General features: G+C 39.4%; 66 protein-coding genes (1 of these 66 running past the window's edge). 15 read left to right on the top strand and 51 right to left on the bottom strand.

The features are described 5' to 3' along the window. Both ACZ5L8_RS01140 and ppgK read left to right on the top strand, forming a co-directional pair. A protein-coding gene (locus tag ACZ5L8_RS01140) for a DCC1-like thiol-disulfide oxidoreductase family protein (RefSeq protein WP_464439125.1) crosses the window boundary here: on the top strand, positions 1–383 show its 3' portion. 103 nt of this gene lie to the left of the window's left edge; 383 of the gene's 486 nt are visible here — the last part of the coding sequence; its start codon lies beyond the left edge, outside the window; its stop codon occupies positions 381–383. Between the two features lie 100 nt (positions 384–483). After that, entirely contained in the window at positions 484–1,245 is a 762-nt protein-coding gene (ppgK, locus tag ACZ5L8_RS01135) for a polyphosphate--glucose phosphotransferase (RefSeq protein ID WP_464439123.1), read from the top strand. A gap of 6 nt (positions 1,246–1,251) precedes the next feature. Here the strand turns inward: ppgK and folD are convergent, their stop codons facing one another. The 4 genes from folD to ACZ5L8_RS01115 all read right to left on the bottom strand — a co-directional run bounded on the left by folD (position 1,252) and on the right by ACZ5L8_RS01115 (position 5,172). After that, positions 1,252–2,133, bottom strand: coding sequence for a bifunctional methylenetetrahydrofolate dehydrogenase/methenyltetrahydrofolate cyclohydrolase FolD (gene folD / locus ACZ5L8_RS01130; protein WP_464439121.1), 882 nt, complete (start codon positions 2,131–2,133; stop codon positions 1,252–1,254). A gap of 52 nt (positions 2,134–2,185) precedes the next feature. After that, positions 2,186–2,458, bottom strand: coding sequence for a four helix bundle protein (locus ACZ5L8_RS01125; protein ID WP_464439119.1), 273 nt, complete (start codon positions 2,456–2,458; stop codon positions 2,186–2,188). Positions 2,459–2,608: 150 nt separating this feature from the next. Further along, entirely contained in the window at positions 2,609–3,937 is a 1,329-nt protein-coding gene (gene ffh, locus ACZ5L8_RS01120; RefSeq protein ID WP_464439117.1) for a signal recognition particle protein, read from the bottom strand. Between the two features lie 167 nt (positions 3,938–4,104). After that, on the bottom strand, positions 4,105–5,172 hold the full coding sequence (locus ACZ5L8_RS01115; RefSeq protein ID WP_464439115.1) for a hypothetical protein: 1,068 nt from the start codon (positions 5,170–5,172) through the stop codon (positions 4,105–4,107). A gap of 181 nt (positions 5,173–5,353) precedes the next feature. On the opposite strand from ACZ5L8_RS01115, the gene ACZ5L8_RS01110 reads away from it, so the two are divergent. The 4 genes from ACZ5L8_RS01110 (at position 5,354) to ACZ5L8_RS01095 (ending at position 10,510) form a co-directional block, all read left to right on the top strand. Beyond that, positions 5,354–5,872: an RNA polymerase sigma factor gene (locus tag ACZ5L8_RS01110; RefSeq protein WP_464439113.1), complete on the top strand. Its 519-nt coding sequence runs from the start codon at positions 5,354–5,356 to the stop codon at positions 5,870–5,872. Between the two features lie 65 nt (positions 5,873–5,937). After that, positions 5,938–6,855 carry a FecR family protein gene (locus ACZ5L8_RS01105; protein ID WP_464439111.1) on the top strand — a complete coding sequence of 306 codons (918 nt, stop codon included), beginning with the start codon at positions 5,938–5,940 and terminating at the stop codon, positions 6,853–6,855. Next, complete coding sequence (locus tag ACZ5L8_RS01100) at positions 6,839–9,367, top strand: TonB-dependent receptor (protein WP_464439109.1); 2,529 nt, start codon at positions 6,839–6,841, stop codon at positions 9,365–9,367. The genes ACZ5L8_RS01105 and ACZ5L8_RS01100 overlap by 17 nt, the downstream gene beginning before the upstream one ends. Before the next feature lie 87 nt (positions 9,368–9,454). Continuing rightward, positions 9,455–10,510: an NAD(P)-dependent alcohol dehydrogenase gene (locus tag ACZ5L8_RS01095; protein ID WP_462599327.1), complete on the top strand. Its 1,056-nt coding sequence runs from the start codon at positions 9,455–9,457 to the stop codon at positions 10,508–10,510. Positions 10,511–10,586: 76 nt separating this feature from the next. Here the strand turns inward: ACZ5L8_RS01095 and argS are convergent, their stop codons facing one another. Continuing rightward, positions 10,587–12,362: an arginine--tRNA ligase gene (gene argS, locus ACZ5L8_RS01090; RefSeq protein WP_464439107.1), complete on the bottom strand. Its 1,776-nt coding sequence runs from the start codon at positions 12,360–12,362 to the stop codon at positions 10,587–10,589. Between the two features lie 381 nt (positions 12,363–12,743). Here argS and ACZ5L8_RS01085 point away from each other — a divergent pair, with 381 nt between their 5' ends. Together ACZ5L8_RS01085 and ACZ5L8_RS01080 are read left to right on the top strand one after the other, a co-directional pair. Further along, positions 12,744–13,103 (top strand): bleomycin resistance protein, encoded by a 360-nt coding sequence (locus ACZ5L8_RS01085; protein WP_464439105.1) that lies wholly within the window; start codon positions 12,744–12,746, stop codon positions 13,101–13,103. Between the two features lie 27 nt (positions 13,104–13,130). Continuing rightward, on the top strand, positions 13,131–13,556 hold the full coding sequence (locus ACZ5L8_RS01080; protein WP_464439103.1) for a hypothetical protein: 426 nt from the start codon (positions 13,131–13,133) through the stop codon (positions 13,554–13,556). A 2-nt stretch (positions 13,557–13,558) separates the two neighbouring features. On the opposite strand, the gene ACZ5L8_RS01075 is transcribed toward ACZ5L8_RS01080, so the two are convergent. Beyond that, the gene (locus ACZ5L8_RS01075) at positions 13,559–13,762 is read right to left on the bottom strand and encodes a hypothetical protein (RefSeq protein ID WP_464439101.1); all 204 of its coding nucleotides are present in this window, start codon (positions 13,760–13,762) and stop codon (positions 13,559–13,561) included. Next, positions 13,763–14,515 carry a DUF2625 family protein gene (locus tag ACZ5L8_RS01070; RefSeq protein WP_464439099.1) on the bottom strand — a complete coding sequence of 251 codons (753 nt, stop codon included), beginning with the start codon at positions 14,513–14,515 and terminating at the stop codon, positions 13,763–13,765. Positions 14,516–14,603: 88 nt separating this feature from the next. On the opposite strand from ACZ5L8_RS01070, the gene ACZ5L8_RS01065 reads away from it, so the two are divergent. Both ACZ5L8_RS01065 and ACZ5L8_RS01060 read left to right on the top strand, forming a co-directional pair. Continuing rightward, entirely contained in the window at positions 14,604–16,058 is a 1,455-nt protein-coding gene (locus ACZ5L8_RS01065; protein ID WP_464439097.1) for an SDR family oxidoreductase, read from the top strand. Then, positions 16,046–17,539, top strand: coding sequence for a BCCT family transporter (locus ACZ5L8_RS01060; RefSeq protein WP_464440893.1), 1,494 nt, complete (start codon positions 16,046–16,048; stop codon positions 17,537–17,539). The genes ACZ5L8_RS01065 and ACZ5L8_RS01060 overlap by 13 nt, the downstream gene beginning before the upstream one ends. Here ACZ5L8_RS01060 and ctlX read toward each other — a convergent pair. The 37 genes from ctlX to rpsL all read right to left on the bottom strand — a co-directional run bounded on the left by ctlX (position 17,536) and on the right by rpsL (position 41,163). Then, entirely contained in the window at positions 17,536–18,468 is a 933-nt protein-coding gene (ctlX, locus tag ACZ5L8_RS01055; protein ID WP_464439095.1) for a citrulline utilization hydrolase CtlX, read from the bottom strand. The genes ACZ5L8_RS01060 and ctlX overlap by 4 nt on opposite strands. Before the next feature lie 24 nt (positions 18,469–18,492). Then, entirely contained in the window at positions 18,493–19,407 is a 915-nt protein-coding gene (locus ACZ5L8_RS01050) for a dimethylarginine dimethylaminohydrolase family protein (RefSeq protein ID WP_464439094.1), read from the bottom strand. Positions 19,408–19,494: 87 nt separating this feature from the next. Further along, entirely contained in the window at positions 19,495–20,781 is a 1,287-nt protein-coding gene (locus ACZ5L8_RS01045) for a citrate synthase (protein WP_464439092.1), read from the bottom strand. Between the two features lie 646 nt (positions 20,782–21,427). Beyond that, complete coding sequence (gene eno, locus ACZ5L8_RS01040; RefSeq protein ID WP_464439090.1) at positions 21,428–22,717, bottom strand: phosphopyruvate hydratase; 1,290 nt, start codon at positions 22,715–22,717, stop codon at positions 21,428–21,430. A gap of 128 nt (positions 22,718–22,845) precedes the next feature. Beyond that, positions 22,846–23,961, bottom strand: coding sequence for a glutamine-hydrolyzing carbamoyl-phosphate synthase small subunit (carA, locus tag ACZ5L8_RS01035; RefSeq protein WP_464439088.1), 1,116 nt, complete (start codon positions 23,959–23,961; stop codon positions 22,846–22,848). Positions 23,962–24,078: 117 nt separating this feature from the next. Next, entirely contained in the window at positions 24,079–24,573 is a 495-nt protein-coding gene (gene rplQ / locus ACZ5L8_RS01030) for a 50S ribosomal protein L17 (protein WP_464439086.1), read from the bottom strand. Between the two features lie 40 nt (positions 24,574–24,613). Continuing rightward, positions 24,614–25,606, bottom strand: coding sequence for a DNA-directed RNA polymerase subunit alpha (locus ACZ5L8_RS01025; protein ID WP_462599340.1), 993 nt, complete (start codon positions 25,604–25,606; stop codon positions 24,614–24,616). 27 nt (positions 25,607–25,633) lie between these two features. Next, positions 25,634–26,239 (bottom strand): 30S ribosomal protein S4, encoded by a 606-nt coding sequence (gene rpsD / locus ACZ5L8_RS01020; RefSeq protein ID WP_462599341.1) that lies wholly within the window; start codon positions 26,237–26,239, stop codon positions 25,634–25,636. Between the two features lie 107 nt (positions 26,240–26,346). Then, positions 26,347–26,754, bottom strand: coding sequence for a 30S ribosomal protein S11 (gene rpsK, locus ACZ5L8_RS01015; RefSeq protein ID WP_462599342.1), 408 nt, complete (start codon positions 26,752–26,754; stop codon positions 26,347–26,349). Positions 26,755–26,763: 9 nt separating this feature from the next. Then, positions 26,764–27,138 carry a 30S ribosomal protein S13 gene (gene rpsM, locus ACZ5L8_RS01010; protein ID WP_464439083.1) on the bottom strand — a complete coding sequence of 125 codons (375 nt, stop codon included), beginning with the start codon at positions 27,136–27,138 and terminating at the stop codon, positions 26,764–26,766. A 5-nt stretch (positions 27,139–27,143) separates the two neighbouring features. Continuing rightward, a complete protein-coding gene (ykgO, locus tag ACZ5L8_RS01005; protein WP_015361145.1) occupies positions 27,144–27,260 on the bottom strand; it encodes a type B 50S ribosomal protein L36 in 117 nt (38 codons plus the stop codon). Between the two features lie 5 nt (positions 27,261–27,265). Further along, a complete protein-coding gene (infA, locus tag ACZ5L8_RS01000) occupies positions 27,266–27,481 on the bottom strand; it encodes a translation initiation factor IF-1 (protein WP_014031991.1) in 216 nt (71 codons plus the stop codon). Beyond that, the gene (secY, locus tag ACZ5L8_RS00995) at positions 27,481–28,821 is read right to left on the bottom strand and encodes a preprotein translocase subunit SecY (RefSeq protein ID WP_464439079.1); all 1,341 of its coding nucleotides are present in this window, start codon (positions 28,819–28,821) and stop codon (positions 27,481–27,483) included. Before secY ends, infA begins: the two co-directional genes overlap by 1 nt. 10 nt (positions 28,822–28,831) lie before the next feature. After that, the gene (gene rplO / locus ACZ5L8_RS00990) at positions 28,832–29,284 is read right to left on the bottom strand and encodes a 50S ribosomal protein L15 (RefSeq protein ID WP_462599345.1); all 453 of its coding nucleotides are present in this window, start codon (positions 29,282–29,284) and stop codon (positions 28,832–28,834) included. An 11-nt stretch (positions 29,285–29,295) separates the two neighbouring features. Then, positions 29,296–29,475: a 50S ribosomal protein L30 gene (gene rpmD / locus ACZ5L8_RS00985; RefSeq protein WP_462599346.1), complete on the bottom strand. Its 180-nt coding sequence runs from the start codon at positions 29,473–29,475 to the stop codon at positions 29,296–29,298. Positions 29,476–29,486: 11 nt separating this feature from the next. After that, complete coding sequence (gene rpsE / locus ACZ5L8_RS00980; RefSeq protein ID WP_464439076.1) at positions 29,487–30,011, bottom strand: 30S ribosomal protein S5; 525 nt, start codon at positions 30,009–30,011, stop codon at positions 29,487–29,489. Positions 30,012–30,016: 5 nt separating this feature from the next. Further along, complete coding sequence (gene rplR / locus ACZ5L8_RS00975; protein WP_464439074.1) at positions 30,017–30,370, bottom strand: 50S ribosomal protein L18; 354 nt, start codon at positions 30,368–30,370, stop codon at positions 30,017–30,019. An 11-nt stretch (positions 30,371–30,381) separates the two neighbouring features. Further along, positions 30,382–30,924 carry a 50S ribosomal protein L6 gene (gene rplF, locus ACZ5L8_RS00970; RefSeq protein WP_464439072.1) on the bottom strand — a complete coding sequence of 181 codons (543 nt, stop codon included), beginning with the start codon at positions 30,922–30,924 and terminating at the stop codon, positions 30,382–30,384. 20 nt (positions 30,925–30,944) lie between these two features. Beyond that, positions 30,945–31,343: a 30S ribosomal protein S8 gene (gene rpsH / locus ACZ5L8_RS00965; protein ID WP_462599350.1), complete on the bottom strand. Its 399-nt coding sequence runs from the start codon at positions 31,341–31,343 to the stop codon at positions 30,945–30,947. 65 nt (positions 31,344–31,408) lie between these two features. Then, positions 31,409–31,678 (bottom strand): 30S ribosomal protein S14, encoded by a 270-nt coding sequence (gene rpsN / locus ACZ5L8_RS00960; protein WP_073100088.1) that lies wholly within the window; start codon positions 31,676–31,678, stop codon positions 31,409–31,411. A 2-nt stretch (positions 31,679–31,680) separates the two neighbouring features. Next, the gene (gene rplE / locus ACZ5L8_RS00955; RefSeq protein ID WP_464439070.1) at positions 31,681–32,232 is read right to left on the bottom strand and encodes a 50S ribosomal protein L5; all 552 of its coding nucleotides are present in this window, start codon (positions 32,230–32,232) and stop codon (positions 31,681–31,683) included. 2 nt (positions 32,233–32,234) lie between these two features. Beyond that, on the bottom strand, positions 32,235–32,546 hold the full coding sequence (gene rplX / locus ACZ5L8_RS00950) for a 50S ribosomal protein L24 (RefSeq protein ID WP_462599352.1): 312 nt from the start codon (positions 32,544–32,546) through the stop codon (positions 32,235–32,237). Between the two features lie 12 nt (positions 32,547–32,558). After that, the gene (gene rplN, locus ACZ5L8_RS00945) at positions 32,559–32,927 is read right to left on the bottom strand and encodes a 50S ribosomal protein L14 (protein ID WP_462599353.1); all 369 of its coding nucleotides are present in this window, start codon (positions 32,925–32,927) and stop codon (positions 32,559–32,561) included. A gap of 2 nt (positions 32,928–32,929) precedes the next feature. Then, positions 32,930–33,187, bottom strand: coding sequence for a 30S ribosomal protein S17 (gene rpsQ, locus ACZ5L8_RS00940; protein ID WP_462599354.1), 258 nt, complete (start codon positions 33,185–33,187; stop codon positions 32,930–32,932). Positions 33,188–33,201: 14 nt separating this feature from the next. After that, complete coding sequence (gene rpmC, locus ACZ5L8_RS00935; RefSeq protein WP_464439067.1) at positions 33,202–33,390, bottom strand: 50S ribosomal protein L29; 189 nt, start codon at positions 33,388–33,390, stop codon at positions 33,202–33,204. Positions 33,391–33,402: 12 nt separating this feature from the next. Beyond that, positions 33,403–33,825: a 50S ribosomal protein L16 gene (rplP, locus tag ACZ5L8_RS00930; RefSeq protein ID WP_464439065.1), complete on the bottom strand. Its 423-nt coding sequence runs from the start codon at positions 33,823–33,825 to the stop codon at positions 33,403–33,405. A 20-nt stretch (positions 33,826–33,845) separates the two neighbouring features. Next, on the bottom strand, positions 33,846–34,562 hold the full coding sequence (gene rpsC, locus ACZ5L8_RS00925) for a 30S ribosomal protein S3 (protein ID WP_462599357.1): 717 nt from the start codon (positions 34,560–34,562) through the stop codon (positions 33,846–33,848). A 7-nt stretch (positions 34,563–34,569) separates the two neighbouring features. After that, positions 34,570–34,977: a 50S ribosomal protein L22 gene (gene rplV, locus ACZ5L8_RS00920; protein WP_462599358.1), complete on the bottom strand. Its 408-nt coding sequence runs from the start codon at positions 34,975–34,977 to the stop codon at positions 34,570–34,572. An 8-nt stretch (positions 34,978–34,985) separates the two neighbouring features. Then, positions 34,986–35,264, bottom strand: a complete 279-nt coding sequence (gene rpsS, locus ACZ5L8_RS00915; RefSeq protein WP_462599359.1) for a 30S ribosomal protein S19 — start codon at positions 35,262–35,264, stop codon at positions 34,986–34,988. A 6-nt stretch (positions 35,265–35,270) separates the two neighbouring features. Then, positions 35,271–36,095: a 50S ribosomal protein L2 gene (rplB, locus tag ACZ5L8_RS00910; protein ID WP_464439063.1), complete on the bottom strand. Its 825-nt coding sequence runs from the start codon at positions 36,093–36,095 to the stop codon at positions 35,271–35,273. A 13-nt stretch (positions 36,096–36,108) separates the two neighbouring features. Beyond that, positions 36,109–36,399 carry a 50S ribosomal protein L23 gene (gene rplW, locus ACZ5L8_RS00905; protein ID WP_462599361.1) on the bottom strand — a complete coding sequence of 97 codons (291 nt, stop codon included), beginning with the start codon at positions 36,397–36,399 and terminating at the stop codon, positions 36,109–36,111. Positions 36,400–36,404: 5 nt separating this feature from the next. Next, a complete protein-coding gene (gene rplD, locus ACZ5L8_RS00900) occupies positions 36,405–37,034 on the bottom strand; it encodes a 50S ribosomal protein L4 (protein ID WP_464439060.1) in 630 nt (209 codons plus the stop codon). Then, positions 37,034–37,645 carry a 50S ribosomal protein L3 gene (rplC, locus tag ACZ5L8_RS00895; RefSeq protein ID WP_464439059.1) on the bottom strand — a complete coding sequence of 204 codons (612 nt, stop codon included), beginning with the start codon at positions 37,643–37,645 and terminating at the stop codon, positions 37,034–37,036. The genes rplD and rplC overlap by 1 nt, the downstream gene beginning before the upstream one ends. 185 nt (positions 37,646–37,830) lie before the next feature. Next, a complete protein-coding gene (gene rpsJ / locus ACZ5L8_RS00890; RefSeq protein ID WP_010181931.1) occupies positions 37,831–38,136 on the bottom strand; it encodes a 30S ribosomal protein S10 in 306 nt (101 codons plus the stop codon). A 10-nt stretch (positions 38,137–38,146) separates the two neighbouring features. Beyond that, on the bottom strand, positions 38,147–40,279 hold the full coding sequence (gene fusA, locus ACZ5L8_RS00885; protein WP_464439056.1) for an elongation factor G: 2,133 nt from the start codon (positions 40,277–40,279) through the stop codon (positions 38,147–38,149). A gap of 7 nt (positions 40,280–40,286) precedes the next feature. Beyond that, positions 40,287–40,763: a 30S ribosomal protein S7 gene (gene rpsG / locus ACZ5L8_RS00880; protein ID WP_462599365.1), complete on the bottom strand. Its 477-nt coding sequence runs from the start codon at positions 40,761–40,763 to the stop codon at positions 40,287–40,289. A gap of 25 nt (positions 40,764–40,788) precedes the next feature. Then, positions 40,789–41,163, bottom strand: coding sequence for a 30S ribosomal protein S12 (gene rpsL / locus ACZ5L8_RS00875; protein WP_009779177.1), 375 nt, complete (start codon positions 41,161–41,163; stop codon positions 40,789–40,791). 180 nt (positions 41,164–41,343) lie between these two features. Here rpsL and ACZ5L8_RS00870 point away from each other — a divergent pair, with 180 nt between their 5' ends. From ACZ5L8_RS00870 to rlmB, 4 genes are all read left to right on the top strand, one after another. Further along, positions 41,344–43,017 (top strand): BamA/TamA family outer membrane protein, encoded by a 1,674-nt coding sequence (locus ACZ5L8_RS00870; RefSeq protein ID WP_464439054.1) that lies wholly within the window; start codon positions 41,344–41,346, stop codon positions 43,015–43,017. Positions 43,018–43,137: 120 nt separating this feature from the next. After that, positions 43,138–46,239, top strand: a complete 3,102-nt coding sequence (locus ACZ5L8_RS00865; protein ID WP_464439052.1) for a SusC/RagA family TonB-linked outer membrane protein — start codon at positions 43,138–43,140, stop codon at positions 46,237–46,239. 5 nt (positions 46,240–46,244) lie between these two features. Then, positions 46,245–47,702, top strand: coding sequence for a RagB/SusD family nutrient uptake outer membrane protein (locus ACZ5L8_RS00860; RefSeq protein WP_464439051.1), 1,458 nt, complete (start codon positions 46,245–46,247; stop codon positions 47,700–47,702). Positions 47,703–47,835: 133 nt separating this feature from the next. Beyond that, complete coding sequence (gene rlmB / locus ACZ5L8_RS00855) at positions 47,836–48,567, top strand: 23S rRNA (guanosine(2251)-2'-O)-methyltransferase RlmB (protein ID WP_464439049.1); 732 nt, start codon at positions 47,836–47,838, stop codon at positions 48,565–48,567. Here rlmB and ACZ5L8_RS00850 read toward each other — a convergent pair. Next, on the bottom strand, positions 48,564–49,268 hold the full coding sequence (locus ACZ5L8_RS00850) for a rhomboid family intramembrane serine protease (protein WP_464439047.1): 705 nt from the start codon (positions 49,266–49,268) through the stop codon (positions 48,564–48,566). The two genes, rlmB and ACZ5L8_RS00850, sit on opposite strands and share 4 nt — an antisense overlap. 84 nt (positions 49,269–49,352) lie before the next feature. On the opposite strand from ACZ5L8_RS00850, the gene ACZ5L8_RS00845 reads away from it, so the two are divergent. Then, positions 49,353–50,630, top strand: a complete 1,278-nt coding sequence (locus tag ACZ5L8_RS00845) for a replication-associated recombination protein A (protein ID WP_464439046.1) — start codon at positions 49,353–49,355, stop codon at positions 50,628–50,630. On the opposite strand, the gene ACZ5L8_RS00840 is transcribed toward ACZ5L8_RS00845, so the two are convergent. The 6 genes from ACZ5L8_RS00840 to radC all read right to left on the bottom strand — a co-directional run bounded on the left by ACZ5L8_RS00840 (position 50,627) and on the right by radC (position 56,206). Next, complete coding sequence (locus ACZ5L8_RS00840) at positions 50,627–51,502, bottom strand: hypothetical protein (protein ID WP_464439045.1); 876 nt, start codon at positions 51,500–51,502, stop codon at positions 50,627–50,629. The genes ACZ5L8_RS00845 and ACZ5L8_RS00840 overlap by 4 nt on opposite strands. A 9-nt stretch (positions 51,503–51,511) precedes the next feature. Next, positions 51,512–52,870 carry a DUF5723 family protein gene (locus ACZ5L8_RS00835; RefSeq protein ID WP_464439043.1) on the bottom strand — a complete coding sequence of 453 codons (1,359 nt, stop codon included), beginning with the start codon at positions 52,868–52,870 and terminating at the stop codon, positions 51,512–51,514. Further along, on the bottom strand, positions 52,867–53,415 hold the full coding sequence (locus ACZ5L8_RS00830) for a hypothetical protein (RefSeq protein ID WP_464439041.1): 549 nt from the start codon (positions 53,413–53,415) through the stop codon (positions 52,867–52,869). Before ACZ5L8_RS00830 ends, ACZ5L8_RS00835 begins: the two co-directional genes overlap by 4 nt. A 76-nt stretch (positions 53,416–53,491) precedes the next feature. After that, entirely contained in the window at positions 53,492–54,184 is a 693-nt protein-coding gene (locus ACZ5L8_RS00825; protein ID WP_464439039.1) for a YjjG family noncanonical pyrimidine nucleotidase, read from the bottom strand. After that, positions 54,177–55,481: a polysaccharide deacetylase family protein gene (locus tag ACZ5L8_RS00820; protein ID WP_464439037.1), complete on the bottom strand. Its 1,305-nt coding sequence runs from the start codon at positions 55,479–55,481 to the stop codon at positions 54,177–54,179. Before ACZ5L8_RS00820 ends, ACZ5L8_RS00825 begins: the two co-directional genes overlap by 8 nt. Before the next feature lie 26 nt (positions 55,482–55,507). Further along, positions 55,508–56,206, bottom strand: a complete 699-nt coding sequence (gene radC / locus ACZ5L8_RS00815) for a RadC family protein (RefSeq protein ID WP_464439036.1) — start codon at positions 56,204–56,206, stop codon at positions 55,508–55,510. Between the last annotated feature and the right edge of the window lie 20 nt (positions 56,207–56,226).

Below are 56,226 nucleotides of genomic sequence, written 5' to 3'. Positions count from 1 at the left end.
AAAAGGTTACTGGCGATGCGATCGATTATAAAACCTTTCAGGAAGTGGCAGATCATTTTCCTGATATTCCGCTTAAGGAATTTAAAAAAGCAAGTAGACTTATTGAGCCTTCCGGCGAAATCTACAGCGGTCCAGATTCTGCTTACCGAAGCTACGATTATGCGCAAAAGCGAAAATATCCGTATCATTCTTGGTATGTAAAACATATGTGGTTTCAAAAAATAAGCGATCATGGCTACAACTACATCGCTAAGCACAGACCTATGTTTTATGAATTGACTAAGGCATTTTTTGGGCCTGACCCAAAAAAATTAAAACATTTATGGCTGTATTATGTTTTAGCGCTGTGGTCGCTCATCTTAATTGCATCCCTTCTATTTTAAGGGCTTTTTGTTAACAATACAGCAAAAAATATCACGAATTCTTTCAGACTAATGAATAATTCAGTTTTTTTGAATAAATAACTTTGACTTAAATTTTACGATGGAAATATTAGGTATAGACGTAGGCGGAACAGGAATTAAAGGCGTACCCATTAATCTGGAAACAGAGGATTATTTGGGCGAACGTTTTAGACTTCCTACGCCAATACCACGTACACCTAAAGCGATGGTAGACACTATTGCAGAAATTGTAAAAGAATGGGACTGGAAGGGTCCTGTGGGTGTTGGTTTCCCTACTGTGATAAAAAATGGTATGGCGATGCAACACGGTAATCTTGATCCATCTTGGGTAGGCACGCAGGTTGATAAAATGATCGAAGATAAAATTGGACTTCCCGTTGCTGTGATCAATGATGCTGATGCTGCCGGTCTTGCCGAAATGAACTTTGGCGTGGGCAAAGGTCACAAAGGTCTTGTGATGGTTTTTACCATTGGTACTGGTATAGGAAGTGGTGTTTTCTTTAATGGTGAATTGATCCCAAATTTTGAAATGGGACAAATGCGCTACAAAAAGAAAATGATCATTGAAAAATATGCTTCTCGCTCTGTGCGTCTTAAAAATGACATGAGCTTTAAGAAATGGGGAAAACGCTTCAATAAGTTCTTACACCTTGTAACCGAAATGAGCAACCCAGACTTGATCATCATAGGTGGTGGCGCTAGTAAAAACCTTCACCTATTTGAAAAACATCTTACGATAGATACTCCTATCGTCGCGGCAAAAACACAGAACAAAGCTGGAATTATTGGTGCGGCACTTGCTGCTCGCCATTTATTAAGTGAAAATGATCTAAAGAAATAAAAACTCTTAAGAGTTTTTATTTCTCTTTCTTGCAAGTAGTGTATTCTTAAGCAACATCGCAATTGTCATTGGCCCTACTCCACCTGGAACGGGAGTAATATAATCTGCTTTCTCACTAACCTCAGCAAAATCTACATCACCTGCAATACGATATCCGCGTGGTTTAGTATCATCTGCTACACGAGTGATTCCCACATCGATCACAGAAACTCCGTCTTTTACCATATCTGCCTTTAAGAATTCTGGCACACCTAAAGCGGTAATAATAATATCTGCTTCCTTAGTGTAAGACTCTAGATTTTTAGTTCGGCTGTGTGTTAGTGTAACCGTGCAGTTACCTGGATTTCCTTTTTGAGACATCAAAATACTCATAGGACGACCCACAATATGACTACGACCTATCACAACACAATGTTTACCTTCTGTAGGCACTTCATAACGCTCTAGAAGCTCCATGATACCAAAGGGTGTCGCAGGTATAAAAACTGGCATATCCTGAGCCATTTTACCGAAGTTCACCGGATGAAAACCATCAACATCTTTATCTGGATCAACAGCAAGAAGAACCTTTTGTTCATCAATATGTTTAGGCAATGGTAGCTGAACAATATAACCATCAATATTATCATTCATATTGAGGTCTGTAATTCTAGCCAGAAGTTGCTCCTCTGTAGTCTCTTCATCAAGATGAATCAAAGTAGACTCAAAACCTATACGCTCACACGCACGCACTTTACTTCCTACATAAGTTAAACTCGCACCATCATTTCCCACCAAAATCGCAGCCAGATGCGGCACTTTTTCTCCGCGTTCTTTCATTGCAGCTACTTCTGCAGCGATCTCATCTTTAATATCGTTACTGGTTTTCTTACCGTCTAGGATTGTCATGGTGTGTTGTGTTGGTTTAGTGTATTCAGTCTTCAGTATGCAGTCGCAGTTTTCAGTTAGGCTTGACGCCAAATTTTTCAGGATAATTCATCATATGATTTATCATCTTGCCTACTTCTGTACTTTTCGTTATTAGTTCAGATTCTTTTTCTTTTTTAATATAACCACACTCAAACGCAAATCGAATCCAAGTTTGAGTTTCATTATTTTCTGCATCACAATCACTGATCTTTGACAGAAAATGTTTTGAATATTGACGTTTTCGATAAGCTTCTGCCATGTTTGCACAAACTGATCGAGAGGATCTTCGTATTTGATCTGTCAATGAATATCATTCTTCAGCAGGAAAAGATTTTGAAATATCAAATATCTCCATGGCCAACTCAAAAGCCTTTTGATAAACGAAAAGATCTTCAACTCCCATTTCTCAAATCTGATTACTGAGAACTTTCTTTTGGCTTTAAGCCAAAAAAACCTACTTCATTTGTTGCATCATCTGCATCATCTTGCGGCCACCGCCACCTTGCATCATCTTCATCATTTTGCTCATTTGACCAAATTGCTTCAACAATTGGTTCACTTCCTGAACTGATGTTCCGCTACCTTTACCGATACGTTTTTTGCGACTTGCATTTATGATTTTTGGGTCAGCACGTTCTGCTGGGGTCATACTATGGATGATCGCCTCAATATGTTTAAAAGCGTCATCGTCAATATCCATCCCTTTTAAGGCTTTACCAGCACCCGGGATCATACCAAGAAGATCCTTCATGCTACCCATTTTCTTAACCTGCTGAATCTGCTTTAAGAAATCGTCAAAACCAAATTGATTCTTTGCGATCTTCTTTTGCAGCTTGCGTGCCTCATCTTCATCAAATTGCTCTTGAGCTCGTTCTACAAGAGACACAACGTCTCCCATCCCAAGAATACGATCTGCCATACGTGATGGATAGAACACATCTATCGCATCCATCTTCTCACCTGTACCGATGAATTTGATCGGTTTGTTTACAACCGTTTTGATAGAAAGCGCAGCACCACCGCGAGTATCACCGTCTAATTTTGTTAGAACAACTCCGTCAAAATTAAGTGTATCGTTAAAGGCTTTTGCTGTGTTCACAGCATCCTGACCCGTCATAGAGTCTACCACAAATAGTGTTTCTTGCGGCTGGATAGCTTTGTGAATGTTTGATATTTCGGTCATCATGGCTTCATCTACAGCAAGACGACCCGCCGTATCGATGATCACTACATTATGACCATTTGCTTTAGCATGAGCGATAGCATCCTGAGAAATTTTCACTGGATCCTTCTGCTCTCGATCTGAGTAAACCTCTACATTGATCTGCTCACCTACTACATGCAGCTGATCTATCGCCGCAGGACGGTAAACGTCACAAGCAACAAGAAGTGGTTTTTTAGTTTTTTTAGTTTTAAGGAAATTGGCCAGCTTACCAGAAAAAGTAGTCTTACCAGAACCCTGCAGACCAGACATTAAGATCACGCTAGGGCTACCAGATAATGTGATACCTTCTGCATCGCCACCCATCAAGTTTGTAAGCTCATCTTTAACAAGCTTTACCATAAGTTGACCAGGCTTTAAGCTACTAAGTACATCTTGTCCTAGTGCTTTTTCTTTTACCGTATTTGTAAAATCTTTTGCGATCTTATAGTTAACGTCAGCATCCACAAGTGCGCGACGCACTTCCTTAAGGGTTTCTGCAACGTTGATCTCGGTAATCTGCCCGTGCCCTTTCAGCACATGTAACGCCTTGTCTAACTTATCACTTAAACTATCAAACATATTCTTCTTGTTAAGGTGGCAAATTTAGTCATTTTTAAAGAGTAAATAAAAGCGATCTGCGTTGAGAAATTTTGGCTTTAAGCCAAATAAAGAAAAAATGAAAAGTCCGTGTTCTCATGATAGAAAACACGGACTTTATCGCCCCACTCAAATATTGCGGTTTTTATCTATTCTCTAGTGAATACAAGGGTGAAGGCACTGTTTGTAGTGCTTGTAAGTTCTAGCTTACCGTTAGAAAAATCTGTTACTGTGAACGTATCTGCTAAGATCTCAAAATCGTTTACTCCTAAGAAAGTAATATCTATCATCACTTCACCTTCTGCCATGATCTGGTAAGAACCTTCTACGCTAGACTGTAAATTTGTAAGTGTATTGAACACCTCTATCGCGCCATCATTTGCAAAAGTGAATGTGTAATTTGCAAAGTCTGTTGTAAAATCTACACCTGCATTTACGCCAGACTCGATAGTGAATGTTGTCTCTGCAAGAAAATCTTCTAACTCATCTACACGCGCCTCAAGCTCTGCTTCTAATTGTGCCTGCTCATCGCTTGCAGCTTCACATTCGCTAAGCGCCGCCCTAAGTTCAGCATCAGACGTGATGGTTGTGCTGCTATTACCTTGTGCCATTAAAGACACCGGATATCTCACGCTAAAGAAATCTTCTCCTTCTTGTAATCCATTTACAAATGCATATAGCTCTTGATCACCGCTTAACTCTAGACTTCCCGTTTGCTCTGCGTTTGCATCATACGTCAACATTGTGATAGGATAAGCAAAATCAAGACAGTTTATAATATCTTCTTCTGCGCTATCAGCCTCAGCACATGCTTGTTGAAGCGCTTCATATTCGGCTTGAGAATTCACAACAAGCTCTGTATAGTTACTTAACTCAACAGTTACCGGAAACTGCAATGTTACAGAATCGTCATCACCAGTAAATTGTGCAAAAATATCTGCGATCAAAGAGAATTGAGATTCGCTAACAATAGTTAATTGCTGACCGTTAACTTCTGCAACCACAGGAAGCACAAGAGAAGAACAACTATTACCATCTAAGATATCATCACTTGATCCATCTCTTGCAGATGTTCTTAAAAGCAGATCAGATGTTTCAGAGTTTGCGCTGTTTGTGTTAGGATCTGTACCTATCATTTCTGTCTCTTCTGTTTGACAAGAAGTAAATGCTAAAGATGTAACAGCAAGTATTAAAAAAAGTGTCTTAAATCGTTTCATAATTTTAGGTTTATTGTTTTTTAAATTCCTTTTTCAAAGCCTTCTTTGGGGCAGCTTCACTCATTAAACAACTCATTCTTTTTTTACCCTACCCTAGTTTCAATTTTTTTTTTTGGCTTGCGCCAAAAGCACTTCACGCGCATTGCATCAAAATCCGTATTTTTGAAAGAAATGCCCAGCTTTGAGCAAAACCCCTACTGAAAATCTGTGTCTGGAAAAAACCTTTGACACCTTCTACCGCAAACATATAAATGACGCATATCGTTTTGCCTTTTATAAGTGTGGTAGCGAGGCGCGATCTCGTGACCTTGCGCAAGAGGCTTTTGCTAAGGTTTGGGTTAATTGCAGCAAAGTACTTTTTGCGAAAGCAAAAACATACCTCATCACCACGGTAAACAATTTATTTCTTAACGAAGTAAAACACGATAAAGTCGTCCTTAATTATAAAAACGACTATCAAGGCGAGGATTCGCATATTCAAGATCCACATTATGAATTGCGCAAAAAAGAATTTAAAAACCAACTAGAGGATGCGATCGCATCATTGAGTGAAGCGCAACGTGAGGTTTTTTTACTCAATAGAATAGACGGTAAAAAATATCGTGAGATTGCAGATATGCTAGGCGTTTCGCAAAAAGCAGTTGAAAAAAGAATGAGCAGCGCCCTTAAGAATCTGCGCGAAAAAATCCCTAATATTTAGAAAATCAAAGACTGAGGTAGGGTAAAATAAATTTTAGTTGTTTTATCTATAAGAACACCAAAAAAGTGAAAAACGAAAAGCAAATACATAAGTGGCTAAACGGCGAGATGACTGCTGGCGAGCTTGCGGAATTTAAACAAACGCAAGACTATGCAGATTATGCCTCGATCGCTGATCTTTCGGCAGATCTTGACGCGCCATCGCTTGATGTTGATGAAGCACTTGAGGAGTTTAAATTTAAATATGCGATCCAGAAAGAGCCTAAGGAGATCAAACCTAACTTTGGGTGGATCAGCGCTGCGGCAGCAGCGGTAGTTGTTCTGCTAGTTTCGGTGTGGTTTTTTGTGAATTCTTCAGACACTAATGTTACCACAAGCATTGCCGAAAGCACGACAGCGATCTTGCCAGATAATAGCAGCGTGGTGCTAAATGCAGATTCTGAGCTTTCTTTTGACAAAGACAGTTGGGAAGAAGATCGCGAGGTTATTTTAAAAGGAGAAGCGTTCTTCAAAGTTGAAAAAGGAAGCAAATTCACTGTAAATACCGCGCCGGGAGAAGTTACCGTTCTGGGAACTCAATTCAATGTGAAATCTCGCGGAAATTACTTTGAAGTTCAATGTTTTGAAGGTCGTGTGGCTGTAGATTTTAACGATAAAGAATACCTTCTCACACCAGGAAAACGCTTTAAATTCATTGATGATAAAGTTACTGTTGATGAAAATCTTAAAGGTAAATTTCCATTATGGACGATCGCTGAGAGCAACTTTGACAACATCCCACTTAAGGAAGTGGTTGATGAGATAGAGCGTCAATATGAAGTGTATTTTGAGATCGACAATGTAGATATGGCTCAAGAATTTACGGGTAGCTTTACGCACAAAAATCTTGATCTCGCGCTTAAATCTGTCATGAAACCACTGGGAATTGATTTTACAATTGATGGTAAAACAGTGAAACTTACTGCTCATGATCAGGCAGATTAGCCTTATTTTTCTTTTGTTGCTTGGTTTAAGCATCCATGCACAAACGGAACAACCCCTCATAAGCACATTACAAAATTTAGAAGAGCAATTTGATGTGAAATTCTCTTATGCGGTTGATGAGATCAGCGAGATCACCATTGAGCAACCGCCAGAATTTGACAATATCACAGCCGCTTTAGATTATCTAAATTCAAAAACCACTCTTACTTTTGAGGCTATATCTGATCGTTACATTACTATTTCTCAGCAAAATAATTCGGTTGATATTTGTGGTATAATCACAGACGCAAACACCGGCGATAAACTTCTGGGAGCAACCATTGAGATCAAAAATGCTGCACGAGGCACACTTACAGATGATTCGGGGAGATTTGAATTGTCTAACGTTTCAAGAGATGCAGAACTTGTGATTTCTTATTTAGGCTTTCGCCAAAAGTTAACCAACGCATCAGCTTTTATTTCGCCGCAAGGCAATTGCATAACCATCACTTTATCACCAGATAATGTGCAACTCACAGCGATAACTGTAACTCAATTTTTAACCACGGGTTTACAAAAGACCGAGGATGACAAAACGGTTTTAAACACAGAAGACTTTGGTATTTTACCCGGATTGACAAGCCCAGATATTCTGCAAACCATACAGGTTTTACCAGGTGTTGAAAGCGTAGATGAAAGCATCAGTAACCTCAACATTCGCGGCGGGAATAATGACGAGAATATGATTCTCTATGACGGAATTCATATGTACAATAGCGGTCACTTTTTTGGTTTGATCTCTGCGTACAATCCGTATATGACAAAGAATATTTCTGTGGTGAAGAACGGTACGAGCAGCGAATACAGCAACGCCGCCAGCAGTACGATCATCATGAATACCGAGAATAAAACCAGCGATAAATTAAGCGGAAGCGCTGGTGTTTCTATGATCAATGCAGATGCTTTTCTGCAAATTCCTGTCGTTAAAAATCTAAATATTCTGGTGGCTGCACGACGCTCTATCACTGACGAGTTGAGTACTCCGGCTTACAAATCTTATTTTGACAGAAGCTTTCAGGATAGTCAGATCAACATCGATGAAACCTCTGATGAATTGAGCAGCGATTCTCGTTTTTACTTTGAGGATTATTCGGCTAAAGTGATTTATGATCTGGATGATAAGCATCATTTTGGCGCAAGCTTTATTTACATTGGCAATCAGCTAGATTACAAACAATCACAAGCCACAAACGGCACTGAAAGCAGCAGACAAAGCACACTAGAGCAAGACAACTTAGGTGCAAGCGGTAGTTGGACAGCAAACTGGAACACCGATTTTTCAACCACCGTTGAGGGATATTATTCCAGATATCTTATTGACGCTGGCGACCGCAATGTGCAAACAGATCAAAAGATCACTCAAGAAAACGACGTTTTAGAAACTGGCTTTAAGGCCAAAGCTACGCTGCGCTTCTCAACCTCAACCTCGCTGCTTGCCGGCTATGAGTTTGTTGAAACAGGTATTCGCAACGGCACTGCGGTTAATCTCCCTGTTTTCACACAACGCCTTAAACGTGTTTTGCGCACGCATTCAGTTTATGGTGATCTTACCTTTAAGGAAGGAAAAACATTTTTGCGCAGTGGCCTTAGAGCTTCGTACTTTGATAAATTCAGCAAGATAAGGATTGAGCCTCGTTTTAATGCGCGTCAGGGTTTTGGTTACGGTTTTACGATTAAAGCTCAGGGCGAACTAAAATATCAAACCGCCACACAGATTATTGATTTTGAAGATGACTTCTTAGGCGTAGAAAATAGACGCTGGATTCTTGCAGATGAGCAGAACTATCCACTAGTTATGAGTCAGCAGATTTCTGCGGGCTTTGAATATAATCGCGATAACTGGCTGGTGGATATTGGCGGATATTACAAAGAAGTAGATGGTATTACCGCTTCTAACCAAGGTTTTCAAAATCAGTTTCAATTCTTTCAAACTTCTGGAAGCTACACTTCTAACGGTTTAGAAACCATCATCAATAAAACTGTAGATAAATTCAGCGGTTGGCTCACGTACACCTTAGCAAAAACCGATTATACCTTTGAGGATCTAGACCCATCGCAATTCCCTGCGCTTACAGATATAAGACATAGTTTCACACTGGCGGCGAGCTATGAGGTTATTGATGATCTTAAGATCTCTTTGGGCGGTATGTATCGCTCTGGGAGACCCTTTACTTTGCCTATCGCTGGCGATGAGACGTATAGAGATGGCAATACTTATTTTGTAAACTACGATGCGCCTAACGCCGAGAATCTTCCAGATTTCTACAGGATCGATGTCTCTGGCGAGTATAGTTTTTATTTTGGCGAAAGCCTTAAAGCACAAATTAACGCTGGCGTTCTTAACATCATTGATCGCGAGAATGTGTTGCAACAATATTACACGGTAGATCCCAATGATAACAGCAATGCCCTTGAGGTAAAAAATGTTTCTCTTGGGCTTACGCCAAATATCTCCTTGCGCGTTTTCTTTTAAGTTGCTTCATCGTTAAACATTCGCTAAAAGCCTGTATTTACTAGCCTTTACACCTTTTAAGTTGTATTTTACAACAAAAGAAAAACTATGAGTAAAGAAGATGTAAAAGCGTATGCTGCACATGAAAGTGATGCAGATCTAGAACCTATTGAGATTACCCGCAGAGACCTCCAGAAAGACGATGTGAAGATCGATATTTTGTACTGCGGTGTTTGCCACAGTGATATTCACCAAGTAAGAAACGACTGGGGAAATTCTAAATATCCGGTTGTTCCTGGGCACGAGATCATAGGTCGCGTTGCCGCCGTGGGCGATAATGTGAGCAAGTTTAAAGAAGGTGATCTTGTGGGCGTGGGTTGTATGGTAGATTCTTGTCAAAAATGTGATGCCTGCAGTGAAGGTCTAGAACAGTATTGTGAGAATGGCGCCGTGATGACTTACAATGGTAAAGATGAGCATTTGGGTGGTCACACCTTTGGTGGATATTCTCAAAAGGTGGTCGTGAAGCAAGACTTTGTACTTAGCGTGCCAGAAAATATTGACACAAAAGCTGCCGCTCCCCTACTTTGCGCGGGTATTACTACCTATTCACCATTGCGCCACTGGGGAATTAAAGAAGGTGATAAAGTGGGTGTAATTGGTCTGGGCGGACTTGGTCACATGGGCGTAAAATTTGCGCATGCCATGGGTGCCCATACAGTGATGATAACTACTTCACCTAGCAAAAAAGACGATGCTAAGAAACTAGGCGCTGACGAAGTGCTAATTTCTAAAGATGAGGACGAGATGAAAAAACACGCTGGTTCCTTTGATTTCTTACTGAATACCGTACCCGTAAAACACGACCTCAACCCATATATCAATCTGTTAAAGAGAGATGCTACGATGGTAATTGTAGGTGCGATCGAGCCACTTGAAGAGATGCATGGCGGCGGACTGATCATGGGCAGAAAACGCATTGCCGGCTCTGTGATAGGCGGTATTGAAGAAACTCAAGAAATGCTAGACTTCTGTGGTGAGCATGACATTGTTTGCGATGTAGAAATGATCAAAATGGACGAGATCAACACAGCCTTTGAGCGCGTGACTGACTCTGATGTAAAATATCGTTTTGTGATAGATATGGATTCTTTAAAGAACTAAACCATTGCTTAACGCAAAAAGAGAAGCCTGAGTCTAACTCAGGCTTTTTTATGTTTTTATTTCGCTATAGCGAAAACTACATACGCTCTGGCACTTGTATACCCAGCAGTGCAAAACCGCTTTCAATAATATCTGCCACGCGTTGCGATAACACTACTCTGAAAGATTTATCAGCCTCATCATCTGCCCCTAGAATAGAAACCTGCTGATAGAAACTATTAAACTCCTTTACCAGATCATAAATGTAATTTGCGATCAATGCCGGACTGTGATTTTCTGCCGCCAGTTGAATGGTTTCAGGATAAGCTTCTACGAGCTTAATTAGCTCTTTTTCCTTTTCATGTAAATCCTTATCGGCGATCTCTAGCGCTACGCCTAGTTCATTTGCTTTGCGCAAAATAGATTGTATTCTCGCGTACGTGTACTGTATGAACGGCCCAGTATTTCCCTGAAAATCCACTGACTCTTCTGGGTTGAAAAGAATACGCTTCTTAGGATCTACTTTAAGAATATAATACTTTAAAGCGCCTAAGCCTATGGTGTTATACAGTTCGCTTTTCTCGGCATCGCTATAACCATCTAGTTTGCCTAGTTCTTCAGAGATCTTCCCTGCTGTTTCTGCCATTTCGGCCACAAGATCATCAGCATCAACTACGGTACCTTCACGCGATTTCATCTTACCGCTAGGAAGATCAACCATCCCATAACTCAGATGAAAAAGATTATCAGCAAAGTCATAACCCAGCTTCTTAAGGATCAAGAAAAGCACTTTAAAGTGATAATCCTGCTCATTACCCACAGTATAGATCATACCGCCTACATCTGGGTTATCCTTAACACGTTGTATCGCTGTACCTATATCTTGCGTCATATAAACGGCAGTACCATCGCTACGCAACACAAGTTTTTCATCCAGACCTTCATTTGTAAGGTCACACCATACAGAACCATCTTCTTTTTTAAAGAAAACACCTTTTTTAAGTCCTTCTTCTATATTGTCTTTACCTAATAAATAGGTATTGCTCTCATAATAATAACTATCAAAGTCTACACCCAGCGCTTTGTACGTTTGCTCAAAACCATCATACACCCAGCCATTCATCGTTTCCCATAACTTCACAGTTTCTGGATCACCAGCTTCCCATTTTCTTAAGGTTTCCTGAGCTTCTAGCATCAATGGCGCTTGCTTCTCTGCCTCTTCTTTAGTTTTACCTTGTGCTACTAAATAAGATTGCTCTTCTTTATACGCCTTATCAAACTTCACATAATAATTCCCCACCAGTTTATCACCTTTTAACCCGGTAGATTGTGGAGTTTCATTATCACCAAACTTCTTATACGCCACCATACTTTTACAAATATGGATTCCGCGGTCGTTGATGATCTGCGTTTTATATACTTTATTTCCGGCAGCTTTAAGAATTTCAGCAACCGAGTATCCTAACAAGTTATTACGAATGTGACCCAGGTGCAATGGCTTATTTGTGTTTGGCGAACTATACTCTACCATGATCGCCTTACCACTGGCTGGCACTTTGCCATAGTTTTTGTCTCCGGCTATATTTCGCAAAAGCGAGATATAATAACTATCATCGATCACCAGATTAAGAAAACCTTTTACCACATTAAAGGCCGTGATCTCGCTCACATTTGCCACAAGATATTCACCCACCGCGGTACCTATCGCCACGGGATTGCCTTTTACCACACGCAACATCGGGAACACAACCACGGTAAGATCTCCTTCAAAATCCTTGCGCGTAGGTTGAATTTCAACACTCTCTAGCGTAGCGTCATGTTGCTCGTGTATCGCCTTCTTTACAGCCTCAGTAATGGTATGGTGCAGATTCATGTTTTTTCAATTATAAGGTGGCAAAGATAAGGATTGTTACAGGTGTAATCCCAATACAGTTAAGGATAAGATTTTGTTTTTGGCTTTCGCCAAAAGAACACAAATCCACAATCCCGTATCAATTTTTATTAATCCCGGCTATATTTCTATTTGTCCCCGTTATAAGGGCGAGTGTTTTATGCCATTTAATGAACATTTTATACCCATTTGCCCGTATTAAGCCCTAAAATCGGCTTCTGAATGCATTTTACTGTCTTCCAGAGGTGTTTTTATTTGTCCCCGTTATAAGGGCGAGGTAAAAACAATGCTGGATAACCTTATGGTTTTTCTAAATGCATTGCAAGTCACATTGTATCTATTAGTATCTTTAAAACAAAAACCATGAAGCATCTACAGCGCGGTATTCCTGTTTTGGCATCTCTTGATATTTATAAAACAGTAGATTTTTATCGGGAGAAATTGGGCTTTGACAAGCAAGGCTATAAAGACGAGAACTATGCAGTGATCGCTCGTGATGATGTTGAAATTCATTTCTGGAAGTGCAATGATAAGATCTTCCCTATGCACACCAGTTGTTACATCCATGTGCAGGAGATTGAAACACTTTATGCAGAGATGCTGGCCGCTGGTGTTGTACATCCTAATGGGCCGCTTAAGGATCAACCATGGGGCATGCGGGAGTTTGCAATTCTTGACGAGGATGGAAATATGATAAAATTTGGCGTAAGCCTAACAAAATAAAACGGTCTCACTTTGTAACTTTATCACATGCTGCTTAATGTATCGTACAATAATCCTGAGGTAAAGAAAAAAATTGATGAGGCGGTGGGTAAACCTTTTACGCTTAGAGACCGCATCAAGATGGGCGGCATTGGTTCGCCAAAACTGCACATCACCAGCACCAGTGTAGAGATCAATAATCTGCTTATACTAGACAACAACCTTAACACCTGCAATATTGAGATGCGGCCGCAAGGAATTATTCTAGGATTTAGATCACTGCTAGAGAGTTATGCACTTATCATACCCTATTATAAACTATCGATCTACAAAGGGCAGGCAGAAGAATACGGTATTTATCGCGATAAATATTTTGTAAAGATCAGAGCGAGAAAGCAAGATACCTCAGCACATAAATTCATTAAAAAAGTAATGGATCATAAAGCCGACACACTGCCGCGGGATCCGTTTTAGACTTATTTTCTTTTGTAGAAACTAGCGATAAGCGCTACAACACCTATGATGATCAGAACAAGAGTCTCTGTTGTGATACCTTCTTTAGCATGTACTTCAAAACCACCAAAACTAGCCACTTCCTGCGGAACCAGCATTTGAAAAACGCCTAGCCCTATAAGCACTAAGCCCACAACTGCGGTAATAATTCTTATAGTATTGTTCATTTATTTACCCTTTTCTTCTTGTGAATCGTTAAGGTGGCGTATCACTTCTTGATTGTAAAACCACACCTCATCAACATCGATCACAGATTTTTTAAGGCTACCTATACCATCGTGTTTTTCAAACAATGATGGCTCAAAAAAGTAAGCTTTATCTGCCGACACTTCACTTTGATTAGCAACTAGATCAGTATAGCCCAGATCCACATAGAAGTCGGCCAGATCTGCATTAAACACCCAATGCACAAAATCTGAATATCCCACACCCAGCGGTTCCCAGAACAAAGTATCTGGCGCGAGATAATACACATTACCTAGATCTTCACCCAGCACACCACCGTTTATCGCAAAAAATCCGCCCACGATATCATCAGCGATAAGAAGGATCTTTGGTTGGTCGCCATATTCCTTAAAAGTCTTCCCTTTGTTCCAGTCTGCGATGCCTCTCGTCATATCACCATCGCCAGAACCTAGAAGACGCACCCAACCATCGCCCACAAGAATACCGGCAGATTCATAAATTATTGAACCCAGTGTAGACTGTGTGGTCATTTGCAAATTGTACAAAGCACTATCAGCAGCTTTTTTACTTTTCGGTAGGATCTCAACGTTATTTTTTGCCTGTATAGACCAGGTGTACACAACAGGCCAGCTAGATTGTGCTGCAAAGGTAAGTTCCTTTACGGTTTTCTTTTTTTGGCTGTAGCCAAAAGAAATAAAACACACTAAAAACAAAAAGAGTATTGATTTTTTCATAACGACGGTTAGAAGCGATGAATATACCAAAAAAATTAGCATTCCCTTACCAGTTTTCTCATGTGGTGATCATTAAATTTATAGAGATATGAAAATTCTTCTCACCGGAGCAAACGGTTACATAGGTTTACGATTACTGCCCATATTAATAGAGCAAGGCCACGATGTGGTGTGCGCAGTACGTGACGCATCAAGGTTATCTGTTGACCCAGAAACCCGCAAAATGGTTGATGTGGTAGAGATAGACTTCCTGGAAGATCCACAGCCCGATATATTACCCAAAGATATTGATGCAGCTTACTATCTCATCCATAGCATGAGCTCATCTACTAAAGATTTTGATGAGAAGGAAGAACGCTCTGCGTTTAATTTCAACACATATATTGCTGATACAAATTGCAAGCAAGTAGTATATCTCAGCGGCATCGTTAATGAAGATAACCTAAGTAAACATCTGCGCTCGCGCAAAAGAGTTGAAGAAATCTTATATGAAGGTTCTTATGATCTCACCGTTTTACGGGCAGCGATTATCGTGGGATCTGGTAGTTCTTCTTTTGAGATCATTCGCGATCTGTGTGAAAAACTACCTGTAATGATCACCCCAAAGTGGGTGAAAACGCGCTGCCAGCCTATTGCCATTCGCAATGTACTTGAGTATTTAACAGGCGTGCTAGGCAACGAGCAATGCTATAATGAAAGCTTTGACATCGGCGGACCAGATATTGTGACTTACAAACAAATGATGCTTTTGTATGCCCGTTATCGCAAACTCACCTTAAAGATCATTGATGTACCGATCATGTCTCCTAAATTATCATCGTATTGGTTATATTTTGTTACTGCCACATCGTATAAGCTTGCGCTAAATCTAGTAGACAGCATGCGCGTAGAAGTAATTACAAAAGACACCAGACTGCAAGAAATCCTGAATATTGTTCCTATTCCATATACAGAAGCAATTGAATTGGCTTTTGAAAAAATAGAGCAAAATCAAGTTGTTAGCAGTTGGAAAGACAGCATGGTAAGCGGCAGGTTTAGACAGGATATTAAAAAATACATCAAAGTGCCAGAGCACGGTTGCCTTAAAGACCATCAAGAAGTAAAAGTAGAAGACCCCGAACAAGCGCTTGAGAATATCTGGAGTGTGGGCGGAGATCGCGGTTGGTATTACGGCAATAAACTTTGGAAATTCAGAGGATTTCTAGACAAGTTAATGGGCGGTGTAGGTTTACGCCGTGGCCGCACACACCCCAATCAACTTTCAGAAGGTGATTCGCTTGACTTTTGGCGAGTACTCCTTGCTGATAGGAAAAACAAAAGACTGCTACTTTTCGCAGAAATGCGTGTTCCCGGCGAAGCCTGGCTTGAGTGGTGTATTGATGAACACAACGTTTTACATCAAACGGCAACCTTCAGACCAAAAGGTTTACTAGGAAGAGCGTACTGGTATGCGATGTTGCCCTTTCATTATTTTATCTTTGAGGGAATGATAAATCAAATAGCGACTTATAATCCTCAAAGCACAAAACCATCACAAGCATAAAAGACTTTTTTGAAAACCACACCCTGTCTGCAACGGTACTTATTTTGTTGCTCACAGGTATTTTCTTTTTCTTTTTTACTGAGACAGCTTACACGGTCATAGAGAATACATCTTTATGGGTTCGAAAATACTTTGGAAGGTTTTATCTCTATTTGGGATTGGGATGTGTGTTGTTTTTAATAGGCATTGCGATCTCGCCATGGGGTAAAATTAAGTTGGGTGTACCCAAAAGTAAGCCCACTTATTCTCGCCTAGCCTGGATAAGTATGTTATACAGCGCAGGGATGGGCGCTGGTATTTTGTTACGCGCAGTGCAAGAGCCCGTTTTCATGTATCAAAATCCGCCATTAAAAACGGCATCATCAGCTGAAAAAATTGCACTAGAATTTACATTCTATCAATGGGGATTTACCGCCTGGGCATTTTATGCACTCTTTGCTTTACTCATAGGTTATGCTGTCTTTAAACATAAATTGCCCGTTTCCATCAGTAGTATTTTTAAAAGTCGAGAAGAGCAAAAGCACACTTTCTTCCATAAGTTTATTGATGTGCTTACTCTACTAACAACGGTATTTGGGCTAGTAGCAGCTGTGGGTTTAGGCGCTGCACAGATCAACGGCGGACTTAATCATATTCTAGAAACTTCGTTAGATTATTTAACGATCATTCTTCTTGTTATTGGCATTGGCACCCTTGCTTTGATCTCTGCGTTAAGTGGCGTAGACAAAGGCATAAAGCGTATTTCTACTTTAAACATTTATCTTACTTTGGCCTTGCTCGTTTTTGTTTTTGTGCAGAGCGATATGGTAAATATTCTTATCGCTTTCGCGGAAGCGACATACCAATATATCATTGACTTTGTACCGATGAGTCTCGCTGTGGGCGCATTTGATCCCGGCGAAAAATTCCTTACAGACTGGACGTACTATTACTGGGCATTCTGGTTAGCTTGGGCTCCTTTTACCGGAATTTTTATCGCGCGCATATCACAAGGAAGAACATTGAGAGAAATTATCATAGGCACATTGCTGATCCCATCACTAGGCACATTCTTTTGGTTTAGTGTTTTTGGCGACTCAGCATTTACAATGATTGAAAGTTGGGGAGAGTATAATGGGGAATTCGGTGACGTATTCAGTTCAATATTCGTATTCTTATCAGGATACCCCTTTGCTTCTTTGATAAATGGAATTGTAATTCTACTACTTGTGAGCTTTTTGGTTACCAGTGTTGACTCTGCAATCTATGTTATGGGTATGCTCAGCGACCGCGGCAATCCACATCCATCAAAACGTATCAGGGTTTTATGGGGAGTATTATTGACGGTTTTTTGCGTAGGTATTGTTTTACTGGGACATGCAAGACCAGAAAGCGATATACTGACAGCAGTTCAAAAATTACTGATCGTTACATCGCTTCCGTTTGCATTTTTAATGATCGCACTAGTAATTGCCTGGTTAAGAAAATTGAAGAAACCTTAAGCTTTAGGCAAGAAAACTTCTGCCATCATACAACGTGCGCTACCGCCACCACAAGTTTCGATCGTAGATAGATCACTGCTTAGAATTTCGCAATATTTTTCTATTGCTGAGACTTGGGTATCTTCTAGACTCTTATGCGCCGCCTGACTCATGACTAAGAATTTTTTCCCTTCTTTGTTTTTTACCTGCAGCATATTACCTGCAAAATGCTCCATCTGCTTTTCGCTTATAGCGATGATCTCTTTATTGTTTTCACGCAAGTGATCTATTACACGGCCACGCTCTTTTTTATCATCTATGGATTGCAGGCAGATCACACAAAATTTTTCTGCAATGCACATCATCACATTGGTATGATAAATAGGCAGGCGTTTACCTTCATGCGATTGATAAGCATTAAAGATCACTGGGAAATAACCAAAATCTTCACAGAATTCAATAAAAAGTTCCTCATCTGCTCTAGGCGAAAGCGCGCAATATGCCTTCTCGTTAGCACGATCAAGAACGATGCTCCCTGTACCTTCTAAGAAAAGCTCCTCTTCTTCTGCCTCTGTGTAATCAATAATATTGCTGATCACAAATCCAGAATCTTCCAATAATTGAAAGAAATCTTCAGAACGTTCTTTGCGTCTATTTTCGGCATACATGGGATATACCGCCACATCGCCATTATCATGTGTACTGATCCAGTTGTTTGGAAAAATACTATCTGGCGTGTTGCGTTCTTTACTGTCTTGATATACTAAAACATTAATACCAGCTGCTCTCAACTTTGACACAAACGCATCAAATTCATGTTGTGCCTTAGTATTGATCTGATCGTTTTTTATATCAATATCTTCTTGAAAATAATTGTTGACTGCGGTCTGCTCGTTCATTCTAAAAGCTGCCGGTCTCACCATAACTACAGTATCTGCTATATGTTTCATAAAGAAAAAAATTAGGGGTTAAATCTAGTCACGCACAAGAGGGAGCGTACTACATCGCAGCAATCCTTCTTGTTTTGCGATCTCTGCATACGGCACTTCTTCTACCGTGATGCCTTGCGCTCTTAACCAAGTATTGAGACGCGTGAAGTTTTTTTCGCTGATCACCAAATCTGGAGCTATGCTAAAAATATTGCTGTTCATATTAAACATCTCCTCTGCTGTGATCTCAAATATATTTTCTGGCCCAAAGAAATCTACTAGCCATTCATATTCTTCCTCTTCCAGAAATCCGTTTTTATGCAAAATCGCCTTGCCCTCACCCACTGGCTGAAAACAGCAATCTAAGTGCAAAGCATTTGCGTACGGATCAGTATTTGACTTTCGTAAATTAAAAGACTTTACTTTCTTGTCTGGGAAGGCTTTCGCCAAATATTCTACCGCAAGCATATTAGTTCTTGCGATAATATAATCAGGGTAATCTTCCTCACGATACGTTCCCACAAAAATATATTCGCCGTAAGGCATAACATCACCACCCTCAATATGCGCTTCCTCAGGAAATCGAATGACCTTATCAGCGGGCATTTGATTAAGAATATGCTGTATCGCTTCTATCTCACGCTCGCGATCTGGCAGAATATTTGCTTTAATGAACGTGTCTTCTATCACAAAACCAATGTCTCGCGTGAAGATCTGATTGTAATCTTTGATCAACTTAGGTCTAAAAACCTGCACACCGTATTTATCAAAAACAGCAGCAACCGCATCCATCTCACGTACCATATCTACTTCTTCAGGATATGTTCCTGCTTTGATATGCATTAGCGATTTAGGGTCGTACGCTTCTTCTACAGAAGGCTGAGGCCCAATACTTTTTGCCGTTCCTAAAATCACCGCTTTTAAACGCGCGGTTTCATCCTTAACATTAAGCTTGATCATGTGGCAAATATATCAAAGAAAAATCGGGTTTTCATAAAGATAAAAACCCGATTTACGTATTGTTTTATATGCTTGTCAGCGAAAAGATTAACGCGCTGACATCTCTTTAAACTCGCGTAGAGTTTCACCAATGTAAACCTGACGTGGACGCCCGATTGGCTCTTTTCTAAGACGCATTTCTCTCCATTGTGCGATCCATCCAGGAACACGGCCCATTGCAAACATTACTGTAAACATTTCAACTGGGATACCCAATGCTCTATAAATAATACCTGAATAGAAATCTACGTTAGGATATAATTTTCTTTTTACGAAGTAATCATCTTCTAGCGCTTCTTTTTCAAGACCTTTTGCGATAGCAAGTACCTCATCTTCTACTCCTAATGCCTCTAAAACTTCATCAGCAGCTTTCTTAATGATTCTTGCACGTGGATCAAAGTTCTTGTACACACGATGACCAAAGCCCATCAAACGGAATGGATCTTCTTTATCTTTGGCTTTAGCCATATACTTCTTAGTATCACCACCATCTTCTTTAATTGCCTCAAGCATCTCGATCACTGCTTGGTTAGCACCACCGTGAAGTGGCCCCCAAAGTGCAGAGATACCTGCTGAAATAGAAGCAAACAAACCTGCATGAGAAGAACCAACGATTCTTACCGTAGAAGTAGAACAGTTTTGCTCGTGATCTGCATGAAGGATCAATAGTTTATTAAGCGCTGCAATTATAGTAGGGTTTGCATCATAATCTTGATTAGCTCTTGAGAACATCATTTTATGAAGGTTCGCAACATAATCTAGATTATTACTACCATAATCTAATGGTTGGCTTTTTTTCTTACGCATCGTCCAAGCCACAAGAACTGGGAATTTTGCAAGAAGCTTAACCATTGCATTGTACATTTCTTCTTCACTATCTACATTAACCGCTCCTGGGTTAAATGCAGTAAGCGCAGAAGTTAATGATGCAAGAACACCCATAGGGTGCGCAGACTTAGGAAAGCCATCAAGGATTTTCTTTACATCCTCGTCTACATGACTTTCTTCTTTAATATCGTTGTGAAATTTATCTAGCTGCTCTTGAGTAGGAAGTTCTCCAAAAATCAACAAATAGGTTACTTCAAGAAAGCTTGCTTTTTCAGCAAGATCTTCAATAGCATAACCTCTATAACGCAAGATTCCTTCTTCACCATTAAGGAAGGTAATAGCGCTCTCACAACTTCCCGTATTTTTATATCCCGGATCAATCGTCGTGACTCCACCCGTCACACTCCTTAAGCTCGCAATATCGATTGCGGTTTCATTTTCAGTACCAGTTATAAGTGGGAATTCGTAAGATTTTCCGTCAATGGATAATATAGCATGATCTGCCATTGTAGTCAATAAATTTTAGCTGATTATAATAACTTGAATAGGCGCTAAATTACGAAAATTAGTAGGATTTCTAAAGTAAAGAAAGGCTGTGAAGCCCTAAAAAAATGGTAAAAAATGGAAAAAGGGGTAAATATCCTGAGATATTGTACCCCTTACCCAACTTCAAACCTAATCGTCGATGTTTTTGTTGAATAAAAAAAGAACGGACGTTACTGAGAACTTTCACACCCGTTCTCTTACCCAACTTAAAGCTGATAGTATTTTACTACAATTGGATGTATTGTTTTGACAATAGGTTTGTGTTTGTAAATCTAGAAAAATAAAAACCAGAGCAACAAATTTTAACATATAATTTGTTAGTAATTTTCTTACTTACAGGATTTTGCAAGTATTTAACTTAGCAAAAATCACTCAAACCCAGTCAAGACAAGACATAGCAAAGGATACGCAAATTCAGCCCCTCTTTTGATTTGCATAAAAGCAATTCTAAAACTTAATATTTTTTACAAGTAACAAATATCAAAATCACTACTAAATGTAATTTCAGCGATAATTTAGGACACTTAATCAAGCGAAATAACGCTAGATGAAGGCATAAAAAAACACCCTTACGGGTGTTTTTCTTAGTTTAATATGTTAATGCAAATTACTTGATCTTAAATGCATTTTCTTGTGGAAAGTAAGCAACATCACCTAGCTCCTCCTCAATTCTAAGAAGTTGGTTGTATTTTGCCATACGATCACTACGAGAAGCAGATCCTGTTTTAATTTGACCAGTATTAAGCGCTACTGCAAGATCAGCAATAGTGTTATCTTCAGTTTCACCACTTCTGTGAGACATTACTGAAGTGTAACCTGCATTGTGAGCCATATTTACAGCTGCAATAGTCTCTGTCAAAGTACCGATCTGGTTCACTTTAATAAGGATAGAGTTTGCGATACCGTTTTTAATACCTCTAGAAAGACGCTCTACATTAGTAACGAAAAGGTCATCACCCACAAGCTGAACTTTGTCACCTACTTTTTCAGTAAGAGATTTCCATCCTTCCCAGTCATTCTCATCCATACCATCTTCAATTGAGATAATAGGATATTTTTCAGCAAGCTCAGCAAGGTAAGTAGCTTGCTCTTCGCTTGTTCTTACCACACCTTTGTCTCCTTCAAATTTTGTGTAATCGTATTTACCGTCTACATAAAACTCTGCAGAAGCACAGTCTAAAGCGATCATTACTTCATCACCAAACTTATAACCGGCATTTTCAACAGCCTTCTGGATGCTTTCAATAGCATCTTCTGTACCGTCTAATGCTGGCGCGAAACCACCTTCGTCACCTACAGCAGTACTTAGATCACGATCGTGAAGTACTTTTTTAAGGTTATGGAAGATCTCAGTTCCCATTTTCATAGCATGCGTAAAGTTTTCAGCTTTTACTGGCATAACCATAAATTCTTGGAAAGCGATAGGTGCGTCACTGTGAGAACCACCGTTGATGATATTCATCATAGGAACAGGAAGCGTGTTTGCACTAACTCCACCTACGTAACGATAAAGAGGCAAGTTAAGTTCATTCGCAGCAGCTTTGGCGCAAGCCAAAGAAACACCTAGAATTGCATTTGCTCCCAAATTTGATTTGTTTGGCGTACCATCAAGATCGATCATGATCTTGTCTATTGAATTTTGTTCAAAAACTGAAACACCCAAAAGTTCTTGAGCGATTACAGAATTTACATTATCAACTGCTTTAAGCACCCCTTTACCCATGTAATCGCTACCGCCATCACGTAGTTCAACAGCTTCGTGCTCACCAGTAGAAGCTCCAGAAGGAACTGCTGCTCTACCTAAAACACCGTTTTCTGTAATTACGTCTACTTCAACCGTAGGGTTACCGCGCGAATCTAAAATCTGACGCGCATGTATATTGATAATAATGCTCATTTTTTATTCTTGTATTGGATTAGTTACTTAGTTGTGCAAGATACGGAATATGACAAAAAATCACCGTGTATATTGAGTCTTTGACAATTAACAAACGGTTAATTTATCCTGTATCCTACGTTTATCTTTTAAGCTGGTTGACCATCTTTGATCATAGCGACAAATTCGTCAAACAAATATGTTGCGTCATTAGGTCCAGGTCCTGCTTCTGGGTGATATTGTACTGAGAAGCATTTCTTACCCTTCACCTTAAGTCCCATTACCGTATCATCGTTAAGATGAGTGTGGGTAACTTCTACATTTGGGTTTTGTGATGCATCTTCAAAATTCACAGCAAAACCGTGGTTTTGTGATGTGATTTCTCCTTTGCCTGTACCATAATTTTTCACAGGGTGATTAATACCTCTGTGACCGTTGTGCATTTTAAAAGTTCCTATGTTATTCGCAAGAGCGATAACCTGATGCCCTAGACAAATACCAAATAATGGCACATCTACTTCCATAGCCTTTTTAGCAACTTCTATAGCGCTAGTTAAAGGTTGTGGATCACCAGGACCATTAGATAAGAAATACCCATCAGGTCCCCATGCTTGCATTTCTTCAAAAGTAGAATCATATGGAAAAACCTTGATGTAAACATCGCGCTTAGCAAGGTTACGAAGAATGTTTTTCTTCACTCCTAGATCTAAAGCGGCAACTTTGATACTTGCGTTTTCATCCCCAAAGTAATATGGCTCTTTTGTAGAAACCTTAGAAGCTAATTCAAGACCTACCATATTAGGAACTTCAGCAAGCTGCTTTTTTAAACCTTCTATATTATCAACATCTGTAGAGATCAAAGCATTCTGAGCACCATTGTCTCTTATATATGCAACTAGAGCTCTAGTATCTACATCAGATATTGCAAAAAGATCATTGCGATCTAAAAATTCTTGAAGTGATTCATCCACTCTTACCCTACTGTAATTGTAGCTGAAATTTCTACAAACAAGACCTGAGATCTTTACTGTTTCACTTTCTGTCTCATCATTGTTACCACCATAATTCCCAATATGAGCATTTGTAGTTACCATGATCTGACCAAAGTATGAAGGATCTGTAAATATCTCTTGGTATCCGGTCATACCCGTATTAAAACATACTTCACCAAAGGCTGTACCTTCTTTATTACCTACTGATTTTCCGTGAAAAACTGTGCCGTCTGCTAGTAGAACTACGGCTTTGCGATTAGTTTGATATTTCATTCGTGGTTATTTTGGGCCGCGTTGACCGGGAAAATTTTGACAAAAATAATTATAAAAAAAAGGATAAGCTAAAAAGCCTATCCTTTATTAATTTAACTACAAACAAGAAGTATTTGATTACTCTTCCTCATCGTTTGCTTTAGTCTCTTTTGCTGGAGTTTCAGTTTTAACCTCTGGCGCAGTAGTGGTAGCAGCTTTTTTACGACCTGCACGACGCGTAGATTTTTTCTTAGTCTCACCTGTATTATAAACTTCGTTGTAATCTACAAGTTCGATAAGCGCCATATCAGCGTTGTCACCTGCACGGTTACCAAGCTTAATGATACGAGTGTAACCTCCTGGACGATCACCTACTTTTGCAGCAACATCTCTAAATAATTCAGAAACTGCATCCTTTTGACGTAGTTTACTAAATACGATACGACGATTGTGAGTAGTATCTTCTTTAGACTTAGTTACTAATGGCTCAACAAATTGCTTAAGAGCTTTAGCTTTAGCAACAGTTGTATTGATTCTTTTATGTTCGATAAGAGAGCAAGCCATGTTTGCCAGCATTGATTTGCGGTGAGCTGTCTTCCTACCTAAATGATTTATTTTTTTTCCGTGTCTCATGATTCTATGTTTTTTTCGCTATAGCGAAAAAGACTCTTCCCTAGTCTTTATCTAGTTTATATTTTGATAGGTCCATACCGAAGTTCAACCCTTTAACGCTTACCAATTCCTCAAGCTCAGTCAAGGACTTCTTACCGAAGTTTCTAAACTTCATAAGATCGTTCTTGTTGTAAGAAACAAGATCACCCAGTGTTTCTACCTCTGCTGCCTTAAGACAGTTAAGTGCACGTACTGAAAGATCCATATCTACAAGCTTGGTCTTTAACAGCTGACGCATATGCAATGACTCCTCATCGTAAGTCTCAGTTTGAGCGATCTCATCAGCCTCAAGGGTGATACGCTCATCAGAGAATAACATAAAGTGGTGAATCAAAGTTTTTGCTGCTTCAGTTAAAGCATCCTTAGGATGAATACTACCGTCACTGATGATCTCAAAAACTAGCTTCTCGTAGTCAGTTTTTTGCTCTACACGATAGTTCTCAATAGAATATTTTACATTCTTGATAGGAGTGTAGATAGAATCAGTAAAGATAGTACCTATAGGTGCGTTAGGTTTTTTGTTCTCTTCAGCAGGAACATAACCACGACCTTTCTCAATAGTGATCTCCATATTGATGTTCACTTTGCTCTCCATGTTCGCGATCACTAGATCAGGATTTAAAACTTGGAAACCAGAAATGAATTTTTGAAAATCACCTGCTGTTAATTGCTCTTTATCAGAAACTGAAATTGTTACAGTTTCATTATCAATCTCGTCAATTTGTCTTTTAAAACGTACCTGTTTCAGATTAAGAATGATCTCAGTTACGTCTTCTACAACTCCTGGAATGGTTGAAAACTCGTGGTCAACACCTTCAATGCGCACAGATGTAATTGCAAATCCTTCAAGAGAAGAAAGCAGTACGCGGCGAAGTGCATTTCCTACAGTCAAACCGTATCCCGGCTCTAACGGCCTGAATTCAAACTTACCCTCAAAGTCAGTTGAATCAATCATGATGACTTTATCGGGCTTCTGGAAATTAAGTAATGCCATATTTTGTTTTCTAAGAGTTGGTATATATTATTTAGAGTACAATTCGACGATGAACTGCTCATTGATATTCTCTGGAATTTGAACACGCTCTGGAACATTTACAAAAGTTCCTTGCTTGCTACCGTTGTTCCAGCTCAACCACTCATACACCTGGCTGGCGTTGTTGAGTGAATTCTCGATCACCTCTAGTGATTTTGATTTTTCACGTACTCCTACAGTGTCACCTGGTTTTACCTGGTAAGAAGGTATGTTTACAACTTCACCGTTTACAGTAATGTGTCTGTGAGACACAAGTTGACGTGCAGCTCTTCTAGAAGGTGCTACACCCATTCTGAAAACTACGTTGTCCAGACGAGACTCACAAAGTTGAAGTAAAACTTCACCTGTAATTCCTTCAGCACGCGTTGCTCTATCAAACATATTGCGGAACTGACGCTCTAGGATACCGTAAGTATATTTGGCTTTTTGCTTCTCTTGAAGCTGGATAGCGTACTCAGATTTCTTTCCACGACGACGGTTGTTACCGTGTTGTCCTGGAGGATAATTTCTTTTCTCAAATGATTTGTCATCACCAAAGATCGCTTCACCAAATTTTCGTGCGATTTTTGTCTTAGGACCAGTATATCTTGCCATTTCTATAAATATTTTGGGGTGATCAGGGAATTAAGGTCTTAACTATCCTTCGCGAGATCTGGTTTCCCCAGTTGATATAATTATTATTAATTAAAGGTTGGATGAGATTAAACGCGTCTTCTTTTAGGAGGGCGACATCCGTTGTGTGGAATAGGAGTTACATCTACGATCTCTGTAACCTCAATACCACTGTTGTGAATTGTTCTAATAGCAGATTCACGACCGTTACCTGGACCTTTCACAAAAACTTTCACTTTGCGAAGACCAGCTTCGTGAGCCACTTTACTAGCATCTTCTGCAGCTAATTGAGCAGCATAAGGAGTGTTCTTTTTAGAACCTCTAAAGCCCATTTTTCCAGCAGATGACCATGAAATAACATCACCTTTTTTGTTAGTCAAAGAAACAAGGATGTTATTAAATGATGCAGTAACGTGAGCTTCACCTACAGCCTCAACATTCACCTTTCTTTTCTTGGTAGCTTTTGCTTTACCACCTTTAGTGTTTTGCTTTGCCATTACTACTTATTATTTAGTTGCTTTTTTCTTGTTAGCAACCGTTTTACGCTTACCTTTTCTAGTTCTTGAGTTGTTCTTAGTACGTTGTCCTCTTAAAGGTAGACCAGCTCTATGGCGAATACCTCTGTAACAACCAATATCCATAAGACGCTTGATGCTCATAGACACCTCACTTCTTAACTCTCCTTCTATTTTAAAAGAACCTACAGCTTCACGAATGCGACCTATTTGATCATCATCCCACTCAGATACTTTAGTATCCTCGTCTACATTAGCTGCTGCTAAAATTTCTTTAGCTCTACTGTTTCCAATTCCAAAGATGTATGTCAATGCAATTACACCTCTCTTGTTTTTTGGGATATCTACCCCTGCAATTCTAGCCATAATTCCTAACCTTGTCTTTGTTTGAACTTAGGGTTCTTTTTGTTAATCACGTACAACCTGCCCTTACGACGCACGATTTTGCAGTCTGCACTTCTCTTTTTTATTGATGCTCTTACCTTCATCTTAATTAGTATCTATAGGTTATACGAGCCTTTGTTAAATCGTATGGGCTCATTTCTAATTTTACTTTGTCACCGGGCAACAGTTTAATGTAATGCATGCGCATTTTACCTGAAATATGCGCAGTTACCACATGACCATTCTCCAGCTCTACTCTAAACATTGCGTTAGACAATGCCTCGATAATAGTTCCATCTTGTTCTATTGCTGGTTGTTTTGCCATTATGCTACTGCTTTACGGTTTTTACCTGTTTTCATAAGTCCATCATAATGCCTGTTAAGCAAGTATGAATTAACTTGTTGCATAGTATCTATAGCAACACCCACCATAATTAATAGTGAAGTACCACCATAGAATCTTGCCCATCCTTGGGTCATATCAAGCACGCTTACAGCCACCGCAGGGAACACTGCAATCGCCGCTAGGAAGATAGATCCAGGAAGTGTGATCTGTGACATGATTCTATCAAGATATTCAGCAGTTTCAGATCCAGGTCTAATACCTGCGATGAAACCACCACTTCTCTTAAGATCATCTGCCATTTTATTTGTAGGTACTGTAATCGCCGTATAGAAATACGTAAATATTATAATCAATAAAGCGAAAACAAGGTTGTACCAAAAACCAAATATATTATTAAACTCTGATGCAATAGACTGTGCCGTTTCAGAATCTGATATACCTACTATAGCAATAGGTATGAACATTATCGCTTGCGCGAAAATGATTGGCATTACTCCAGATGCATTAAGTTTTAATGGTATATACTGACGGTTTCCGAAAACATTACGCTCATAACCTCCACTTGCTGTTCTTCTAGCATACTGCACCGGAATTTGGCGCACAGCCATAACAAGTAAAATAGAAAGTAATATGATCACAAACCAAATAACCATCTCAAGAAGGATCATAATAAGACCTCCATTAGACTCAGTTACTCTTGCCACCCATTCTTGAATAAATGATTGAGGCAATACAGCGATAATACCTACCATGATCAAAAGAGAAATACCATTACCAATACCTTTATCAGTAATTTTCTCTCCTAACCACATTGCAAATATACAACCTGTAGCAAGTATAATCACAGAAGAAACGATAAAGGTTACATCATTACCCATAACAAACGCCTCACGAGGAAGAATGTTATAAAGGTTTGTGATATAACCAGGACCTTGCAACAGTGTTATACCGATAGTTAGCCATCTTGTGATCTGATTGATCTTACGACGACCGCTCTCTCCTTCTTTCTGTAATTTTTGCAAATAAGGTATTGCAATACCCATAAGTTGCACCACAATAGATGCAGAAATGTATGGCATAATACCCAATGCAAAAACTGAAGCATTACTAAATGCTCCACCAGTAAATAAATTGAGCAACCCAATTAACCCACCTTCAGCTTGATCTGAAAGGCTTGCTAATTGAGATGCATCAATACCTGGAAGCACAACTTGTGCACCAAAACGGTACACAAGAAGCAAGCTTAGGGTAAGTAAAATCCTATTCCTAAGCTCCTCTATCTTCCAGATATTTTTAACTGTATCTATTGCTTTGCTCATAAGGTCTTATTTATAAAGTTACAGCTTCACCTCCAGCAGCTTCGATAGCTTCCTTGGCAGAGGCAGTAAATTTATTTACAGTGATCTTAAGCTTTGCTTTAAGCTCACCACGACCCAAAATCTTAACTAAATCATTCTTCCCAGCTAATCTATTATCACGAAGAACTTCTAAAGTTACTTCATCTTTAATACGACCAGCATCAACATACTCTTGAAGGGTATCTAGGTTTATACCTTTGTATTCAACGCGGTTTCTGTTTTTGAAACCGAATTTAGGTACACGGCGCTGAAGTGGCATTTGCCCACCTTCAAAACCTACTTTTTTAGAATACCCTGATCTTGACTTCGCACCTTTGTGCCCACGGCCAGCAGTTCCACCATTTCCTGTAGCTTCACCACGACCTCGCCTTCCGTCATGCTTTTTTACCGAACCATTTGCCGGTTTAAGATTACTTAGATTCATTATCTATGATTTTAAGCTTCTGTAACAGAAACCAAATGACTTACTTTATTGATCATCCCCAAAATATTTGGAGTGTTTTCATGCTCTACAACTTGGCCAATTTTTCTAAGACCTAAAGCTTCTAGAGTTCTTTTTTGGTTCTGTGTGCGATTGATCGCACTTTTAACCTTTGTTACTTTAATTTTTGCCATCTCTAGAGTGATTAACCGTTAAACATTTTATCTAGCGAAATACCACGCTGCTTGGCAACTGTTTCTGCACTACGCAATTGTAATAAAGCATCAAATGTAGCTTTAACAACGTTATGTGGGTTTGAAGATCCTTGACTCTTTGAAAGTACATCATGTACTCCAACTGCTTCAAGAACCGAACGAATAGCACCACCAGCGATTACTCCGGTACCAGCTGCTGCTGGTAAAAGTAATACTCTTGCACCACCGTATTTCCCTTTTTGCTCATGCGGAATAGTACGCTTGCTCAAAGGTATTCTCACAAGATTTTTCTTAGCATCTTCTACAGCTTTCGCAATAGCGCTAGAAACGTCTTTAGATTTACCAAGACCTTGACCTACTACACCATTTTCATCACCTACAACAACAATTGCAGAAAAACCGAAGGCTCTACCACCTTTAGTAACCTTAGTAACACGTTGAACTCCTACCAAGCGATCTTTAAGATCAAGTCCGCTAGGTTTTACTATCTCTACGTTTTTATAATCCTGATACATATATCTTAGAATTTAAGGCCACCTTCACGTGCACCTTCTGCTAATTGTTTTACTCTACCGTGGTACAGGTAACCTCCTCTATCAAAAGAAACTACTTCTACACCAGCTTTTACCGCTTTTTCAGCAATAGTTTTACCTACTAGTTTAGCAACATCACTTTTATTTCCTTCCGCAGAAACATCTTTGTCTCTTGAAGAAGCCGCAGCGATAGTTTTACCAGCAACATCATCTATTAACTGTGCGTAAATCTCCTTATTACTTCTATATACAGAAAGCCTTGGTCTTTCTGAAGTCCCCGTAAGTGTTTTACGAATCCTCTTACGGATTTTAGTTCTTCTATGTACTTTTGAAAATGCCATAACTTTATGTATTATGCTGATTTACCAGCTTTTCTTCTAATCTGCTCTCCTACAAACTTGATACCTTTTCCTTTGTAAGGCTCAGGCTTACGGAAGCTTCTAATTTTGGCTGCAACTTGACCTACAAGTTGCTTATCAAATGAGCTAAGCTTAACGATAGGATTCTTACCTTTTTCAGAAACTGTCTCAACTTTTACTTCTGGAGCAATGTCCATAACGATGTTGTGACTAAATCCTACAGCAAGATCAAGTTTTTGACCTTGATTACTTGCACGGTAACCTACACCTACAAGCTCTAGTTGCTTAGTGAATCCTTGCGACACACCTTCAATCATATTGTTGATAAGTGCACGGTAAAGACCATGCTTTGCTCTATCTGCTTTAAGATCTGAAGGACGCTCAAGTACAATGATGTTATCTTCAATTTTAACTTCTATCCCGTTAACCTCCTGCTGCAGCTCGCCTAATTTTCCTTTTACCGTAACCATACCATCAGCTACATTTACCGTAACTCCATCTGGTATTGCTATTGGGCTTTTACCTATTCTTGACATTGTCTAGTCTTTTTAATGGATTAATAAACGTAGCAAAGTACTTCGCCACCTACATTCTCACGTTTTGCCTGCTTACCAGTCATCACACCTTTAGATGTAGAAACTATTGCGATACCAAGACCGTTAAGGATTCTTGGAAGCTCTGAAGAAGACGAGTACTTACGAAGACCAGGCTTAGATATTCGCTGGATTTTCTTGATTACTGACTCCTTAGTTTCTTTGTCGTACTTAAGTGCGATCTTGATAGTACCTTGGGCTGTTGTATCTTCAAACTTATAGCTTAAGATATAACCCTGATCAAAAAGGATCTTAGTGATTTCCTTTTTTAAATTTGATGCGGGAATTTCCACTACTCTGTGGTTTGCCGCAGCTGCGTTTCTAATCCTTGTTAGAAAATCTGCAATTGGATCTGTATACATTAGTATATAATTGCGGTTTTGGTATTCGGCCAGTACACCGAACCTGAAACCTGTTAATTAAATTCTTACCAGCTAGCTTTTTTAACTCCTGGAATAAGACCTTGGTTTGCCATCTCACGGAACATTACCCTAGAGACACCAAAAGTTCTCATGTAACCTTTAGGACGCCCAGTTAATTTACAGCGGTTGTGCTGACGAACTGGAGACGCATTTTTTGGCAACTTTTGTAATGCTTCATAATCACCAGCTTCTTTAAGAGCTTTGCGTTTTTCAGCATATTTGGCAGCCAGTTTTTCGCGTTTCCTTTCGCGAGCTTTCATTGATTCTTTAGCCATAATTAATTCTTTTTAAAGGGTAACCCTAGTGAGGTTAACAATGATTTTGCTTCTTTATCAGTTTCTGCGCTAGTTTCGAAAGTGATGTTCATACCTTCGATCTTGCGTACTTTGTCAATATCAATTTCTGGGAAAATGATCTGCTCAGTAATACCAAGGCTGTAGTTACCTCTACCATCAAAACCAGTAGCTTTGATTCCGTTAAAATCACGAACACGAGGAAGCGCACTTGTAATCAATCTATCAAGAAATTCATACATACGCTCACCACGTAGAGTAACTTTAGCCCCAATAGGCATACCTTTACGAAGCTTAAAAGTTGCAACGTCTTTTTTAGACATAGTAGCAACAGCTTTCTGACCAGTGATCATTGATAATTCTTCTACAGAATAATCAATAAGCTTCTTATCAGCAACTGCAGCTCCAACACCTCTAGAAACAACTATTTTCTTAAGCTTAGGTACTTGCATTACGTTATCATACCCAAACTCATCAGTTAGAGCTGGGATAACACGCTCTTTATATTCCTTCTTTAGTCTTGAAACGTAAGCCATAACTATAGTACTTCATTGGTTTTTTTAGAAAAACGCACTTTCTTACCATCCTCAACACGGTAACCTACACGAGTAGTATCACCATTTTTGTCTAATAAAGACAAGTTTGAGATGTGAAGAGCTGCTTCTTTCTCTTTAATTCCACCTTGAGGATTTGCTGCACTTGGCTTCTCATGTTTAGAAACCATATTCACACCCTCTACGATGGCTTTGTTCTTTTCGCTGTAAACGCGTAATACTTTACCTTCTTGACCTTTGTGATCTCCGGCAATTACACGAACAGTATCTCCTACTTTTATCTTAAGTTTTGTCATTGCGATAAAGGATTAAAGCACCTCAGGTGCTAGTGATACTATTTTCATAAACTGCTTGTCACGAAGCTCTCTTGCAACTGGACCAAAAACGCGAGTTCCGCGCATTTCTCCTTGAGCATTTAATAGAACGCAAGCATTATCGTCGAAACGGATATAAGATCCATCTGGTCGACGAACTTCTTTTCTGGTACGAACAACTACTGCAGTTGATACGGCTCCCTTTTTAACTTGGCCGTTAGGCGTAGAATCTTTTACAGATACTACGATCTTATCACCTACAGAGGCATACCTCCTTTTTGTACCTCCCAATACACGGATACACAAAACTTCTTTTGCTCCTGTATTGTCTGCTACCTTAAGTCTAGATTCTTGTTGTACCATGGTTACTTAGCTCTTTCTAATATTTCAACTACTCTCCAACATTTGTTCTTACTGATAGGACGAGTTTCCATGATCCTTACAGTATCACCTTCGTTGCAGTCATTTTGTTCATCGTGAGCCACGTATTTTTTCGTTTTTAAAACGAATTTTCCATACATGGGGTGCTTTACCTTTTTCACTTCAGAAACCACAATTGACTTCTGCATTTTGCTACTGGTAACAACACCTATACGCTCTTTTCTTAAATTTCTTTTTTCCATCTTTAGCAGAGTTATTATGATTCTCTTTGTGTAAGCTCTGTCGCTATACGCGCTATAGATCTCCTTAGACTTCTAAGTTGAATAGGATTCTCAAGAGGAGAAATAGCATGCGCCATTTTTAAATCTGTATAGGCACCTTTTGCCTTAGTTAGTTCCTCTTGCAATTCTGCTACAGATAGTTCTTTTACTTCTGATTGTTTCATTTTTCCTAGAATTTAGTCTGCTTGATAATCTCTAGCGATTACATATTTAGTCCTTACAGGAAGTTTTTGAGCGGCAAGCCTTAAAGCTTCACGTGCTACAGGTTCTGCAACACCACCTATCTCAAAAAGCATCCTTCCAGGCTTTACAACAGCGGCCCAGTACTCAACAGCACCTTTACCTTTACCCATACGTACCTCAAGAGGTTTCTTTGTAATAGGTTTGTCTGGAAAGATTCTGATCCATAATGAACCTTCACGTTTCATATAACGAGTTGCCGCAATACGAGCAGCTTCAATCTGCCTTGCATTTATGAAGTTAGAATCTAAAGATTTTATACCGAAAGTACCGTTTGATAACAGGTGACCTCTACCGGCATTCCCTTTCATTCTACCTTTCTGCTGCTTGCGGAATTTTGTCTTTTTAGGCTGTAACATTTTTTCTTTTCTTTAAAAAATTACTTTCTACGACGAGATTTGTTACCACCTCGACCTCCACCAGACTTACCTTGCTTTTTAGCTAAGCCAACTAACGGAGAAAGCTCCCTTTTTCCATACACCTCACCTTTCATGATCCATACTTTAATACCCAATCTACCATAAGTAGTATGAGCTTCCACTAAAGCATAATCAATATCGGCTCTAAAAGTAGACAATGGAATACGACCATCTTTATAAGCCTCTGAACGCGCCATTTCAGCACCATTCAAACGACCAGAGATCTGGATCTTGATACCTTCAGCATTCATACGCATTGCAGCCGCAATAGCCATTTTAATAGCTCTTCTGTATGAAATACGGTTTTCGATTTGACGAGCAACACTAGAAGCAACTAAAAACGCATCTAGTTCTGGACGTTTAATCTCGAAGATATTGATCTGAACTTCCTTGTCAGTAAGTTTCTTAAGCTCTTCTTTAAGCTTGTCTACCTCTTGCCCTCCTTTACCAATAATGATACCAGGACGAGCTGTTGTGATAGTAACGGTTACAAGCTTAAGCGTACGCTCAATGATCACTCTAGACACACTAGCCTTAGATAGACGGGCGTGGATATATTTCCTGATCTTATCGTCTTCGGCAAGTTTATCACCGTAGTCGTTTCCTCCGTACCAGTTGGATTCCCAACCTCTAATGATACCTAGGCGATTCCCGATTGGATTTGTCTTCTGTCCCATTTATCTACTAGCTTTGTGTGTTATCTTTTGCACCAAGCACAACTGTAACGTGATTGCTGCGTTTTCTTATTCTGTGAGCACGACCCTGAGGCGCTGGACGTAGTCTCTTCAACATACTACCACCATCTACACGGATCTCTTTTACGATCAGATCAGCATCCTCTATGCTAGCTTCCTCATTCTTCTCCTGCCAGTTAGCAAGCGCACTAAGCACTAACTTTTCTACTCTACGAGAAGCTTCTTTATTACTAAATTTAAGGATCTGAAGTGCCTTTTCTACCTTCTCACCACGCACTAGATCTGCAACTAAACGCATTTTTCTAGGTGATGTAGGGCAATTATTTAATTTGGCAAAAGCCAAAGACTTCTTGGCCTCCTTAATCTGCTCTGCTCTTTCTCTTTTACGAACTCCCATAGCTTAGATTATTTTTTACCTTTATTTTTTGCCCCAGCATGACCTCTAAAAGATCTTGTGGGTGAAAATTCTCCTAACTTATGACCTACCATGTTCTCAGTTACATAAACTGGAACAAACTGACGACCATTATGAACTGCGATTGTCTGTCCTACAAAATCTGGAGTAATCATAGAAGCTCTAGACCAAGTCTTGATCACAGTCTTCTTATTTCCCTCAACATTTGCAGCTACCTTCTTCTCTAGCTTATAGTGAACGTAAGGTCCTTTTTTTAATGAACGTGCCATGTCTTATTATTTCTTTCTACGTTCTACAATATACTTGTTGCTATCCTTGGTCTTGCTACGGGTTCTGAAACCTTTAGCTGGGATACCGTTTCTAGATCTTGGGTGACCACCAGAAGAACGACCTTCACCACCACCCATTGGGTGATCTACTGGGTTCATAACCACAGGACGTGTACGAGGCCTTCTACCAAGCCATCTCTTTCTACCCGCTTTACCAGATACAACTAACTGATGATCACTGTTTGAAACAGCACCAATAGTCGCCACACAAGTAGCAAGGATTAATCTAGTTTCGCCAGAAGGCAATTTCACTGTTGCGAATTTACCGTCTCTCGCCATTAGCTGCGCAAATGCACCAGCACTACGCGCCATAACAGCACCTTGACCAGGACGAAGCTCGATACAAGAAATAATTGTACCTAATGGAATATCAGACAAAGGCATTGCGTTACCGATCTCTGGAGCAACTCCAGAACCAGAAACGATGTTTTGCCCTACCTGAAGACCATTCTGCGCGATCACATACTTCTTCTCACCATCTTGATAATTTACAAGAGCGATAAATGCAGTCCTGTTAGGATCATACTCGATTGTTGCAACAGTTGCAGGAACACCTACTTTGTTACGTTTAAAATCGATAATACGGTAGCGTTTTTTATGACCACCACCCATATAGCGCATGGTCATTCTACCCTGACTGTTTCTACCTCCAGATCGTTTTTTCGGAGCCAAAAGGCTTTTTTCCGGCTTATCAGTAGTAATGGCGTCATACCCATTAACTACTCTAAAACGCTGACCCGGAGTGATTGGTTTTAACTTTCTTACTGACATCTTCTAATGTGTCTTATAGATTACTATAAAAATCAATCGTATCTCCATCCGCCACCTGTACAATAGCTTTCTTAAAAGCCTTTGTTTTACCAGTGATCATACCAGACTTCGTATAACGAGTCTTACGATCTGGACGAACGTTCATTGTTCTAACTTTAACAACTGAAACGCCATAAGCCGCCTCAACGGCATTCTTGATCTCAATCTTGTTAGAATCAGGCTTCACCTCAAAAGTATAACGGCTATTTAGCTCGCTATCCATTGTGGCTTTTTCTGTAATAACCGGTTTTATCAAAATACTCATAACGCTTATTTGCTTAGTTTTTGCTCAATTCCTTCTAGAGAACCTTCAAATAACACAACGCTGTTTGCATTCATTATTTTGTAAGTGCTTATCTCAGAGCTTGTTACAACTTCAGAGGCTTTCAAATTGCGCGACGACAAATATACATTATTATTTGTATCACCCAAGATGAATAGAGACTTTTTATTTTCAAGCCCAAGAGCCTTAAGAACTTCGATAAAATTCTTAGTCTTTGGAGCATCAAAATTGAAGTCTTCAACAACTACAATTGCATTGTCATTTACCTTAGCTGAAAGTGCAGAACGACGAGCAAGACGCTTAAGGTTTTTATTAAGCTTAAAAGAGTAATCTCTGGTTCTAGGACCAAATACTCTACCACCACCTTTAAATAATGGAGACTTAATACTACCAGCACGAGCTGTACCAGTACCTTTTTGCTTCTTGATCTTACGAGTACTACCCGCGATCTCCGCACGCTCTTTTGCTTTGTGCGTACCTTGTCTTCTATTAGCAAGGTGTTGCTTCACATCTAGATAAAGCGCATGTTCATTAGGCTCAATACCAAAAACTGCATCAGAAAGCTCTACTTCCCTTCCAGTTTCTTTTCCTTTAATATCAACAACTGCTACTTTCATTACTTCTCAATGATTACATAAGAATTCTTGTGACCAGGAACACAACCTTTAACAACGATAAGGTTTTTCTCTGCTACAACTTTAAGAACTCTTAAATTTTCAACTTTCACTCGATCACCGCCCATACGACCTGCCATACGCATACCTTTAAATACACGTGCAGGATACGATGCAGCACCTATAGAACCAGGAGCACGTAAACGGTTGTGCTGACCGTGAGTCGCTTGACCTACACCGCCGAAACCATGTCTCTTAACAACCCCCTGAAAACCTTTACCTTTAGAAGTGCCGACAACGTCAACAAATTCTCCTTCAGCAAAGTGCTCAACTGTTACTTCATCTCCTAATTTAAAATCTCCTTCAAATCCTTGGAACTCGACAACCTTACGCTTAGCAACAGTTCCTGCTTTCTTGGCGTGACCTTCAGCAGCTTTGTTTGCAGTCTTTGCGTCATCGAAACCAAGTTGAAGAGCTTCATACCCGTCAACCTCTTCGGTTCTGACTTGGGTAACAACGCAGGGACCTGCTTCAATAACGGTACATGGAATGTTCTTTCCATTCTCGTCAAAGATGCTGGTCATACCTACTTTCTTTCCAATTAACCCAGACATATTTATTAATTAAAATTGATTACTATTTATTTACTTTTCCTTTTTGCTTCCGCGAAAAAAAACAGGGTCAAAACACCTTCAACCCTGCTGAAAATATTTTTCCGTTTTTCCCTCGCGCGCAGCTTAGGACATTTTATTTCGCTGTAGCGAAATAGTGAAGTGAATTCCGCATAAGCGGAAAACACTTATACTTTGATCTCTACTTCTACACCACTTGGCAACTCAAGCTTCATCAACGCATCGATCGTTTTTGAAGAAGAGCTATAGATGTCAAGCAATCTCTTGTAAGAGCTCAATTGAAACTGCTCACGAGATTTCTTGTTTACGTGTGGAGAACGTAGTACGGTAAAGATTTTTTTGTGAGTAGGAAGTGGGATCGGCCCAGTTACTACAGCACCAGTACTCTTTACTGTTTTAACGATCTTCTCTGCAGATTTATCTACAAGATTGTGATCGTATGACTTTAATTTTATCCTGATTTTCTGACTCATTTCCCTTAAATTATTCGTTAACCGAACCTTTTGCTTTAGCGATTACATCATCTGCAATGTTTGTAGGAGTCTCTGCATAGTGAGAGAATTCCATTGTAGACGTTGCACGACCTGAAGACAGCGTACGCAACGTTGTTACATAACCAAACATTTCTGAAAGTGGCACATCTGCTTTGATAACTTTAGCACCATTACGATCGCTCATGTTGTTAACCTGACCGCGACGACGGTTAAGGTCACCTACGATATCACCCATGTTTTCTTCTGGAGTTAATACCTCAAGCTTCATAATAGGCTCAAGAATCTTAGCACCTGCAGCTTTAGCAGCACTCTTGAAACCAAGTTTTGCAGCAAGCTCAAATGAAAGTTGATCAGAATCCACAGGGTGGAAAGACCCATCCTTAAGAGTTACTTTAAGACTATCTACTTCAAATCCTGCAAGAGGACCATTCTTCATAGCTTCTTTAAATCCTTTCTCTACAGAAGGAACGAATTCTTTAGGAATGTTACCACCTTTGATTTCGTTTACAAACTCAAGACCTACTTTACCTTCTTCAGCTGGACCAACAGTAAATACGATATCTGCGAATTTACCACGACCACCGGTTTGCTTCTTGTAAACCTCTCTATGATCAGCATCTTTTGTGATAGCCTCCTTGTACTCTACCTGTGGCTCACCTTGGTTAACCTCTACCTTAAACTCACGCTTAAGACGGTCAACAATAATATCTAAGTGAAGCTCACCCATACCAGAGATGATCGTTTGACCTGAAGCCTCATCAGTACGAGCTTGGAACGTTGGATCTTCTTCAGCAAGTTTAGCAAGAGCCATACCTAACTTATCAACATCAGCCTTAGTTTTAGGCTCAACTGCAATACCGATTACAGGATCTGGAAACTCCATAGATTCAAGAACGATAGGGTTCTTTTCATCAGAAAGAGTATCACCTGTTTTAATATCTTTAAATCCTACTGCAGCACCTATATCTCCAGCCTCGATATACTCAATAGCATTTTGCTTGTTTGAGTGCATCTGATAGATACGAGAGATACGCTCTTTCTTACCTGAACGGTTATTAAGAACATAAGAACCTGCATCAAGACGACCAGAATATGCACGGAAGAATGCAAGACGACCTACGAATGGGTCAGTAGCAATCTTAAATGCAAGCGCTGCAAATGGAGCAGTTACATCTGGCTTACGTCTTTCTTCTGCACCTGTATCAGGGTTAGTACCCACGATACCATCCTTATCTACCGGAGAAGGTAAATAACGACATACAGCATCAAGAAGGAACTGGACACCTTTATTCTTAAACGCAGAACCACAGATCATAGGAATGATAGACATATCCATAACTGCAGCACGAAGTGCAGCATGAACTTCATCTTCTGTAATACTATCTTCATCCTCGAAGAATTTCTCCATAAGATTCTCGTCATACTCAGCTACAGCTTCAATAAGCTGCGCACGGTACATCTGAGCCTCTTCTTTAAGATCTTCAGGAATATCAATCACATCAAAAGTAGCCCCTTGAGTATCCTCATGCCATACAACCGCACGGTTCTTCACAAGGTCAACGATACCTCTAAAATCCGCTTCATCCCCAATAGGAAGAACGATAGGCACCGCGTTACTCTTAAGCATATCCTTCACCTGCTGACATACAGCAAGGAAGTTAGAACCTTGACGGTCCATTTTGTTTACAAAGCCCATACGTGGAACTTTGTAATTATCAGCAAGTCTCCAGTTAGTCTCAGACTGTGGCTCAACACCATCTACAGCAGAGAAAAGGAATACTAAACCATCAAGAACTCGCAAAGAACGGTTTACCTCTACAGTAAAGTCAACGTGTCCCGGAGTATCAATAATGTTAAAGTGATAATCTTTTGTATCAGGTAGCGGCTGCGCATTTTCCATAGGGAATTTCCATGTACAAGTTGTAGCAGCAGAAGTAATGGTAATACCACGCTCTTGCTCCTGCTCCATCCAGTCCATAGTTGCAGCACCGTCGTGCACCTCACCGATCTTGTGACTTACTCCAGTGTAAAAAAGAATACGCTCTGTAGTTGTAGTCTTACCAGCATCAATGTGTGCAGCAATACCTATATTTCGTGTAAATTTTAAATCTCTTTGTGCCATTTATCTTTTAGAATCTAAAGTGAGAGAATGCTTTGTTTGCTTCAGCCATCTTGTGCGTATCAACACGCTTCTTAACAGCAGCACCTTCTTCTTTAGCCGCAGCAAGAATTTCAGAAGCTAATTTCTGAGCCATTGACTTCTCATTACGCTTACGCGCAAAGCTAATCAACCACTTCATTGCAGTAGAGATCTTACGATCTGGTCTAATCTGCATTGGGATCTGAAAAGTAGCACCACCCACTCTACGACTACGCACTTCTACGTGAGGCATAACATTAGAAAGAGCATCTTTCCAAAGTTCAAGAGCAGTTTTCTCTTCGTCTTGTTTCTTCTCTTCTACAATTGCGATCGCATCGTAGAAAATTTTAAAGGCTACCGACTTCTTACCATCCCACATCATCATGTTGACAAAACGTGTCACCAACTGATCATTAAATTTTGGATCTGGTAAAAGCGGCCTCTTTTTCGCCTGTCTTTTTCTCATTACTTCTTTTTAAAAGTGTTTCTAATTACTTTTTAGGGCGTTTTGCACCGTACTTAGATCTACGTTGTAGACGTCCTTGTACACCAGCGGTATCAAGAGCACCACGAACAATGTGATATCTTACACCTGGCAAATCTTTAACCCTTCCGCCTCTAACCAATACTATCGAGTGCTCTTGCAAGTTGTGACCCTCACCACCGATGTATGCGTTTACCTCTTTACCGTTAGTTAACCTTACACGAGCTACTTTACGCATAGCTGAGTTAGGTTTCTTAGGTGTAGTGGTATACACACGGGTACAAACCCCGCGGCGTTGTGGGCACGAATCCAAAGCAGCCGATTTACTCTTCTTGGTTATCTTGGCCCTTCCTTTTCGTACTAATTGTGAAATTGTTGGCATAATTTCGTTTACCTAAATTTATTATTTATCAAACCCCTATTTCTAAGGGCTTGCAAATGTATAAATAAAATTCAGTTAATCAAACCATAAATGATTAATTTTCAAAGGGATTTTTCAAAAGACAATTCACACAATTTTAAAATCAAAATTCCCGTTATTTTTGCGCCACAATACTAGACTTTGAGACAAAAACTACTTTTACTTCTTGTCCTTAATATATATACTAGCGTTTTTCTCGATCTTCGCAGCCAAGATGTCAATGTGCAAATCCAGCCTAAAAATACATTTGCAGATAGCGTAGCAAATAGCCAATTACAAGTTGGCCATTATGAGTCTGTTGATGCGGTTAGCCTTACGGCGAAAGCCATAAATACAGCATTACAACAAACCGGATTCATCAATTCAACCATTGATAGTATCATACATGACGACAAAAACTACACGGTTTACATTTCAACCGGAAGTAGATCAAAATATATCAAAGCGATCTATAAAGACTCGATAATTTCAGACTACGCGCAGAGATTAAATCTGCAACCCGAAAACAACACCATTACACTACCCTTCAATAAAACTGAAGATTTCTTAAAATCTATTATCAGGCTCGAGGCCAAAAACGGAAGACCATTATCTCAAGCATATTTATCCAACCTAAGAAAAACAGATAGCATTGTCACTGCAGATCTCATACTAGAAAAAAGTGATGATAGAAAATTGGATTCCATCGTGGTTTTGGGGTATGAAAAGTTCCCAATTGTATTTTTAGAAAAAGGATTAGGAATTAAAACAGACAGAAGATTTAACACTGAAGAAATCCAAACGAAGCTCAAAAAAGTAAGATCACTACCTTTTGTTTCGGAAACGAAAGAACCTGAAATACTTTTCCGCGAAAGCGAAACACAACTATATCTATACTTAAAGAAAAAGCAAACCAATAGACTGGATGGGTTTATAGGTTTTGGCACAAATGAGAATACTGGCAAACTGCGCATTAATGGCAATGCTGAAATACGGTTACAGAATAATTTGAATTTTGGCGAAAGCCTTGACCTAAATTATAGGAGCGACGGCAATGATCAACGAGCACTGAATATTGATCTAAACTTGCCTTACATTTTAAAATCTCCACTAGGCATTGACGCAGGTTTGAACCTTTTTAGAAGAGACAGCACTTTTTCTACTGCCACACAACACCTAGACCTCGTGTATAAATTGAGAAGCAATCTTGATTTTAGCGCTGGGATCTATAGTGAAAATTCTACAGGCCTTACCGAATTGCAAAATGCCGCAATTGAAGATTACCACAAGACCTTTTATACACTTAGCAGCATTTACCACAAGCCATCCGAAAATATCTTGACAGAGTATTCAACCGCCTTAGAAATTAAACTAGGAACAGGAAACCGCAAAACAAGCAACTCTAAAACGCAACAATATCTAATTGCTGTAAACGCGGAGCAATCTATCCCAGTAATCGATAAATTGAAATTCAATATCTACAACTCAACGCAGTATCTAATCTCAGACAATTATCTAGAAAATGAATTATACCGCTTTGGCGGAATAAGAACAATTCGTGGATTTTCTGAAAATTCATTATCCGGATATTTTCACAGTAGCTTCATGAATGAGATGCGTTATTTTTTTTCAGACGAAATTATGTTAAATATACATTTTGATGCTAGTTTTTACAAAAACGATTTAGTCAATCGTTTGATTTACAGTTCAGGAGCAGGAATTAATTTACTTGTAAATTCTACCATACTGAAAATCAACGCTTCAAACCCAATCAGTAACGAGAATTTTCAATTTTCTGACACAATTTTTCATATTTCCCTAATTACATTATTCTGAATAAAAGTTAAGTTACGATGAAATATTCTTTATAGAATCGCCAACTTTTGTCAAAAAGCGTTTGCACCATTAACTTTTTATTATGATTTTTGGATCGGCTAATTCAAATAAATTCAAAACATGAAAACAAAGTTTAGTGGACTTTTCACGCTATTCTTAGCGTTTGTTGTGCAGTTTACCTTTGCACAGACAAAAACAGTTACCGGTACTGTAACTGACGACAGTGGAATACCTCTTCCTGGGGTTAATATCGTTGTTGACGGTTCAACCGCCGGTACGCAAACTGATTTTGACGGAAATTATTCTGTCTCTGCAAATCAGGGAGCTACTTTAGTTTTCTCTTACATCGGTTTCACCACTCAAGAGATCATTGTAGGGGATTCTAGCACAATTAATGTTAAACTTACCGCTGGTGAAACACTTGATGAAGTTGTTGTAACTGGGGTTGCAGGGGCAACTAGCCGTAAAAAGCTTTCGGTAACAGTAAACAAAGTATCATCTGAAGCTATTGAAAATGTACCAGCGACTTCTGCTGCAAGTGCACTTCAAGGTAAAGTTGCAGGTGTTGCTGTAAACAACCTAGGTCGTCCTGGTCAAGGTGCTAACATTATCTTAAGGGGAGCTACTAACTTCTACGGTTCTCAATCTCCATTAGTAATTATGGATGGGGTATTTGTAGAAGGTGGTCTTTCAGACATTAACGTTCAGGACATCGCTTCTTTTGAGATCGTTAAAGGTGCATCTGCCTCTTCTCTTTATGGATCTAGAGCAGGTAATGGTGTAATCGTAATTACAACTAAAAAAGGACGTACAGGACAAACTGATGTAACTGTAAGATCAGAAATTGGTTTTAACGAGATCACTAACTTCGTAGAAACTAACAAATCACACGGGTATCAGCTAGCTTCAGACTGGCAAAACTTCCAAGGACAGTACACTAAGTATGAAGGTGTAACTTATCCTTCAAACTACCAAAGCGTGTATGCTGCTTCTGGTCATCCTACTGCTCCATCTGGGGCTAGAATACCTGAGGCTGATGGATATTCAGATAACCCATTTGGTGTTTATCGTGACTTCCAAGACATGTTCTTTAAGACTGGTGTTCAGAACACATTCTATACTTCTGTATCTAATGGAACAGAGAAAGGTAATGTTTTCTTCTCTTTTGAAAACCTAGACTCAGAAGGTGTACTAGTAGAAACTGAAGGTTACCAACGTAACAGCTACAGATTTAACGCGGATTACAAAATCTTTGACTGGTTAAAGTTCTCTACTCACAATAACTTTATCAACATTAAAGATAGATCTCCAGGTGGTAGCGCAGACATCTATAGAATTATCAACAGATTATCTCCTGATGCTAACATCATGTTAGACAACCCTGATGGGCAGCCATATTACTTTAAGCCAGACCCATGGGAAAATGAGATAAGCAACCCGTTATACCAGCTATATGTGGGTGACAGAGAAGCTTTACAGCAAAGATTCTTAGGCTCTTACAACATGAATGTTAAATTTACAGATTTCTTAAATCTTGATCTTGAATACGCTTTTGAAAGTGATAACTATCGTTATACTGATTATAACAAGTATGAGTCTTTCCAAGCAGATGGATCTGATATAGGTTTTGGTTACTCTAAAGGTAGCTTATACAAATACAGCTCTAATCAGCTTTCGCAAAAAGCACAAGGTACTCTTAACTTTAGCGATAGCTTCGGAGATCTTGATGTAAATGCTAAATTAAGTTACCTTATTGAAGATAGAGATAGTGATGTATTCACAGGTTCTGGATCAGATTTCCTTTATAGAGATCTACCTTCTCTTGACAACTTTGACCCTAGTACAATTTCAGTTTCATCTGATCAACAAGCTGAAAGAGCTCAAAACCTTTTCTTGATTGGTGGACTTATCTACAAAGATCGATACATCATTGACGGTCTATTCAGAAAAGATGGTTCTTCACTTTTCGGTGAAAACTACAAATGGAGAGATTATCACCGTATCTCTGCAGCATACCGTATCTCTGAAGATCTTAAGATCCCAGGTATAAATGAAATGAAGATTAACGCTGCTTATGGTACTGCGGGACAAAGACCAGGTTTTGACTGGCAATATGAACTTACTGCATTAGGTGGAGGTTCTTTAAGCACAAACCGTGTTAAAGGTAACCCAGACCTTAGACCTTCAACAACTACAGAGAAAGAACTTGGTTTAACAATGTCTTTATTTGATAACCTTATTAATGTTGAGGCTGTTTACTCTAACCAAGTAACTGAAGATCAATTTATGCTTGTGAGTCTTTTTGCTCCAGCAAACGCAGGTAAAAACAGACAATGGCAAAACGTTGGTGATCTAGAAGCAGATACTTATGAATTATCTGTGAATGCAAACTTGATCAACAATGAGAACTTCCGATGGAATCTTGGCGCAAACTTCGCTAAGAGTACTAACAACATCACTGCACTAAATGCTCCTGAGCAACAAGTAGGTCCTGATGGCCTTTTCCTTCTAAGAGAGAATACTCAGTTTGGATCTATGTGGGGACGTACATTTGTTAAAGACCTTGCAACTATGGAGGCTCAACTTCCAGCTGGTGAGTCTATTTCAGAATACTCAGTAAATGCTGATGGTGTTGTTGTTAAAACTGCAAACATCGGTACTCAAGATGAAGCTGCGATCGTTAAGGTTGATGAGAATGGAACTCCTGTATTTGAGCAGATAGGTAATCAAAACCCAGACTTTAGAGTAGGTCTTACTTCTAATATGTCATGGAAAAACTTTGACCTATACATGCTTTGGGACTGGAAACAAGGTGGAGACATCTACAACAGAAACAGACAATGGTTAACTATTAGTGAAAGAACCGATATCGTTGATCAAGCTGGTAAGCCAGAAGATCAAAAGAAAACTATCAAGTACTATGGTTCATTATATGATGTAAACCAAAACAATGGATACTGGGTAGAAGATGGTAGCTTCGTAAAACTTAGAGAACTTTCTTTAAGCTATAACGTATCTAAAGACATTCTTGATCAAATAGGGTTCTTTAACCAAATCAAACTTAGCGTTATCGGTAGAAACCTACTGACATTCACAAAGTACAAAGGATGGGATCCTGAGGTTGCAAACTATAGCGGTACTACACAACAGTATTTCTCTGTTGATTATGGAGTGTATCCTACTCAGACGACTTACTCATTTGCTGTGCAACTTAAATTCTAAAAATTATGAAAAGAAAAATTAATTTATTGCTTAAAACGCTAGCAGTCTTTTCTTTGCTAGCAGCATTTTCATGTGATCTACAAACTGATCTGGAGGTAGAGAACCTAGAAAATCCAAATGACGAGATCTTAACATCAGATCCTGTTGCATTACAATCTAAAGCAGCAACAATTTTTAAGAACTGGTACATGTCTACCACTTCTACAGTTGCTCCTGGATTTGCCTTCAACACCATGGCTGATGTATCTTCATGTTCATGGGGTAACTTTGGTATGAGAGACCTTTCAAGTGAGCCACGTGTTGCATTCAATAACACTGTATCTTACGGTAATGATGTGACTAACTCTTACTTTAACTCTCTTTATTCTGTATTGTTTGACTCAAACACTCTAGTTGCTGCTTATGAAGCAGGAACTGAGTTTGACAACCCAGCATTGATAGCTTCAATAGGTAAATTTGGTCAAGCATTAGCTATAGGTTATAATGCTCTTGTATTTGATCAAGTTTGGGTATCAGACGAGACTGGACCTATAGGTGAAGGTTCTTCTGATTATAAAACTGCAATGGACTTTGCTTTAACTAAACTAGATGAAGCTATCGCAATTGCAGAAGGAAACTCTTTTAACGTTCCAACAGAGTGGATGCCTGGAAACTCATTCAGCAGCGCTCAATTTGCTAAATTAATGAGAAGTTTCGGTGCTCGTTTTATGGTTATGAGTCCTCGTAACAGCACTGAGAAAGCAGCAATTGACTGGAATAGAGTAAAGAATTATGCAGAAAATGGTGTAACAGCAGATTTTAACATCCTACATGATGATGTAAACTGGTACGACCTTTTCAAGACATATCTAGTGTATCCAGGATGGGCTAGAACAGATCTTTATGTAATTAGTTTAATGGATTCTAGCTATCCAGACTACTGGCCTGATGGAGCTACAATTCTTCCAGAAGCAAACTCTTCAGACGCTAGACTAGCGAGCGACTTCCAATATCTGGATAGTCAAAGCTTTAGACCAGAGCGTGGTACATATCACTATAGCTCTTACCGTTACTCAAGATGGGATGAGTACATTTCAGAATGGACAATCCCTACGGTAGAATTAGCCCTTGCAGAAAATGAAATGTATCTGGCTGAAGCATACCTTAATCTTAACAGAGCTGGTGATGCTGCTGCTGTAATTAATGCTGGTACGCGTGTTACAAGAGGTCAATTAGCACCTGTAAGCAGTACTCCTGCTGATGTTGCAGACGCAATTCACTATGAAAGAATCGTTGAGTTAGGAGTATCTTCAATGGGGTTATCTTTCTTTGAAATGAGAGGTCTTGACCTGCTTCAATCTGGCACTCTATTACACTTCCCAGTTCCTGGAAAAGCGTTAGAGGCTATACCTGCTGAAAACTACACTTTTGGTGGTTCTTCAGGTGAAGCTGGTACAGATTACTCAACTGGAGGTTGGAGATAATCTCAAAACAAGCATAAAGAATTAAGCCACCTTCGGGTGGCTTTTTTCATTTAAGAGTAGCTTTCGCGAAAGCGATACAAACATATTTTATACCCACTTTAAAACCTGTCACAAGAAAACGTACTTTTGCAGCATGAAAAAATCTCAAATTTACGGTACAAGAGCGATCATCGAAGCGATTAATGCAGATGAGGATATTGATAAGATCTTTATTCAAAAGGATCAAAGCAACCCTCTTACTAAGCAATTAGAAGGTGTCGCTAATGCTAAAGGAATCCAGATTTCTTATGTGCCTGTACAAAAGTTAAACCGACTTACTAAAGAGAATCATCAAGGTGCTGTTGCGCAGATCTCTCCCGTAACTTTGCAAGATTTTGACACCGTGGTTAACAGCGTTCTTGAAAAAGACAAACCTGCGCTTTTTCTTATTCTTGATCAGTTGTCTGATGTCAGGAATTTTGGAGCAATTGTTCGTACTGCAGAGTGTACTGGCGTTGATGCGATCATCATCCCAAAAACCGGCTCTGCTCCTATTACAGACGACGCGATAAAAACTTCTGCAGGCGCCATTTTTAATATGCCTATTTGCAAAGTAGATCATGTTAAGGACGCAATATTTTACCTTCAAGGTTCTGGCGTGCAAATCGTGGCCGCTACAGAAAAGACAGAAGACAACCTGTATGACACAGACTTTAAACTTCCTACCGCCCTGGTTATGGGTAGCGAGGACAAAGGTGTTAGCCCAGGAGTTCTTAAAATGGTCGACAAAAAGGCAAAACTACCTATGTACGGTAACATCAGTTCGCTTAACGTTTCGGTTGCTTGTGGCGCATTTTTATATGAGGTTGTGAGACAACGCTTCTAGTCGAGCTTTTCTTCCTCGATCTCATCGTCTTCTGGCAGATCTATAAAATTTCCATCTGCATCAAACTGCTTTAAAAAAGGATCATTTTCTTCATCAAAATCTTCCTTTTCCCACTCGTATTTTTTCGGGGCGGCTATTTTTTGCCTTACGGCGAAAGCTAATATCAAACCAACAATAAAGCCTGAAAGATGTCCTTCCCAACTCATACTGGGATCTAATGGCATCGTTCCCCAAACGAGACTACCGTAAATAAAAACAACGATCAAGGAAAGCGCCGTGAGTCTATAATGTTTTGACCAGATCCCTTTAAAAAAAAGGAAAGAAGCCAAACCATAAACCACTCCGCTGGCACCTATGTGATAAGACGGTCTCGCCACAATCCATGTTAAAAGACCACCACCTATGGCTATAAAAAATAGAACTCGCCAGGCAACTTTTCTATAAAAATAAAATAGTGCCGCAGTCAAGGCTAATATTGGTATGCTGTTATTGAACAAATGCTTTAAACTCCCATGAATGAAAGGCGAAAAAAGCACTCCCTGTAAACCAGAAAATCGTCGTGGATAAATACCACTTGGCGTAAAATTGAGATTAAACCTGATCTCTAGCCAAAAGACGATCCACATGAGCATCACAAAGATCAAGGGATAGATCACTACTCCTTGATAAAATTGAAACTCCTGATTTTGGTGGTTTTTCATAATGATGTAGTATCAATTTTATTTCCAAAAAAAGATTTCTGCCCCATTGTCAGCAGGGCAAATAAATTATAATAATTTTGAAACATGAATGCACCATTAGCAGAGAGGCTGAGGCCAAAAAAACTAGAAGATTACTTAAGTCAAGAACACTTGATCGGGAAGAATGGAGCTTTGACGCAAGCCATAAAAAGCGGCGTTGTTCCTTCTATTATTTTCTGGGGACCTCCTGGTGTGGGGAAAACAACGTTAGCAAACATTGTTGCAGAAGAATCTAAAAGGCCATTTTATACACTTAGTGCGATAAACAGCGGTGTTAAAGATGTTCGCGAGGTTATTGAAAAAGCAAAATCATCTGGCGGACTATTTACGCAGAAAAATCCGTTGTTGTTTATTGATGAGATACACCGTTTCAGTAAATCACAGCAAGATTCACTTTTAGGCGCAGTAGAGAAAGGCTGGGTAACACTTATAGGCGCAACTACTGAGAATCCTAGCTTTGAGGTTATTCCCGCACTCTTGTCACGCTGTCAGGTTTATGTTCTTAAACCTTTCTCTGCAGACGACCTTAAAAATTTATTGAAGCGCGCTATCAATGAGGATACCGTTTTAGGGAAGAAAAATATTGAGTTAAAAGAAACCGAAGCGTTACTTAGATTAAGCGGTGGCGACGCTAGAAAACTACTTAATATCTTTGAGCTCATCGTTACTACTGAAAGCACTAACGATGTTGTTGTCACTAATGAAATGGTACAGAAGAAAGTGCAGCGCAACACCGTACTTTATGATAAGACTGGTGAGCAACATTATGATATAATATCGGCGTTCATTAAAAGTATTAGAGGAAGCGACCCCAATGCTGCTGTTTATTGGTTAGCCAGAATGATAGAAGGTGGTGAAGATCTTAAATTCATTGCGCGAAGACTTATCATTCTCGCTTCAGAAGATGTGGGTAATGCAAATCCTACAGCGCTTGTGATCGCAAACAATACATTCACTGCTGTGAATACCATTGGATTTCCAGAAGCGAGAATAATTTTAAGTCAATGTGTGGTTTATTTGGCTACTTCGCCAAAAAGCAATGCTTCGTACATGGCAATTAATCACGCACAGCAGTTAGTTAAACAAACTGGCGATCTTCCTGTTCCTTTGCATTTAAGAAATGCACCTACAAAACTCATGAAAGAATTGGGTTATGGTAAAGAATATAAATATTCTCATAACGGAGAAGGCAACTTTACTGAGCAAGAATATCTACCCAGCAAAATTGCCAATCATAAATTATACGAACCCGGAAACAATGCTAGAGAAGAGAATTTGCGTAAATTCTTAAAGCATAAATGGGGCGATAAGTACAGCTATTAGTTTGATGGATTGAAGGTCATTTTTACAAGACCTTCTACACCTTTAACCTCACGCTCTATAATAAAGTTTTCACCCTCTTTTCTTCCTACTCCGCTAAACTCTGATGTGGTGATTAGATAAACACCTCCTGAAGTTTTTAGGGCTGTTCCTATTTTATTACCGGCTTCTATCACGTTAAAACCATTTGCTGTAGGTTCAAGTTTGTAGCTTCCGTCAGCGCTTACAAAAGTGGTTGATTTTACCTCAACACTTTCAGCTGCTTTATCTTCTACAACCTCAACAACAGTGGGTTTAGGTATTGAAGAAACCACGACTTCTTTTGGCGCCCCAGCCTTATTATTATCAATTTTAGTCTCTGTTACTTTTACCACTTTCTCCTCAGTCTCTTCTATCTCATCAGACTTGATATCTGCCATTGTGATGATCTCATTGCTGTATGTAAACCCAAGATCAAGTTCTTCTAGCTTCTCAAAAGAATCTCTAAAGGCATCTTGATAACCGCGCTTATAATCTTTAATTCTACTTCTTCCTTCGGGTAGTTGAAAAACGATTTTACCCTTGCAATCTTTTAAATTGATCTGGGTTTTGAACGTAAGAAATCCGCTTGTTTCAACATCTGCGTAAAGCGTATTACAGCCATTTACATTCATACTTCCCGGAGTTTCTGCTGTATTTAAATAAGCGTTGAAACCATATTTTCTAAAAAGAAAAACCATGAAACTATTAAGGTCATGCTCACCAGCTGATTTTTGAAACCCAAATTGACTAGGAACGATCACATAATCATATCCTTCTAATTCTTCAACCTGCGCATGAGAAACAGTCGCGGTGAATAGAAAAGCCAACAGAAATACTACTTTATACTTGAACATATATGTGTTTTATTTTATGATTTGAAGTCCTAACTGAAATCCTGCCGTATTAGCTTTTGCAAGATTTTCGGCAGCTAGTATATTATCTACTGCAATATAAAAATTAAATCCTTTAATATTTGTACTTGCCATCAGCCCAACATTCTTAAAACTATATTGATCTACAGTATACGTTACCTTACCGCGCAAGAAGTCAAAGATCTTTGTATCATAGTATGCCGTTAAACCGGCGTATGGTAAAACAGGCCTTTTAACGGCCGAAAAAAGAACACCCGCATGACTTTGAAAAGTCTTATTATCAGGCTGCAAACAATTACAGTCTTCTGGCTCACCCCAACCGTAATCTAGCGACGAATACAATTTTAAAGGTCGCAATGTCGTGTATGATTCTCCCGGTCTGTCACCATACTGTACCTGCTCTTCAAATTCTTTTTCAAAATCCTGCCAATACGGTCTATTATCATCTGCGGTAAAAACCGCCGGAAAAATAAGTTGGATACCGCTTGTGGAATAATCGCCTTCAAAATAATGTTCTTTAAGATCTGAACTATGCATCACAAAACCTAAATCAACTAAACTTCCTGTAAGTTTCCAGTTTCGATTTAATTGATAGGTAAATCCTAGATCTACGCCCACGCCTAGATTTCCGCTGAAAAGCATAGAAGCAGGACTGAAATTATCTACTCCAGAAGTCTGCAATACTAACTGCGCATTTATCAAATCGTGCCGATAGAAATTTTCTCCTTGAGGCGTTTCAAAAGTTGCAAACCAACCTTGATTATTCAGGCTATTGAAGTTTGCCATACTATTATACAATTTACCTCTTGCGCCTATTCTTAATTTATCTGAGACTTTTTTATTGATCCCAATATGAAAAACAGACAACACCTCACCGCGCAATCTGGCTTGCTCCAGACTAAAATATTCACCTATGCGATTTGCATTTCCTTCATAAGTAAGAATCCCTAGATCTTCTGGCCAATAAACAATCGCATCTGCCTCTTGATACCAACCTGCAGAAATATAATCGCCATTTTCCCTTCTCCACCCCAGACTTAGGATCTCTAACTTTTCATTTATGGCAAAATTATCTTTGTAACTCAGTTCGTAGATCTTTTCGCGAATGCGGTCATTAATTGTAGAATTAGCATCTTCTTTAAAAATATCATACGCCGTGAGGCCAGTGATTCCGGCGGAAGCCGAAATACCAGAAAGCAAAGGAATCCCAAAATGTTTGTCTTTTGTAAATTCTGCTCCAGGGTTAAGCATCAGTGTTTGCGGTAGATCATCCACACCATACAACTGTTTTATCTGGGCTTGGCTGTAGCCAAAAACAAAAAGCAAAACTAAAAATGCGCCTATTCTCATTGGTCAAAAAGCATTTTATAGTAAGCCTTAGATCTAAAATCCAGATTACCCTCAATGGATTGACCGTCTTGCGTGAGATCTACTGAAACTTCTAGTTTTATAGATCGCTTAAACTGCTGAAGCTCTGCTTGCGTGAGCGTATCTACAAAACGTGTAGTGACGACGCTTCCATCTGCACTGCCATCTACATCAAATTGAAAGGAATACATCTCCTGATTCGCTCTGTTTAAAAATCGAGCACGATTTGTAAAAGACTGCTGAAAGGTGTTTTGATATTCCATCTCAATGGCCAATTCAACCAGATTTTCTTGTATGAATTGATCGTCTAAGAATTCAAGATTGGTACTCTCAGTCACTGTAGAATTTACAACCACATCGTTGTCAACGTCTACAAAATTTGAAGTAGTGAGATTGAAGTAAACGAGATCTGTGACAAATTCATTTTCTAGATAGACCTCTTCTGCTTGATCAAAATCTACATCCTTAACGCAAGAAATGGCAATAATGCAAACAGCAAGGACATGCAATAATATCCTGGGCTTCATGATTTAGGGGTTTATGAAGTTCTCTTAAAAAACGGACAGAAATTAGCATTAGTATAATCTGCCGTGCTGGTAAAAGTTAAATAAATTCTCGCAAGGCGCTTAATTCACTGATTGTAAGTATAGATTCATCAAGATCTGCTTTGTGATAATTAAAACATATTGCGCGCATTCCCACATCCAGAGCGCCCACAATATCAGCTTCATAGGTGTCGCCTACCATTACGCTTTCGCTGAAATGCGCACCGGCTTTATGCATTGCTTCTTTAAAGATCTTAGGATCTGGTTTTTTGACACCGGCAGATTCGCTTGTGGTCACTGTTTTAAAGAATTTATCAATACCAGAATTCTTCAGTTTAAGATGCTGTACTTCCTCAAAACCATTTGTTATAATGTGTAACTCATAGTTTTTATCGAGCTCTTCAAGTATTTCAAGTGCATTGTCAAACAGGTTGTTGTGCAATGGCAAATGATCTATATAATCGTCAGAAAGCCTATTGATCAGATGGTCGTCTATTTCGCGTCTCAGCGCCTTAAAAGCTTTGCTCAATCTTCCATAACGCAACTGCTCCTTTGTAACACGAGCCTCGCGGTACATCTTCCAGTATTCATTATTGATCGGGATATAAACTTCAAGAAAATCGTCTACCGTAACATCTATTCTATTCTTCTCAAAAATAGATTGAAATGCAAGCGCACTGTTTTTATCAAAATCCCACAGTGTGTGATCCAGATCAAAAAATATATGTTTTACTCCCGTAAGCTTATTCATGAACTAATTGTCTAAAAAATTGTTTCCACTGCCCCTCGTCTTCTCCTTTACCCGTGAAAGATTTATTCTTAAAACTGAAAATAAAATGCCCCTTCAATTGCTTCACAACTTCAAACATCTCAAGAAAAACATCCAGTTCTTTATTAAGATCCTTTTCCTTAAGCATATGACTTTCAAAAACACCACTCTGCGCACAAACGGGATGAACCATTAATGGCATAGGACTTTCGTAATCCAGATCATAAAACAAAAATGGCGTGCAAGTACTTGCTCTAAAGCCCAGCGTATCTGGATAACCCATGCTGTAATCATTATAAGCCTCTTGCGCGACCATTTCACGATAGTGTAATGGCAAAGAAGTCATGTGGCTTGTACATCGCACAGATTCTAGCGGTTTGTTTGTAATGCTGGTGATGCGCTGTTTTTCTACCTTGAGTTGTCTTGCGCTATATAACGCTTCACGCGAAAGCAACAATCCGATGTCTGAGTAGTCCCCCACGATCTTTATCAATTCGCGATACGCCTTCTTGTTGAAGCGAATATTCTTAGTAAAAGTTGAATAATCGCCCAATTGAAAGAAATAAATAAACTTGCGCTTAGCATGCTTCTGAATATTGATCAACCAGCTGAACGTATCATAAGGATCCTTCCTAAGACCGAAACCTACCTTTAACCTCAACAAAAGTCTAGAAAACTTCAGCCCAAAAATATCTTGAGCGATTCCGCCTAGCTTGCGCATAATTCCCGTAGCGTAAAAATCATAAGCCTGCTCTACATCAATAAGAGCACGCATATCATACTCTTTATCTGGCCAGATAAAATGAGGATACGCCTCTGTAAGTACAGCTTTAAATCGCATCGCCCAGATATCAATTACCGGCCGATGCAAAAACTTATGTTGATGCGCTAAACTTTCATCTGCAGGAAATCTGCCATGCGCGTCTTTAACATGCGGCAGATATTCTTCATACCTGCTCAACAATACGAATGCAGCGGCAAAAATATCATAAGGAATCACGCTCTTAAGACCAGCAGCAAAAAAACAAGGAACATCATCCCAGTCTTGCACATTGACTTCAAAGTCTGTAATGCCTTGTTCAAAAAGTACTTCCTGACTTTTAATATGTATCTCTTTACCTAGCGGTTTTGTAGTGTAAGAAAGCTTAAGCCCGTCGTGAACTATAAACTCATCTACAGCGGTGGTATATTTTACCGGCACACCTAAAATACCTGTACAGATCTGCTTAAAGGTATAACGCAGCCGCGGCGTGATTTTGTGAGTATAGACTAAGAGCATAAAATATCTTTGCTTTTGCAAAGCTACTAGATAAGAGCTTCATCTGCGAAACTAAAATAGGTCTTTTCAGTAACAATAATATGATCTAGTAAACGGATGTCAAGACTCTTTGCTGCTTGCTTGATCTTGTCTGTGATCTTAATGTCTTCTTGGCTAGGTTTTAATGTTCCCGCTGGGTGATTATGCGCAAGAACCATTGTTGTAGAACCTATTTCTAAAGCGCGCCGCATAATAATTCTCACATCCACAATTGTAGAGGTCATCCCACCACGACTTACTTGATAAAGATTAAGCACTTTATTAGCATGATTAAGATAGATGATCCAGAATTCTTCATGCGGAAGATCGCCTATCACTGGCTGTAAAATCTCAAAAGCCATCTTACTGCTAGAGATCTTTTTCTTTTCCATAGCTTCTTCAGAGCGGCGACGTCGCCCTAGCTCTAATGCGGCAGCAATTGTCACGGCCTTTGCCTCACCTATTCCCTTAAATTTCATGAGTTGTTTAACCTCAAGTTTACCCAGCTCATTAAGATTATTATTTACTGAGGCAAGCACTCTTTGGCCAAGAGCCACAGCGCTCTCATTTCTACTTCCAGAGCCTAGTAAAATGGCTAGAAGTTCTGAGTTACTCAACGCCATACGTCCCTTTTGCAGGAGCTTCTCGCGTGGGCGATCATCCAGAGACCAGTTTTTTATTGAGAGTTTATCGACGTCTTGTGACATTGTATGACTTTCAATAAAAA

This window comes from Leeuwenhoekiella obamensis, from assembly GCF_055391795.1.
This window is presented reverse-complemented; position numbering and strand designations above follow the sequence as displayed.

Coding starts and splice junctions, on each gene's coding strand:
- secY (WP_464439079.1), bottom strand. CDS start 28,821: ATGAGCAAAGCAATAGATACAGTTAAAAATATCTGGAAGATAGAGGAG.
- rplW (WP_462599361.1), bottom strand. CDS start 36,399: ATGAGTATTTTGATAAAACCGGTTATTACAGAAAAAGCCACAATGGAT.
- ACZ5L8_RS01025 (WP_462599340.1), bottom strand. CDS start 25,606: ATGGCATTACTTAATTTCCAGAAGCCCGATAAAGTCATCATGATTGAT.
- ACZ5L8_RS00825 (WP_464439039.1), bottom strand. CDS start 54,184: ATGAATAAGCTTACGGGAGTAAAACATATATTTTTTGATCTGGATCAC.
- ACZ5L8_RS01100 (WP_464439109.1), top strand. CDS start 6,839: ATGATCAGGCAGATTAGCCTTATTTTTCTTTTGTTGCTTGGTTTAAGC.
- eno (WP_464439090.1), bottom strand. CDS start 22,717: ATGAGCATTATTATCAATATACATGCGCGTCAGATTTTAGATTCGCGC.
- ACZ5L8_RS00850 (WP_464439047.1), bottom strand. CDS start 49,268: ATGAAAAACCACCAAAATCAGGAGTTTCAATTTTATCAAGGAGTAGTG.
- rplO (WP_462599345.1), bottom strand. CDS start 29,284: ATGAATCTAAGTAATCTTAAACCGGCAAATGGTTCGGTAAAAAAGCAT.
- rpmC (WP_464439067.1), bottom strand. CDS start 33,390: ATGAAACAATCAGAAGTAAAAGAACTATCTGTAGCAGAATTGCAAGAG.
- ctlX (WP_464439095.1), bottom strand. CDS start 18,468: ATGAAACATATAGCAGATACTGTAGTTATGGTGAGACCGGCAGCTTTT.
- rpsG (WP_462599365.1), bottom strand. CDS start 40,763: ATGAGAAAAAGACAGGCGAAAAAGAGGCCGCTTTTACCAGATCCAAAA.
- rpmD (WP_462599346.1), bottom strand. CDS start 29,475: ATGGCAAAAATTAAAGTAACAAAGGTTAAAAGTGCGATCAATCGCACA.
- ACZ5L8_RS01095 (WP_462599327.1), top strand. CDS start 9,455: ATGAGTAAAGAAGATGTAAAAGCGTATGCTGCACATGAAAGTGATGCA.
- folD (WP_464439121.1), bottom strand. CDS start 2,133: ATGACAATCCTAGACGGTAAGAAAACCAGTAACGATATTAAAGATGAG.
- rplF (WP_464439072.1), bottom strand. CDS start 30,924: ATGTCAAGAATAGGTAAAAGCCCAATAGCAATACCAGATGGAGTTACG.
- rpsQ (WP_462599354.1), bottom strand. CDS start 33,187: ATGGAAAAAAGAAATTTAAGAAAAGAGCGTATAGGTGTTGTTACCAGT.
- rpsD (WP_462599341.1), bottom strand. CDS start 26,239: ATGGCAAGATATACTGGTCCTAAGACAAAAATCGCACGAAAATTTGGT.
- infA (WP_014031991.1), bottom strand. CDS start 27,481: ATGGCAAAACAACCAGCAATAGAACAAGATGGAACTATTATCGAGGCA.
- rplN (WP_462599353.1), bottom strand. CDS start 32,927: ATGGTACAACAAGAATCTAGACTTAAGGTAGCAGACAATACAGGAGCA.
- ACZ5L8_RS00830 (WP_464439041.1), bottom strand. CDS start 53,415: ATGAAGCCCAGGATATTATTGCATGTCCTTGCTGTTTGCATTATTGCC.
- ffh (WP_464439117.1), bottom strand. CDS start 3,937: ATGTTTGATAGTTTAAGTGATAAGTTAGACAAGGCGTTACATGTGCTG.
- rpsN (WP_073100088.1), bottom strand. CDS start 31,678: ATGGCTAAAGAATCAATGAAAGCTCGCGAAAGGAAACGCGAAAAACTG.
- rpsS (WP_462599359.1), bottom strand. CDS start 35,264: ATGGCACGTTCATTAAAAAAAGGACCTTACGTTCACTATAAGCTAGAG.
- fusA (WP_464439056.1), bottom strand. CDS start 40,279: ATGGCACAAAGAGATTTAAAATTTACACGAAATATAGGTATTGCTGCA.
- carA (WP_464439088.1), bottom strand. CDS start 23,961: ATGAAATATCAAACTAATCGCAAAGCCGTAGTTCTACTAGCAGACGGC.
- rpsL (WP_009779177.1), bottom strand. CDS start 41,163: ATGCCAACAATTTCACAATTAGTACGAAAAGGAAGGGCCAAGATAACC.
- argS (WP_464439107.1), bottom strand. CDS start 12,362: ATGAATCTGCACCATACCATTACTGAGGCTGTAAAGAAGGCGATACAC.
- ACZ5L8_RS01080 (WP_464439103.1), top strand. CDS start 13,131: ATGCTGCTTAATGTATCGTACAATAATCCTGAGGTAAAGAAAAAAATT.
- rpsC (WP_462599357.1), bottom strand. CDS start 34,562: ATGGGACAGAAGACAAATCCAATCGGGAATCGCCTAGGTATCATTAGA.
- ACZ5L8_RS01050 (WP_464439094.1), bottom strand. CDS start 19,407: ATGATCAAGCTTAATGTTAAGGATGAAACCGCGCGTTTAAAAGCGGTG.
- rplE (WP_464439070.1), bottom strand. CDS start 32,232: ATGGCTTACGTTTCAAGACTAAAGAAGGAATATAAAGAGCGTGTTATC.
- rplR (WP_464439074.1), bottom strand. CDS start 30,370: ATGGCATTTTCAAAAGTACATAGAAGAACTAAAATCCGTAAGAGGATT.
- ppgK (WP_464439123.1), top strand. CDS start 484: ATGGAAATATTAGGTATAGACGTAGGCGGAACAGGAATTAAAGGCGTA.
- rplB (WP_464439063.1), bottom strand. CDS start 36,095: ATGTCAGTAAGAAAGTTAAAACCAATCACTCCGGGTCAGCGTTTTAGA.
- ACZ5L8_RS00845 (WP_464439046.1), top strand. CDS start 49,353: ATGAATGCACCATTAGCAGAGAGGCTGAGGCCAAAAAAACTAGAAGAT.
- rplX (WP_462599352.1), bottom strand. CDS start 32,546: ATGACAAAACTTAAGATAAAAGTAGGAGATACTGTTCGTGTAATTGCC.
- rpsE (WP_464439076.1), bottom strand. CDS start 30,011: ATGTATCAGGATTATAAAAACGTAGAGATAGTAAAACCTAGCGGACTT.
- ACZ5L8_RS01045 (WP_464439092.1), bottom strand. CDS start 20,781: ATGGCAGATCATGCTATATTATCCATTGACGGAAAATCTTACGAATTC.
- radC (WP_464439036.1), bottom strand. CDS start 56,206: ATGTCACAAGACGTCGATAAACTCTCAATAAAAAACTGGTCTCTGGAT.
- ykgO (WP_015361145.1), bottom strand. CDS start 27,260: ATGAAGGTAAGAGCATCAATAAAAAAGAGAAGTGCAGACTGCAAAATC.
- rplC (WP_464439059.1), bottom strand. CDS start 37,645: ATGTCTGGGTTAATTGGAAAGAAAGTAGGTATGACCAGCATCTTTGAC.
- ACZ5L8_RS01115 (WP_464439115.1), bottom strand. CDS start 5,172: ATGAAACGATTTAAGACACTTTTTTTAATACTTGCTGTTACATCTTTA.
- rpsM (WP_464439083.1), bottom strand. CDS start 27,138: ATGGCTAGAATTGCAGGGGTAGATATCCCAAAAAACAAGAGAGGTGTA.
- rpsH (WP_462599350.1), bottom strand. CDS start 31,343: ATGTATACAGATCCAATTGCAGATTTTCTAACAAGGATTAGAAACGCA.
- ACZ5L8_RS00820 (WP_464439037.1), bottom strand. CDS start 55,481: ATGCTCTTAGTCTATACTCACAAAATCACGCCGCGGCTGCGTTATACC.
- rpsK (WP_462599342.1), bottom strand. CDS start 26,754: ATGGCAAAGCAAAACACTAAAGGTGGTAAAGCAAAAGCTACCAAGAAA.
- ACZ5L8_RS00865 (WP_464439052.1), top strand. CDS start 43,138: ATGAAAACAAAGTTTAGTGGACTTTTCACGCTATTCTTAGCGTTTGTT.
- rpsJ (WP_010181931.1), bottom strand. CDS start 38,136: ATGAGTCAGAAAATCAGGATAAAATTAAAGTCATACGATCACAATCTT.
- rplP (WP_464439065.1), bottom strand. CDS start 33,825: ATGTTACAGCCTAAAAAGACAAAATTCCGCAAGCAGCAGAAAGGTAGA.
- ACZ5L8_RS00860 (WP_464439051.1), top strand. CDS start 46,245: ATGAAAAGAAAAATTAATTTATTGCTTAAAACGCTAGCAGTCTTTTCT.
- ACZ5L8_RS00840 (WP_464439045.1), bottom strand. CDS start 51,502: ATGTTCAAGTATAAAGTAGTATTTCTGTTGGCTTTTCTATTCACCGCG.
- rplD (WP_464439060.1), bottom strand. CDS start 37,034: ATGAAAGTAGCAGTTGTTGATATTAAAGGAAAAGAAACTGGAAGGGAA.
- ACZ5L8_RS00835 (WP_464439043.1), bottom strand. CDS start 52,870: ATGAGAATAGGCGCATTTTTAGTTTTGCTTTTTGTTTTTGGCTACAGC.
- rplV (WP_462599358.1), bottom strand. CDS start 34,977: ATGGGAGTTCGTAAAAGAGAAAGAGCAGAGCAGATTAAGGAGGCCAAG.
- rplQ (WP_464439086.1), bottom strand. CDS start 24,573: ATGAGACACGGAAAAAAAATAAATCATTTAGGTAGGAAGACAGCTCAC.
- ACZ5L8_RS01075 (WP_464439101.1), bottom strand. CDS start 13,762: ATGAACAATACTATAAGAATTATTACCGCAGTTGTGGGCTTAGTGCTT.
- ACZ5L8_RS01070 (WP_464439099.1), bottom strand. CDS start 14,515: ATGAAAAAATCAATACTCTTTTTGTTTTTAGTGTGTTTTATTTCTTTT.
- ACZ5L8_RS01085 (WP_464439105.1), top strand. CDS start 12,744: ATGAAGCATCTACAGCGCGGTATTCCTGTTTTGGCATCTCTTGATATT.
- ACZ5L8_RS01065 (WP_464439097.1), top strand. CDS start 14,604: ATGAAAATTCTTCTCACCGGAGCAAACGGTTACATAGGTTTACGATTA.
- rlmB (WP_464439049.1), top strand. CDS start 47,836: ATGAAAAAATCTCAAATTTACGGTACAAGAGCGATCATCGAAGCGATT.